The organism is Pseudomonas sp. C9 (assembly GCF_002000165.1).
Classification (GTDB): domain Bacteria; phylum Pseudomonadota; class Gammaproteobacteria; order Pseudomonadales; family Pseudomonadaceae; genus Aquipseudomonas.
Window position 1 is genome coordinate 2,806,705 of the sequence record NZ_MPAK01000001.1, and the last position, 56,610, is coordinate 2,863,314.

Genomic DNA, 56,610 nt, shown 5'->3' on the forward strand with positions numbered 1-56,610 from the left:
AACTGTATGTGGCGTTGCAGTTTTGCGCCTACATCGCGTTGGGCAGCTATTTGATGAACCTGGAACGGAGCCTGCCAACCGCCGCCTTGGTGCTCGGCTGGAGTGCGGTGGCGCTGGGGTTGTTTGCCTTGGGCGTGGCCCTGGAGAATCGCCCGTGGGCGTTGACGCTGGAGCTGCTGCGGCTGGCATCGAACGTGCCGCTGGTGTGGCTGGCGCCGGTGGTCGGGTTGTGGCCGGCCAGCACGGTGGGCTGGATCGGCCTGCTCAGTTACAGCGTGTTGAGCGCTATCGGTCTCTACTGTTGCACAAACCGCTTCACTCGCTTGGCGTCTTAGTCGCTTCGACGGTAGCCTGTCTGGCTTTCAAGGCTTGCTCCTCGGCGTATATCTTCTTCGCCAGACGCGCATTTTTGAACCGTCGGCGCAGCCACAGGCCAAGACCCAGCACCAGCAAGGCGCCGAGTACCCACAATTCATATTTCTTGACGCTGCCGAGCATGCCTTCCAGTACGGCGCCAAAGTGGTAGGCCGCCGCCGCCAGGGCCGCCGCCCAGATCGCGGCCCCAATCCCGTTGAGCAGCAGGTAACGTCCCGGTGGATAGCCTGACAGGCCGATGGCCACTGGCATCACCGTGCGCAAACCGTAGACAAAGCGGAAGCTCAGCACCCAGATGTCCGGGTGCTTGCGGATGTGCTCCAGCGCCCGGTCGCCCATCATTTGCCAGCGCGGCTTGCGTGCCAGCAGTTTTCGCCCGTGCTTGCGCCCCAGGAAGTACCACAGCTGATCGCCGGCATAACTGCCGAAGAACGCCACGACCACCACCAGGTTGATGTCCATGTATCCGCGGAACGCGAGGAAGCCTGCGAGCACAAGAATGGTTTCGCCTTCGAAGAACGTGCCGAGGAACAAGGCAAAGTAGCCAAAGTCATGCAGAAATTGTTGGAGCATTGTCTGGGTGCTGGCGAAATGAACGCGCAGCCTAACCCTTCGTGCACATTCATGAAAGTGTCCAAATGTGTCTCGACGTGAACATTTCCTACAATGACAATGGAATGCGACTACCTGTCACAGGGGTGCACATAACTGTCATGCGTTGGTCATAATGGTCGCTTATAACTGTCACGCTCGCCCGTAAGCGCGGGCTCAGGAGTCTGCCGTGAGCTTTACCCCCGCCAACCGTCTGTTCCCCGCAACCCGCCTGCGCCGCAACCGTCGTGATGATTTTTCGCGTCGACTGGTCCGTGAAAACGTTCTGACCGTTGATGACCTGATCTTGCCGGTGTTTGTGCTGGACGGTGAAAACCGTCGTGAAGCGGTGACTTCGATGCCGGGCGTCGAACGCCTGACCATCGACCTGTTGCTGGAAGAGGCGGCCAAATGGGTCGAACTGGGGATTCCTGCGCTGGCACTGTTCCCGGTGACACCGCCTGAGCTCAAATCGCTGGACGCCGCCGAAGCCTGGAACCCCGAAGGCATTGCCCAGCGCGCCACTCGCGCGCTGCGGGCGCGGTTCCCGGAGCTGGGTGTGATCACCGATGTTGCCCTCGATCCGTTTACCACCCACGGTCAGGACGGCATCCTCGACGAAGAAGGCTACGTGCAGAACGACATTACCGTCGACGCACTGGTCAAGCAGGCCCTGTCGCACGCTGAAGCCGGTGCACAGGTTGTGGCTCCGTCCGACATGATGGACGGTCGCATCCAGGCAATCCGCGAAGCCCTTGAGGTGGCCGAGCACGTCAATGTGCGCATCATGGCCTACTCGGCGAAGTACGCCAGCGCCTATTATGGTCCGTTCCGTGATGCGGTCGGTTCGGCGCTGAACCTGGGCAAGGCCAACAAGGCCAGCTATCAGATGGACCCGGCCAACAGCAACGAAGCCCTGCACGAAGTGGCGGCGGACTTGTCAGAAGGTGCGGACATGGTCATGGTCAAGCCAGGCATGCCCTACCTGGACATCCTTTACCGGGTCAAAGAAGAATTCAAAGTGCCAACGTTTGTTTACCAAGTCAGCGGCGAATACGCCATGCACATGGCGGCAATCCAGAATGGCTGGTTGAGCGAGGGGGTTATTCTCGAATCCCTGACCGCTTTTAAACGTGCAGGCGCCGATGGCATCCTGACTTACTTCGCCGTCCGTGCCGCTCAATTGTTACGAGAGCAAAAATAGCCCTCCCAGGAACATTTCATGAATACCGAAGGACTCACTGAAGTTGCTGTAAAAGAGGCTCAACCCGTGGTCGAGCAAATCGCCGAAACCCCACCGGAGCTGGAGCCCGCTCCGCCCGTGGTGGTGGCCGAAGCCGCCGCAGCGGCGCCAGCGATTGCCATTCCCGGACTGGATGACAGCAGCCTGTACATCCATCGCGAGCTCTCGCAACTGCAATTCAACATCCGCGTGCTGGAACAGGCGCTGGATGAGTCCTATCCATTGCTTGAGCGGCTGAAGTTTCTGCTGATCTTCTCCAGCAACCTGGACGAGTTCTTCGAAATTCGTGTGGCAGGTCTTAAAAAGCAGATCACCTTCGCCCGTGAACAAGCCGGCGCCGATGGTCTGCAACCGCATCAGGCCCTGGCCCGCATCAGCGAACTGGTACACGGTCACGTTGACCGCCAGTACGCGATCCTCAACGACATTCTGTTGCCGGAACTGGAAAAACATCAGGTCCGCTTCATCCGTCGCCGCTACTGGACGGCCAAGCTCAAGACTTGGGTTCGCCGTTACTTCCGCGACGAAATCGCCCCGATCATTACGCCGATCGGTCTCGACCCGACGCACCCGTTCCCGTTGTTGGTGAACAAGAGCCTGAACTTCATCGTCGAGCTCGAAGGCGTTGACGCCTTTGGTCGCGATTCCGGTCTGGCGATCATCCCGGCGCCGCGTCTGCTGCCGCGGATCATCAAGGTGCCGGAAGAAGTCGGCGGCGCCGGCGACAACTATGTGTTCCTGTCGTCGATGATCCACGCCCACGCCGATGATCTGTTCCAGGGCATGAAGGTCAAGGGCTGCTACCAGTTCCGCCTGACCCGAAACGCCGATCTGGCACTGGACTCCGAGGATGTCGAAGACCTGGCGCGCGCATTGCGCGGCGAGCTGTTCTCCCGTCGTTATGGCGATGCGGTGCGTCTGGAAGTGGCCGACACCTGCCCGAAACACCTGTCCGATTATCTGCTCAAGCAGTTCAACCTGGGCGAGACCGAGTTGTATCAGGTCAACGGTCCGGTGAACCTGACGCGCCTGTTCAGCATCACCGGCCTGGACAGCCAGCGCGAACTACAATATCTGCCGTTCACCCCGCAGATCCCGAAACTGCTGCAAAACAGCGAAAACATCTTCAGCGTGATCAGCAAGCAGGACATCCTGTTGCTGCACCCGTTCGAATCGTTTACCCCGGTGGTCGACCTGCTGCGTCAGGCCGCCAAGGACCCGCACGTGTTGGCTGTGCGTCAGACCCTGTACCGCTCCGGCGCCAACTCGGAAATCGTCGATGCGCTGGTGGATGCGGCGCGTAACGGTAAAGAGGTCACCGCGGTCATCGAGTTGCGTGCGCGATTCGACGAAGAGTCCAACCTGCAACTGGCCAGCCGTCTGCAAGCGGCCGGTGCGGTAGTGATCTACGGTGTGGTCGGCTTCAAGACCCACGCCAAGATGATGCTGATCCTGCGTCGCGAGGCGGGCGAAATCGTCCGTTACGCACACTTGGGCACGGGCAACTACCACGCTGGCAACGCCCGTCTGTATACCGACTACAGCCTGCTGACCTCTGACGACGCCTTGTGCGAAGACGTCGGCAAACTGTTCAGTCAGTTGATCGGCATGGGTAAAACCCTGCGCATGAAGAAGTTGCTGCACGCGCCGTTTACCCTGAAGAAGGGCATGCTCGACATGATTGCCCGGGAGACGCAGTTCGCCCTCGACGGCAAACCGGCGCACATCATCGCCAAGTTCAACTCGCTGACCGATCCGAAGATCATCCGCGCGCTGTACAAGGCCAGTCAGTCCGGGGTTCGTATCGACCTGATCGTGCGCGGCATGTGCTGCCTGCGTCCAGGCATCGCCGGGGTTTCGCACAACATCCACGTACGTTCGATCATCGGCCGCTTCCTGGAACACACCCGGGTCTTCTACTTCCTCAACGGCGGTGACGAGCAGATGTTCCTGTCCAGTGCCGACTGGATGGAGCGCAACCTCGACAAGCGCGTCGAGACCTGCTTCCCGGTGGAAGGTCGCAAGCTGATTGTACGGGTCAAGAAAGAGCTGGAGCTTTACCTCACCGATAACACCCACAGCTGGAGCCTGCAGTCGGACGGTCGATACATCCGTAACACACCGACCGGCAACCAGAACCCGCGCAGCGCCCAGGCGACGTTGCTGGAACGTTTGGGCAGTCCGATCCTGACCGTGCGTTAACGCGAACCCGGTGGGCAAAAAAAGGGCGATCCATGTGGATCGCCCTTTTTTTCACCTGCCTCCCTGTAGGAGCACAGCTTGCTGGCGATGACGTCCGTTAGATCGCCATCGCCAGCAAGCTGTGCTCCTACAGAAGGGTGTTTTAGCGTGCGTTCAGAACGATATCGACCCGCGTGAGCCATTCCGCTTCAATGGCGAAGTCGGCCTGGGTCAGCTGGTTGTCGTCCAGCCATTTGTCCGGGAATACCACTTCCAGGCTGTTGCCATTGGCTTTCAATTCCACCTGAGGCATTTGCTGGGTACCGCGGATGTGATGGAACAGGATCGCAAAGCGCAGCAGCACGCACAGACGGATCAGCTTGGTGCCGTCATCGCCGATCTCGGCGAATTTGTCCTTGGGAATATTGCGTCGGTGACCGCGCACCAGCAGCGCCAGCATTTGCTGGTCTTCGCGAGAGAACCCGGCCAGGTCCGAGTGCTCGATCAGGTAGGCGCCATGCTTGTGGTACTGATAGTGGGCGATGTCCAGGCCTACTTCATGGACCTTGGCAGCCCAGCCGAGCAGTTCACGCCAGACACCATCGTCCAGGTCCCAATCCTCGGCCACTTGATCGAAGGCGTGCAGCGCCTTGCGCTCGACCCGCGCCGCTTGTTCCAGGTCGACGTGATAACGCTCCATCAGCGAACTGAGTGTGCGTTCACGGACGTCTTCGTGATGATGACGGCCCAACAGATCGTAGAGCACGCCTTCACGCAGGGCGCCTTCGCAGTGGTCCATGCGTTGCAGTTCGAGCGAGTCGAAAATCGCTTCGAGAATCGCCAGGCCCGCCGGGAAAATGGCCCGGCGGTCGGGCTTGATGCCGTCGAAGTCGATTTTCTCGACGTCGCCGAGCTTGATCAGCTTGCGTTTGAGCCAGGCCAGGCCTTCGGCATTCACTTCACCCGTACCGTGGCCGCCGGCCTTCAGTGCCAGGCCGATGGCGCGAATGGTGCCCGAGGAGCCAATGGCTTCATCCCAGGTCAGGCGATGCAGGGCATGCTCGATGCTCATGATCTCCAGCCGCGCGGCGGTGTACGCCTGGGCGTAACGGGCCGGGGTGATTTTGCCATCCTTGAAATAGCGCTGGGTGTAGCTGACGCAACCCATTTGCAGGCTTTCGCGCAGCAGCGGTTCGAAGCGCTGGCCGATGATGAATTCGGTACTGCCGCCGCCGATGTCGGCCACCAGGCGCTTGCCCGGGGTGTCTGCGAGGGTGTGGGAGACGCCAAGGTAGATCAGGCGCGCTTCTTCACGACCGGAGATGACTTCCACCGGGTGGCCGAGAATTTCTTCGGCGCGGCGGATGAATTCGGCGCGGTTGCGCGCTTCACGCAGGGCGTTGGTGCCGACGATGCGGACGGCGCCCGGGGGCATACCGTTGATCAGTTGGGCAAAACGCTTGAGGCAGTCGAGCCCGCGCTGCATGGATTCTTCGTTGAGGTGGCGTTCTTCGTCGATGCCTGCGGCCAGTTGAACCTTCTCCCCGAGACGCTCGAGAATACGGATTTCGCCGTTCTGGGCCTTGGCCACGACCATGTGAAAGCTGTTGGAGCCCAGGTCTATTGCGGCGATCAGGGACAGATTCTTGGCTTGGGATTGCGGCATGGTCAGGGGGTCTCGGTCGATAACCTCGACATCGTGCCACGATCAAAGGCTGGCGCCAACGCGCAGTGTTCAAAGCCTTGATCCAGCACAACCTTGTGGCGAGGGGCTCGCCCCGTTGAGCGGCGAAGCAGCCCCCCTCGCCACGAATTCTCGCCAGGTAGGGATATGAGCTATACCCAAACTCATGCAGCACCATAGCGAGACTCAATCATCTGCACCTTCCTGAACAAGGGAAGGGCAGCTATGATGGGCCACGTTTTTTTGCTTACAACCTGGAGACTTCCATGAGCAGCGATCTTATCAAACACGTTAGCGACGCTAGCTTCGAGGCCGACGTACTCAAGGCCGAAGGCGCTGTACTGGTCGACTACTGGGCTGAATGGTGCGGCCCTTGCAAAATGATCGCTCCTGTTCTGGACGAAATTGCTGAAACCTACAAAGGCAAGCTGACCGTTGCCAAATTGAACATCGACGAAAACCAGGAAACCCCGGCCAAGCATGGCGTGCGTGGTATCCCGACGCTGATGCTGTTCAAGAACGGCAACGTTGAAGCGACCAAGGTCGGCGCGCTGTCGAAGTCGCAACTGGCTGCCTTCCTCGACGCCAACATCTAAGCGTTGATCAAAGCGTCATCAAAAAGGCCCCGCATATTGCGGGGCCTTTTCGTTATTGAGGGCTAGACGCTCCGAAACTCAGGTGGTACATTCGGCCCCGCACTGGTTTCTCCATTGCCCCCTGCTAGCCGTCGCCGACGCACTCCTTTTCGAATAAGTACGCGATCCTGTCGCCTTCTCCGCGGCGCGGCCTCATTAAGCCAAAAGCTTAATTTCCCCCCTCCATAAATGATTACGTCATTCCTATATGAATCTGACTGAACTCAAGCAAAAGCCGATTACCGAACTGCTCGAATTGGCCGAACAGATGGGCATAGAAAATATGGCCCGTTCGCGCAAGCAGGACGTGATTTTCTCCCTGCTCAAAAAGCACGCTAAAAGCGGCGAGGAAATCTCCGGTGATGGCGTGCTGGAGATTCTCCAGGACGGCTTCGGCTTCCTGCGCTCCGCTGACGCTTCCTATCTCGCAGGTCCAGACGATATCTACGTCTCGCCGAGCCAGATCCGCCGCTTCAACTTGCGCACCGGTGACACCATCGTTGGCAAGATCCGTCCTCCAAAGGAAGGCGAGCGTTATTTCGCGCTGCTCAAGGTTGATACGATCAACTACGATCGTCCCGAGAACGCGAAAAACAAGATTCTCTTCGAGAACCTGACCCCGCTGTTCCCGACTGTGCGCATGAAGATGGAAGCCGGCAACGGTTCCACCGAAGACTTGACCGGTCGTGTCATCGACCTGTGCGCCCCGATCGGCAAAGGCCAGCGCGGTCTGATCGTTGCACCGCCGAAAGCCGGTAAAACCATCATGCTGCAGAACATTGCGGCAAACATCGCCCGTAACAACCCGGAAGTTCATCTGATCGTGCTGCTGATCGACGAACGTCCGGAAGAAGTGACCGAAATGCAGCGCACCGTGCGCGGCGAAGTGGTTGCCTCTACGTTCGACGAGCCGCCAACCCGTCACGTGCAGGTTGCCGAGATGGTGATCGAGAAGGCCAAGCGCCTGGTCGAACACAAGAAAGACGTGGTGATCCTGCTCGACTCCATCACCCGTCTGGCCCGTGCCTACAACACCGTGATCCCGAGCTCCGGCAAAGTGCTCACCGGTGGTGTCGATGCCCACGCCCTGGAGAAACCGAAACGTTTCTTCGGCGCCGCGCGGAACATCGAAGAAGGCGGTTCGCTGACCATCATCGCCACCGCGCTGGTTGAAACCGGCTCGAAGATGGACGAAGTGATCTACGAAGAATTCAAAGGCACCGGCAACATGGAACTGCCTCTGGATCGCCGTATCGCTGAAAAGCGCGTCTTCCCGGCCATCAACATCAACCGTTCCGGTACCCGCCGCGAAGAGTTGCTGACGGCCGACGACGAGTTGCAGCGTATGTGGATCCTGCGCAAGCTGCTGCACCCGATGGACGAAATCGCCGCCATCGAGTTCCTGGTCGACAAGCTGAAAACGACCAAGACCAACGACGAGTTCTTCTTGTCGATGAAGCGCAAGTAAGACGGTTTACAAGCCGCTAAAAATGGCGTCCTTCGGGACGCCATTTTTTTTGCAAAAAAAAGGGAGGTTTGTGGTGACGATTGGTCAGTACAAAAGCGAATTGGGCGTGCGACCCCAATAATTTCAACTGATTGGCTTTCTTGCTTATGACCACGCTTGCATATCGAAGAGACATCGACGGCTTACGCGCTATTGCCGTGATTGCGGTGGTGTTGTTCCATTTCGGTGTTCCTGGCTTCACCGGCGGTTTCGTCGGTGTAGACATCTTTTTTGTGATTTCCGGCTACCTGATCACCTCGATTATCTGGAATCAGCGACAGGCCGGGCGCTTCAGCTTTGTCGATTTCTGGGCCCGTCGCGCGCGGCGAATCCTGCCCGCGCTGTTCGTGATGATCGCTGCCGTGCTCGCAGTCGGCTGGTTCCTGCTGGCGCCCAAGGATTACGAAGAGCTGGGCCGCTCGGTGCGCTACCAGGTGATGTTCGTCTCCAACCTCTTGTTCATGCGTCAGGATGGTTACTTTGATGTGGCTTCCGACCTCAAGCCGTTGCTGCATACGTGGTCGCTGGCGGTTGAGGAGCAGTTCTACATTGTTTTTCCGTTACTGCTGATCCTGCTGTCGAGTCGCCTGAACCATTGGCGACTGGCGCTGTTCGCCGTGTTGCTGGTGTCGTTCGGGCTCAGTGTGTGGGCCGTTGCGCATCACCCTGAAAAAGCATTTTTCCTGTTGCCGATGCGTGCCTGGGAGCTGTTGGCCGGTGGCATGCTGGCCGTTGCGCCCAGAAGCCAGTGGCGTCTGACAACGATGTGGGCACAAGCGATCAGCCTGGCTGGCTTGGCGCTGATTCTGTTGGCGGTGTTGTGCTACGACAAAAGCACGCCATTTCCCGGTGCTGCGGCATTGCTGCCGACACTCGGTGTGGTCGCGCTGATCCGGGCCAACGGGCATCAGCCAACATTTGTCGGCAGACTGCTGGCCAGTCGTGTGCTGGTCGGTCTCGGACTGATTTCCTATTCCTGGTACTTGTGGCACTGGCCGGTGTTTGTTTTTGCCAACTACGCCAGTCTTGATGAGCTTGGCCCCTTCGATATCACAGGATTGATCTTGCTCAGCCTGGTGTTGGGTTATCTGTCGTGGCGATTTGTCGAGACGCCGTTTCGCGAGCGGCGGTTGTGGGCGGGGCGCCGGCAGATCCTGCTTGCCGCCACGTGCGGTGTGCTGGTGCTCGGCCTGGCCGGTCAGGCATTGCGCTGGACCGATGGATTACCCACGCGCTTATCTGAACAGGCCCTTCAATACGCCAAAGCGAAGGAGTGGCGGCCGGAACTGATGCGCTGCCTGGCCGACGACAAAACCCCGGACGACCAACTCTTTTGTCACTACGGCACGCCAACGCCGACCGTTTCAACGGCGCTGGTCTGGGGTGACAGTCATGCCACCGCACTGATCCCGGTGTTCGATGAGGGCGCGCACCAGCACGGTGTCGGTGTGATGCTCGCCAGCTCCCCCGGCTGCATCCCGGTTGAAGGGCTGGAGCATGAAGCGCAGTGTGCCCGGTTCAATCGCCGGGTCGAACAAGCCTTGACCCGGCAATCGGTCGGCGATGTGGTGCTGGTCGCGCACTGGAGTCTGTATCTGTATGGCGATGTGAAAGGCGATCTTGGTCATGTCCTGACGGACGCCCGTGGCCGTTATGACCGCGCCATCGCCGAGCAACAATTGGCCGAAGGATTACAGACGACCGTGCGGCAGCTACGAGAGGGTGGGCATCGCGTCTGGCTGGTAAAGGAAGCGCCGCTGCAAACCTTCAGTCCGCCTTATCGTCTCAGCCGCCTGGCGATGCTGCATCGCCCGACCGACGACGTGGGGCTGGCGGTGACAGAACACCTCAAGCGCCAAGCGTTCATCAGTCAACTGTTCACGCAACTGGCGCAAGCCAACCCGGGTGTGACGGTGGTGGATCCGGCGCCGGTGCTGTGTGATGAAGCGGGGCTTTGCCGCGCCGAGCTCGGTGGTCAGTCGTTGTACACCGACACCAATCACCTGTCCGAGGCCGGTGCGCGGTTCATCGCCCCGGTCCTTGAACCGTTGTTCAGGCGCTTGCAAGCCCGGGCAGCACTGGGTAATGGCAATGCGAATGCAGCCAACTGAGCAGCGATAAGCTGCCAGCGGACGGCAGAGCAGGTAGGATGTACGCCTATTTTAGGGGTGCCATCGTCAATGAAATTCAAGGACCTTCGGGATTTCGTGCAGCAGCTTGAGCAGCGCGGAGAGTTGAAACGCATCCAGATCCCCGTCTCTCCAGTGCTGGAGATGACCGAAGTCTGTGATCGCACGCTGCGGGCCAAGGGGCCGGCGCTGCTGTTCGAAAACCCTACCGGCTACGACATTCCGGTGCTCGGCAACCTGTTTGGCACCCCCGAGCGGGTCGCCATGGGCATGGGCGCCGAGTCGGTCAGCGAGCTGCGCGAGATCGGCAAGCTGCTGGCCTTCCTCAAAGAGCCCGAGCCGCCGAAGGGCTTGAAAGACGCCTGGTCGAAGTTGCCGATCTTCCGCAAGATCATTGCCATGGCGCCGAAAGTCGTCAAAGACGCGGTGTGCCAGGAAGTGGTCATCGAAGGCGACGACGTCGACCTGGCGATGCTCCCCGTGCAAACCTGCTGGCCGGGCGATGTCGGCCCGTTGATCACCTGGGGCCTGACGGTCACAAAGGGGCCGAACAAGGACCGCCAGAACCTCGGCATCTACCGTCAGCAAGTGATTGGCCGAAACAAGGTCATCATGCGCTGGTTGAGCCACCGAGGTGGCGCGCTGGACTACCGCGAGTGGTGCGAGAAGCACCCGGGCCAGCCGTTCCCGGTGTCCGTGGCGTTGGGTGCTGACCCGGCGACCATCCTTGGTGCCGTGACGCCGGTACCGGACAGCCTTTCCGAATACGCTTTCGCCGGTCTGCTGCGCGGCAATCGCACCGAGCTGGTGAAGTGCCGGGGCAACGACCTGCAAGTCCCTGCGACTGCCGAGATCATTCTCGAAGGCGTGATCCATCCCGGCGAAATGGCCGATGAAGGTCCGTATGGCGACCACACCGGTTACTACAACGAAGTCGACAGCTTCCCGGTGTTCACCGTCGAGCGCATCACGCACCGGATCAAACCGATTTACCACAGCACCTACACCGGCCGTCCGCCGGATGAGCCGGCGATTCTCGGTGTGGCGCTGAACGAAGTGTTCGTGCCGATCCTGCAGAAGCAGTTCCCGGAAATCACCGACTTCTATCTGCCCCCCGAAGGCTGCTCGTACCGCATGGCCATCGTGACCATGAAGAAGTCGTATCCGGGGCACGCCAAGCGGGTAATGCTGGGTGTCTGGTCGTTTTTGCGACAGTTCATGTACACCAAGTTCGTTATCGTCACTGACGACGATATCAACGCCCGGGACTGGAACGACGTGATCTGGGCCATTACCACGCGCATGGACCCCAAGCGCGACACGGTGATGATCGACAACACGCCGATCGACTACCTCGACTTCGCCTCGCCGGTCTCAGGCCTGGGGTCGAAAATGGGGCTCGATGCCACGCATAAATGGCCGGGCGAAACCACTCGCGAGTGGGGCCGGGTGATCGTCAAGGACGACGCCGTGACCCAACGGATCGATGCCATCTGGAATCAGTTAGGAATAGATTGATGCGTGTAACCTTGCAGCCCTCCGGAGCAGTGCTAGAGATTCTGCCCGGCGAGCGGATTCTCGATGGTGCGCGGCGCCTGGGCTACGAATGCCCGCAAAGCTGCCGCAATGGCAATTGCCACGTATGTGGCGCGTTGCTGGTGGAAGGTCGGGTCGAGCAGGCAGGCCATGTGCGTGACCATGGCGAGTTCTACACTTGCATAGCAGAGCCGCTGGAAGACTGCATCGTGCTGTGGGATGGCGTGCTCGCGCTGGGAGAACTGCCGGTGCGCAGCGTGTCGTGTCAGGTCATTGAATGCAGGGACGTCGGCGGCGATACCTGGCGTGTGCGCCTGCGCGCGCCGGCCGGTAAGCCACCGCGTTATCACGCTGGCCAGTATTTGATGATCGAGCGTGAGAATGGCGAGAAATCCGCGTTCTCGCTGGCCTCGGCACCCCATGGCGGACGAGATCTGGAGATCCATGTACTGGCGCGCGAAAACAGTGCGCTGAGCCTGATCGCACAGTTGCAACGCAACCCGATAGTGCGGGTCGAGCTGCCATTCGGCGATACCCACCTTGCAGAGTTGCCGGACGGTCCGCTGGTGCTGATCGGCGCGGGCACCGGCATGGGCCAGATTCACAGCCTGATCGAACACTGCCGCGCCGCAGGCTTCAAGCATCCAGTGCACCTGTATTGGGGCGTGCGCCGTCCTGAAGACTTTTACCAGATTGAGCATTGGGATGAGTGGCTGAAACTGCCCAACCTGTTCCTGCACAAAGTCGTCAGTGATCAGTGCGGTTGGCAAGGGCGTTGCGGGATGTTGCACGAGATAGTGTGTGAGGATTTCCCGGATCTTAAATCCTTGCATGTCTACGCCAGCGGATCTCCGGCGATGGTCTATGGCACGCTGGATGCCTTGGTCGAAGCCGGGATGGACGCTCATCAAATGCGCGCGGATGTGTTTGCGTACGCGCCGCGATCTTGATCCGCGATCTTGATCCTCAATCTTGATCCGCGCTCTTGAGCCAAGCGTTTAGAACCGCACCCCGGTCGTAACCATGGCTGCGTTGGCGCCGAGAAAAACCAGCTCGGCGGCCAACGGTCCATAGTGAGTGCCGACCGACGGAATGATCACCGGCGCAACGCCGTAGCGGTTCAATGGAATCTTATCCTTGTAGTCACCGCTATAACCCTGCAACAGGCCGCCAGTCACTTTCAGGTACACCGGATAATTGGCGCTGTCATAGCGTTTACCGGCGTAGGCGTAGTTAGAGCGCTGCCTGAACGAGTTACGAAAAGTCGCCCCGCCAAATACCCAGCCCGATGCCTGATTGCGCTCAATACCAATCAAATCCTGATTGTTATTGTGTTCTGGGTCCGGTGAGTAATGTTTGGTATAGACACTGGTCTGTGCGTACCAAAAACCTTTGCCCTGTGAGTCCTCCAGCGCCATTGCCTGGTCGAACGGAATCAATAGGAAGAGGGTGAAAAGCCCTGGAATTTTCATCATGCAGCCTCGGTTAAACGGGTGGCTTGCGCCAGAGGAAGGCCGTTATACGTAGGCGTTCAGTGACAGAGAAGACAGAAAGTCCGATATTTTAGTAGGAAGTTTCCTGCATCTTCTTGAACAGCACCTGAACGAAGCTGTGGCTTATGCATATTTCATTCAGGTATTTAAGATATTCCTGCGATGGTATTAGGCTATATAAAACTCGATAGCGAGGCTGATAATCCCGATTTAGCGCTATTGCGAGTGTCATACATCCTTTAGCACTTTTCGTTTTACGGTTACTGCTATATGTTCTATGAAGCGAGTTTTGCTTACATCTTGTAATACTTGTGGGGCCGAACACTTTCATCATGACCGCCATTGAATCTGCTTTTGTGAATCCGGCTTACCCTCCGCGTCTCGATCTGGGGCCGCAGCTGACGCACGAACAACTTCTCGTCTCGATGCAATCGACCATGGCGCGTCACAAGGGCGGGCCGGTGTGGTTGTTCGCTTACGGTTCGCTGATCTGGCGACCAGAGTGTTCGGCAGTAGAGCGCGTTCGCGGCCGAGTGCATGGTTACCATCGGGGTTTGTACCTGTGGTCCCACGAACATCGCGGCACGCCGGAAATGCCTGGTCTGGTGTTCGGCCTGGACCGCGGCGGCTCCTGCAGTGGTTTCGCCTATCGCCTGCCCGAAGAACAACTTGAAGCTTCGCTGTATGCACTTTGGCAACGCGAAATGCCCGTCCCGTCCTATCGCCCGCACTGGCTCAACTGCCGTCTCGAAGACGGAAGCCAGGTTCAGGCGTTGGGATTTGTTCTGGAGCGGCACCTGCCCAGCTATGCCGGCAACTTGCCGGATCATGTGCTGAGCCAGGTGTTCGAAAGCGCTTGCGGGCGGTACGGCACCACTCGCGATTATGTCGAGCAGACCGCTCATGCCCTGCGTAGCCACGCCATGCCAGACCGAAATCTGGAGGCGCGGCTCAAGCGCTGCAAATCAAAAGCCGATCAGGCAATCGCTTCGCGGGTCTGACTGGCGACGTTCTTGTGGCCCAGTGTGGGTGCCAGGAACGCCATCGCCAGCAGGCAGGCAACGACCAACAGAATGAAACCGCCATCCCAGCCGAAATAGTCCACGGTGTAGCCCATCAGCGCACTGGCCGCGACTGAACCACCCAGGTAACCGAACAGGCCGGTAAAACCAGCGGCCGTCCCGGCGGCTTTTTTCGGTACCAGCTCCAGCGCTTGCAAGCCGACCAGCATCACCGGGCCGTAGATCAGGAAGCCGATCGCGAACAGCGAGATCATGTCGACCATCGGGTTGCCCGGCGGATTCAGCCAGTACACGATTGTCGCAACCGTCACCAATGCCATGAACACCATGCCGGTCAGGCCTCGGTTGCCCCGGAAGATCTTGTCCGACATCCAGCCGCACAGCAGCGTGCCGGGAATACCGGCCCACTCGTACAGGAAGTAAGCCCACGAGGTCTTGTCGAAGTCGAAATGCTTGACCTCTTTGAGGTAGGTCGGCGCCCAGTCCAGGATGCCGTAGCGCAGCAGGTAGACGAAGACGTTGGCCAGCGCGATGAACCAGAGCATTTTGTTGCGCAGCACGTATTTGACGAAGATGTCCTTGGCGCTGAATTCTTCTTCGTGGCTGGCGTCGTAGCCTTCCGGGTAATCGTTTTTGTACTTCTCGATGGGCGGCAGGCCCGTCGATTGGGGGGTATCGCGCATCACAATGAAAGCGAATACCGCGACCAGCAACGCCACGGCGGCCGGGACGTAGAACTTGCTGTGCCAGTCGTTGAACCAGCCCATGCCGAGAATCGCCAACGGTCCGATCAAACCACCGCCGACGTTATGCGCCGTGTTCCAGACCGACACCACTCCGCCGCGTTCTTTCTGCGACCACCAATGCACCATGGTTCGTCCGCTCGGCGGCCAACCCATGCCTTGCGCCCAGCCATTGATGAACAACAGGATGAACATCATGGTCACGCTGGACGTCGCCCAAGGTGCGAAACCGAAAACGAACATCACCCCGGCAGACACCACCAGGCCAAAAGGCAGGAAGTAGCGTGGGTTGGAGCGGTCGGAGACGATGCCCATCAGAAACTTGGACAAGCCGTAGGCAATGGCAATAGCCGACATGGCCACACCCAGTTGGCCCTTTGTATAGCCTTGGGCAATCAGGTCGGGGAACGCCAGGGTGAAGTTCTTGCGCAGCAGGTAGTACCCCGCATACCCAATGAATATCCCGGCGAAGATCTGCCAGCGAAGGCGTCGATAGGTGCTGTCTATTTTTTCTTCAGGCAATGGAGCCTGATGTGCGGCAGGACGAAAGAAAGCAAACATTCAAGAGCTCCAGATTTCTTGTTTTGACTGCGGATGCGAATGTTACAGTTTCGTTACCGAAAATAGCACCGGTTCGCATTGGCGAAACAGCAGTAAATGTTGGAAATCGCGCGTTCCTTTACGAACCTGTCGCTCAGCTGTAAGAACAGGGCGTTTTTGTGGCGGTCGGGTCTTTGTGTCTTAGACTCGCGATCAATAAACCGACCGATTGCGCAGAGAAGAATGATGGCTCCGAAAGTTCGCAGGTTATTACCGAGGCTGTGGATGGTGGCCGTCGTCACCGTTTCGGTTCTGATGCTGAGTTTCGCCCAGGGCTCTGCAGCGCCGGGTTTGCGCAATGTCACCGTGCTGATTGTTCGTCATGCAGAAAAACCTGAGGTGGGGAGGGCGCTCAATGCCCGAGGAGAGCAGCGGGCCGCTGCCTATGCCGACTATTTCGCCCCGTTGAAGCTGGATGGCCAGACACTGACGCCTCAGCGCCTGATTGCTACCAGTGACAGTCCAATCAGTATCCGGCCCCGGCAGACGCTGATCCCGCTGTCCCAGCGCCTGCAACTGCCGATCGAACAGCCTTATGCCAATGGCGAGGTCGACAAACTGGTCAATCTGCTGCGTAAGAGTAATCAGGCGAAAACGCTACTGATCGCCTGGCACCATGGGCACATCAATAAACTGATCGCAGCTTTCGGGGGCGATGGGCCGGCACTGATCGGCCAGCAAAAATGGCCGGTGGATGTCTACGACTGGCTCATCGTTTTGCGCTTCGATGACAAGGGCCAACTCATCGAGTCTCGCAGTCAGAAGGTTCAGGAGCACCTGTTGCCGGGCGACACTGTGGAGTCGCCCGGCAGTTGACGGCGGCTTCTCAGGCCTCAGCGAACCTGCACCACAACCTTGCCCACAGCCTTGCGCTGCCCAAGATCATTGATCGCCTGTGCCGCATTGCTCAGCGGATACACCTGTGACACCAGCGGCTTCAACTTGCCCTCGGCAAACCAGCCGAACAACTGCTGGAAATTCGCTGCATTGTCCTGCGGCTGGCGTTGAGCAAACGAGCCCCAGAACACGCCGACCACGGCGGCCCCTTTGAGCAGTGCCAGGTTGACCGGGAATTCCGGAATGCGTCCGCTGGCGAAACCGACCACCAGTAGTCGGCCGTTCCAGGCGATGGCGCGCACAGCCTGATCAAACAGGTCGCCGCCGACCGGGTCGTAGATCACGTCGGCGCCTTGGCCATCGGTGAGGCGTTTGATTTCGTCCTTGAGGCTGGTTTCGCTGTAGTTGATCAGCTCATCGGCGCCAGCGGCCTTGGCCACGGCAAGCTTTTCGGCACTGCTGGCAGCGGCGATCACGCGGGCGCCCATGGCTTTGCCGATTTCCACCGCCGCCAGGCCAACACCGCCGGAAGCACCCAGCACCAGCAGCGTTTCGCCGGGTTGCAGGTTGCCGCGTTGCTTGAGGGCGTGCATCGAGGTGCCATAGGTCATGCTGAAGGCTGCGGCGGTGTTGAAGTCCATTGAAGGTGGGATCGGCAGCACGTTGTAGCCCGGCACCGCGATTTGCTCGGCAAAACTGCCCCAGCCGGTCAGGGCCATGACCCGGTCACCGACCTTGAGATGGCTGACCTTTTCGCCCACTGCGCTGACCACGCCGGCGGCTTCACCACCCGGGGAGAAAGGGAAGGGCGGCTTGAATTGATATTTGCCCTCGATGATCAGCGTGTCCGGGAAGTTGACCCCGGCGGCGTGCACGTCCAGCAGGATTTCATTCTTCTTGGCGACAGGACTGGCGACGTCTTCCAGTACCAGCGATTCGGCAGGGCCGAAGGCTTTGCACAGCACGGCTTTCATCAGGGCTATTCCTTTGGGAGTGATGGCCGATAAGTGTAGGTGTGTGAGTCGATGGGTCAACGAGCATGCCCGACCCTGATAGTCAGCCATAAGCTTGTGCTTGAGCGGCGGGTCGTTATGCTAGGCCGCAAACCGGATAAGGAGCGAATTGTGAAAGCGTGGATCATGTTGTTGCTGGCCCTGTCTCTGCCTGTGGCAGCGATGGCCGAAGAAGCCAAAGAAGGTGAAGCTCCGAAGGTCAATTACATCACCCTGAGCCCGCCGTTCGTGGGCAACTATGGGCTGGACGGTACGCCGAAGCTCAAGGTCTACAAGGCAGATGTGGCATTGCGCGTGACCGGTGAGGACGCCACCAAGGCCGTGAAGGCCAATGAACCGCTGATCCGCAATCAGCTGGTGGCGTTGTTTGCCCAGCAAACCACCGAGACGATGAACAACGTCGAAGCCAAGGAAAAACTGCGCCAGGAAGCGTTGAAGCAGACCCAGCAGGTGATGAACGACGAAACCGGCAAGCCGGTGGTTGAGGATCTGTTGTTCAACAACCTGATCATTCAATAAGACTTCTGTTGTCTGATCCGGCCTCATCGCGGGCAAGCCCGCTCCCACAATATTCTCCAGTGTATGCAGGTTTTGCATCCACCCCAGATCTCTGTGGGAGCGGGCTTGCCCGCGATGACATTCTCAGACGCGCAGGCGTTTCTACGGTTTGAGCGCGATCACCGCCGCCCACTGCTCCGCTGTGACAGGCATCACCGACAACCGCGAGCCCTTCTGCACCAATGGCATCTCGGCCAGCGCGGTCTGCTGCTTCAGATAATCGAGCTTCAACACCCTGGCAAACGTCTCGACATGTGCGACATCGATCGCGCTCCAGGCGTTTTTTTCTGCCGTGGCCTTCGGATCGTAATAATGACTCTCCGGCTCCAATGCCGTGGGGTCCGGATAGGCCGCTTCGATAATTTTCCCTATCCCGGCAATTCCCGGCTCCGGGCAACTGGAGTGGTAGAAGAAAAACTCGTCACCGACCGCCATCGACCGCAAAAAATTACGCGCCTGATAGTTGCGAACCCCGTCCCAGCGCGCTTGGCCGAGCTTCTCCAGGCCCTTGATCGAGAGTTCGTCCGGCTCGGATTTCATCAGCCAATAGGCCATGGATTTTGCTCCTTGCGAGGTGAGTGGACAGGTTGTCCGGCGATTTTATGACAAACCGACAGTCGGTTGACGCCAGCGTTTGCGTGTCAGTTCACGTTGTCGCAAAATGCCGGCCTTCTAAGCTTGACGCTGCTGCACGGCCTACACCTACAACGGAAACCGCTGCTGTCATCGTGTTGATGTGCCTTTGGGGGGCAATCGATGAAACGCAAACCGGATTTACTATGGATTTTGGTTATTTTGTTCGGCCTCGGCGTCGTAACCACCGGTTATGCCCAAAGCCTGTGGAATAACAAGACTGACGCGCCGATCGAAATCGCGCAGCAACAGCAACCGTCGGCCTTCAAGCGCTAAACCTGTCTTTTGGACGCCGCTCTTGGCAGTGGCGTCTAGCGTGCGAAGTACCACGCCTTGTCTGTCACCGTTCCCTGCAGCGGTACATCCCAGCTCGCCTGAGCCAATCGTTCGACTTTCTGACATTCATGGGCCAGCCCCAGCAGCGTCGGCTTGCGCCAGGATTTGCGGCGCGCCAGATAGGCCAGGCTTCGATCGTAGAAACCACCGCCCATGCCCAGGCGTCCGCCGACATCGTCAAACCCCACCAATGGCAACAAAATCAGATCCAGAGCCCAGACTTTGCGTTGCCGGGCGAGGTTGTGCCGTGGTTCGAGGATGCGGAAGCGGTTGGGTTTGAGTGTTTCGCCCGGGCGAATTCGCTGGAACACCATTTTGGTTCGCGGCCAGGCACTGAGCACCGGCAGATAGGTGGCCTTGCCCCGGCGTTGAGCGGCACGCAGCAGGACGCGCGGGTCGATTTCACCGTCGGTCGGCAGGTACAGGGAGATGTGTCTGGCGCGGCGAAACAATGGCTGCTGGGCCAATTGCTTGTACAACCCGCGAGCCGCCTGGCGCTGTTGACTGGGTGTCAGTGCGCGGCGGGCCTTGCGCAGCATGCGTCGAAGTTGCGGGCGGGGAAGCAGCGCAGGTTCGGTCATGGATTCAGGCTTCGGCAGGACGAGTACGTAAAGCGTACCCGTAAAAAAGCCGATGCCGGCATAAAACCGGCATCGGACTGGAATCAGGCTCCCCGGATGAACCGCTGCTGACTTAGCCCTTGAACCCGAAAGTTCAAGGTGGAAGATGCAGTAGGCTTTAAGGCTTTCCGTCTAGCGGACATGCACACCAGCCCAACGTGCAACCTCCAGGGTAGTGCGAATCGGCTCAGGGACGTGGTCAACTGGCAAGCACCCCAGGGAGTGTTGCGAGTATAACCCAAGCGGTTCGACGAATCAGCCTTTGGTGACGTCCGGATCGGTGGCGAGTACCAGATCGACGCGGTCCAGCAGGTCGCGCACCTGTTCGCGAGTCGAGCCGCTGGCCTGTACATCCGGGCGTTCTTCCTTGTGCAGCAGGTCGTGCGTAATGTTCAGCGCGGCCATGACGGCAATGCGGTCGGCGCCGATGACTTTGCCGCTGCTGCGGATTTCACGCATCTTGCCGTCCAGGTAGCGGGCGGCGCTCACCAGGTTGCTGCGTTCTTCCTGGGGGCAAATGATCGAATATTCTTTGTCGAGGATCTGCACGGTAACGCTATTGCTTGAACTCATGAGTCTTGCTCCAGGGCCTTGAGGCGCGAAATCATCGATTCGACCTTACGCCGGGCGATTTCGTTTTTTTCAATGAGGTGCGCGCGTTCCTCGCGCCAGGTCTTTTCCTGAGCTAGTAAGAGTCCATTTTGACTCTTAAGTTGCTCGACTCGATTAATCAGCAGTTCGAGTCTGGCCATCAGCGCTTGCAGGTCGGTGTCTTCCATTGTGTCCACTGATATTGTGCTTGATGGGTGGTAGCTGGCGGACAGCCTTTAATAGTCTTGGCGAGTCTGTCGATGTAGGATACAAGGCCTTCATTCTAGACATAGCGCCGTCTGGCGCCTAGCTGCCCATGACCATTCAGAATTCCCCGTACCAAGCCTTCGCCACACTGCTGACCTCCAGCGGTCATAACGTCTCGCCTGCCGAACTGCATGGCCTGTTGCTCGGCCGCAGTTGCGCCGGTGCCGGTTTCAATGCCGAAGAGTGGTTGATCGATGCCGCCGAACTGCTGGAAAGCGAACCGCAGGACAATGTCCGCAACGCCTTGATCGGCTTGCAGGATATGGTCAAGGGCGAGCTCACCGGCGACGACGTGACCGTCGTTCTGCTGCTGCCTACCGATGACGCACCGCTGGCTGATCGTGCCGTCGCACTGGGCCAATGGTGTCAGGGTTTCCTCAGCGGTTTCGGCTTGAACTGCCGCGACAGCAGCATGCTCAGCACCGAGGCCACCGAAGTGTTGCAGGACCTGGCGGCGATTTCCCAGGTGCAAGACGCCCTGGAAGAGTCCGAAGATGGCGAAAGCGATTACATGGAAGTCATGGAATACCTGCGCGTAGCGCCGCTGCTGCTGTTCTCCGAGACCAAAAAAGACGTGCCGGCCGCTGCCAAACCGTCTTTGCATTAATCGTAAAAGGGAAAACCATCTGCCCATGATTCATATCCCGAAATCGGAGTACAGCCGTCGCCGCAAGGCCTTGATGGCGCAGATGGAACCCAACAGCATCGCCATCCTGCCCGCCGCCGCGGTGGCCATCCGCAACCGCGACGTCGAGCACGTCTATCGTCAGGACAGCGATTTCCAGTACCTCAGCGGTTTTTCCGAGCCTCAGGCGGTCCTTGTCTTGATGCCAGGGCGTGCGCATGGCGAATACATCCTATTCTGCCGTGAGCGCAACGCCGAGCGCGAGTTGTGGGACGGCTTGCGCGCCGGTCAGGAGGGCGCGATCCGCGACTTCGGTGCCGACGATGCCTTCCCCATCACTGACATCGACGACATCCTGCCGGGCCTGATCGAAGGCCGTGACCGGGTGTATTCGGCCATGGGCAGTAACCCCGAATTCGATCGGCACCTGATGGACTGGATCAACGTGATCCGCTCCAAAGCGCACCTCGGTGCCCAGCCGCCGAACGAATTTGTTGCCCTGGATCATCTGCTTCACGACATGCGCCTGTATAAATCGGCGGCAGAAGTGAAGGTGATGCGTGAAGCCGCACGGATTTCTGCCCAGGCGCATATCCGGGCGATGCAGGCCAGCCGCGCCGGGCTCCACGAGTTCAGCCTCGAAGCCGAGCTTGATTACGAGTTCCGCAAGGGCGGGGCGAAGATGCCGGCCTACGGTTCGATCGTCGCGGCGGGGCGCAACAGTTGCATCCTGCATTACCAGCAGAATGACGCCGTGCTCAAGGACGGTGACCTGGTGCTGATCGACGCCGGCTGCGAGATCGACTGTTACGCCAGCGACATCACCCGCACCTGGCCGGTCAACGGCAAGTATTCACCGGAGCAGAAGGCGATCTACGAGTTGGTGCTGGCGTCGCAAGAAGCCGCGTTTGCCGAAATCGCCCCGAACAAGCACTGGAATCAGGCGCACGAAGCCACGGTTAAAGTGATTACTGCCGGCCTGGTGAAGCTTGGCCTGCTGCAGGGTGACGTCGACGAGTTGATCGCCAGCGAAGCCTACAAGGCGTTTTACATGCACCGCGCCGGTCACTGGCTGGGGATGGATGTGCATGATGTCGGCGAATACAAGGTCGGTGGCGAATGGCGTGTGCTGGAAGTCGGCATGGCGCTCACCGTGGAGCCGGGAATCTACATTTCCCCGGACAACCAGAACGTGGCGAAGAAATGGCGCGGCATCGGCGTGCGCATCGAGGACGACGTGGTGGTGACCAAGACCGGTTGTGAAATATTGACCAAAGGCGTACCGAAAACGGTTGCCGAGATCGAGGCCCTGATGGCGCAAGCGCGGACACAAGCAGCATGAGCCGGGTCAATCTGGCAATCATCGGTGGCGGCCTGGTGGGCGCCAGCCTGGCGTTGGCGTTGCAGGCCGGGGCCAAGTCTCGCGGCTGGAAAATCGTCCTGATCGAGCCATTCGCCCCGGGTGATACGTACCAGCCGAGCTACGATGCTCGCTCCTCAGCGCTGTCCTACGGTGCCAAACAGATTTATCAACGGTTAGGCGTCTGGCAGGAAATTTCCCGCCGCGCCGAGCCGATCAAGCAGATTCATGTGTCCGACCGTGGACGCTTTTCCACTGCGCGTTTATCGGCAATGGAAGAGGGCGTTCCGGCACTCGGTTATGTGGTGGAAAACGCCTGGCTGGGCCAATGCCTCTGGCAAGGCCTGGACAAGGACGTGGTCACTTGGCGCTGCCCGGCGGAAGTCACCCGCATGGAACCGCTGACTGACGGCTACCGCCTGACCCTCAATGACGAAACCACCCTGGAGTGCGACCTGGCGGTGCTCGCCGATGGCGGCCGTTCAGGCCTGCGCGAGCAACTGGGGATCGGCATCAAGAAACGCCCGTATAACCAAAGTGCCCTGATCGCCAACATCACCCCGAGCGAAGCGCACAACGGCATGGCGTTCGAGCGATTCACCGACGACGGCCCGATGGCATTGCTGCCGCTGCCGGAGAACCGTTGTGCGTTGGTCTGGACCCGTCTGGGCATGGACGCGCAACGGCTGGCGGCACTGGATGACCGTAGCTTCCTCAGCGAGTTGCAAGGTGTGTTCGGATATCGCCTCGGCACGTTGAAGCAGGTTGGCGCACGTCATCTTTACCCGCTGACACTGATCGAAGCCGAAGAGCAGGTGCGCCCGCATCTGGCGATTCTCGGTAACGCGGCGCACAGCCTGCATCCGATTGCGGGGCAAGGTTTCAACCTGTCGCTGCGTGATGCTCAGGCCTTGGCCGATGCGTTATTGGCGAGCGAGGCATCGCTGGGCGATTTCGCCACATTGCAGGCTTACCGTGAGCGCCAACGCCTGGATCAGAACCTGACGGTAGGTTTTTCCGATCAGGTCACCCGTTTGTTCGGCAGCACTCAGCCGCTGGTTTCGCTGGGCCGCAACCTCGGCTTGCTCGGTCTCGACCTGCTGCCGCCGGCCAAGCGCTGGTTCGCCCGGCAGGCCATGGGCCTGGGTACGCGTCCCGATGCTTAAGTGGTTGACGAACACATTCGGCAAAGCGCGATTGATGCGTTGCTTCATGTCTTTTTACCCGCCGTACATGGGTGCCGGGGTTCGGGTGCGGCACATCAGCGATGACTTTCGCGACATCACGGTGTCCATGGGCCTGAGCTGGTACAACCGCAATTACGTAGGCACCCAGTTTGGCGGCAGCCTGTATTCGATGGTTGATCCGTTCTACATGTTGATGCTGATGGAAAACCTCGGGCGCCATTACATCGTCTGGGATAAGGCGGCGGACATCGATTTCATTTCGCCGGGCAAAGGCCCGGTGTTCGCCAATTTCCGGATCGATGAGACGTTGCTCGACGAGATCCGTCGGCAAACGGCCGGTGGCGAGAAATACCTGCCGCAATTGCAGGTCGATATTCACGACGGCGCCGGCACCTTGGTGGCGCGAGTCGAAAAAACCCTTTACGTGCGGCTCAAGCCGCCAGCGAGACAGGCTTAAAGCATGGACATGCGCGCAGATGTGCTGATTGTCGGGGCCGGAATGGTCGGCAGCGCCCTGGCGCTGGCGTTGCAGGACAGCGGGCTGGAAGTCCTGCTGCTGGACGGCAGCCCCTTGAGCGTCAAACCCTTCGATGACCAGGCACCGTTCGAACCGCGGGTGAGCGCCTTGTCGGCGGCCAGCCAACGAATTCTCGAGCGCTTGGGCGTGTGGGACGGCATCGCCAAGCGGCGCAGCAGTCCTTACACCGATATGCACGTCTGGGATGGCAGCGGCACCGGGCAGGTCCATTTCTCGGCCACCAGCGTGCATGCCGACGTACTGGGGCATATCGTCGAGAATCGCGTGGTGCAGGACGCCTTGCTCGATCGCCTGCACGACTGCGACCTCGGGATGCTGGCCAATGCGCGCCTGGAACAGATGCGCCGCTCGGGCGACGACTGGCTGCTGACCCTGGCCGACGGCCGAACGTTGCGTGCGCCGTTGGTGATCGCGGCCGATGGCGCCAACTCGGCTGTTCGGCGTCTGACCGGCGTGGCGACACGCGAGTGGGACTATATGCACCACGCGATTGTCACCAGTGTGCGCAGCTCCAAACCCCATCAGATGACAGCCTGGCAGCGCTTCACCGACAACGGTCCGTTGGCGTTTTTACCGCTGGAACGCGACGGCCAGCAGGACTGGTGTTCAATCGTCTGGTCGACCACGCCGAGTGAAGCTGAACGCTTGATGGCGCTGGACGAAGCGGGTTTTTGCAAGGCACTGGAACGAGCATTCGAAGGCCAGCTCGGCACAGTGCTTGGCGCTGATCCGCGTCTGTGCGTGCCCCTGCGTCAGCGCCATGCCAAGCGTTATGTAGCCGAAGGCCTGGCGCTGATCGGCGACGCGGCGCACACCATTCACCCACTGGCGGGGCAGGGCGTTAACCTCGGTTTTCTCGATGCCGCCGTGCTGGCGGAAGTGCTGTTGCAAGCGTCCGCTCGTGGTGAACGCTTGGCGGACGTGAAAGTGCTCAGCCGCTATGAACGTCGACGCATGCCCCACAACCTGGCGCTGATGGCGGCGATGGAAGGGTTTGAGCGATTGTTTCAGGCTGACCCGCTGCCGGTGCGCTGGTTGCGCAATGCCGGGTTGAAGATGGTCGACCAGATGCCCGAGGCCAAAGCGTTGTTCGTGCGCGAGGCGTTGGGGTTGACCGGGGATTTGCCGGCGCTGGCCAAGGCTTGATATCTGCGTTACGGCTGAGGCCCTCATCGCGGGCAAGCCCGCTCCCACAGGATCTTCAGTGTTCACACATAATGTGTAATCACCTGGACCCTTGTGGGAGCGGGCTTGCCCGCGAAGGCGTCAGTACATTCACTGCGCATCTCAGGCAGTGCAACATCTGGTAACTCCTCCGCGAACGGATCGATTGAGAAGCTAAATGTGAGTCCTTATCATTTGGCCTCAATTTTTCAATCGAGAGATCGCTCCCATGCTACCGAAGCGTCTACTGACTGCACTCGCCCTGACCCTGATTGGCAGTACCGCCGCCCAGGCCGCTGACGAGGTGGTGGTTTACTCCTCGCGTATCGACGAGCTGATCAAGCCGGTCTTCGACGCCTACACCGCCAAGACCGGCGTCAAGGTGAAGTTCATCACCGACAAGGAAGCGCCGCTGATGCAGCGGATCAAGGCCGAGGGCGAAAACGCCACCGCCGACCTGTTGTTGACGGTCGATGCCGGTAACCTCTGGCAGGCCGAGCAGATGGGCATCCTGCAACCGTTCACCTCCAAGGTGATCGACGCCAATATCCCGCTGCAATACCGCGCCTCCTCCCATGCCTGGACCGGCCTGAGCCTGCGGGCGCGGACCATCGCTTACTCGACTGATCGAGTGAAGCCGGGCGAGCTGACCACCTACGAAGCGCTGGCCGACAAAAACTGGGAAGGGCGCCTGTGCCTGCGCACGGCGAAGAAGGTCTACAACCAGTCCCTGACGGCCACCATGATCGAAATCCACGGCGCCGAAAAAACCGAGAAGATCCTCAAGGGCTGGGTGAACAACCTGTCCACCGACGTGTTCTCGGATGACGTCGCGGTGCTGGAAGCGATCAACGCGGGTCAATGCGATGTGGGCATCGTCAACACCTACTACTACGGTCGTTTGCACAAGCAGAAGCCGGACCTGCCAGTGAAGCTGTTCTGGCCGAACCAGGCCGACCGTGGTGTACACGTCAATCTCTCTGGCGTTGGCCTGACCAGGCACGCCCCGCACCCGGAAGCCGCCAAGGCCCTGGTGGAGTGGATGACCACGCCGGAAGCACAGAAGATCTTCGCTGATGTGAATCAGGAATTCCCGGCCAACCCGACGGTAGCGCCTTCTGAAGAAGTCGCGGCCTGGGGCAAGTTCGTTGCCGATACCCTGCCCGTGGAAGTGGCCGGCAAGCGCCAGGCTGAAGCGATTCGCATGATGGATCGAGCAGGCTGGAACTGACACCACTGATCGTTCCCACGCTCTGCGTGGGAATGCATCCCCCGACGCTCCGCGTCGAGCGTGACAAGATATGTGCCCACGCAGAGCGTGGGCACAATCATTTAACTTTCTAGAGAACCTCCTTGGCCCACCCCGCCCAACGCCGCTGGTATCCCCTGGTCTTCGCCATCGCTGCGCTGGTCTTGTTGCCTCTCAGTGTTTTACTGCTGTCCTGGCAAACCATCGATCAACAGATCTGGTCCCACCTCTGGGACACCCAGATGCCGCGCCTTTTGGGCAACACCCTCACGTTGATACTCGGTGTCGGTGTCGGCGTCACCCTGCTGGGCGTGAGCCTCGCCTGGCTCACCAGTCTCTGTGAGTTTCCCGGTCGGCGCTGGCTGGACTGGGCACTGATGTTGCCGTTTGCGATTCCGGCCTACGTGCTGGCATTTGTCTTCGTCGGCCTGCTGGATTTTGCCGGCCCAGTGCAAACCCTGTTACGAGAATGGTTTGGCAGCGGGCTGAGGCTGCCTCGCGTACGCTCCACCGGCGGTGTCATCCTGGTGCTGGTGCTGGTTTTCTATCCTTACGTTTACCTCTTGGCTCGCACGGCATTCCTTGCCCAGGGCAAAGGCCTGATGGAAGCCGCCCGGGTTCTCGGACAATCCCCTTGGCAGGCGTTCTGGCGAGTGGCCTTGCCGATGGCTCGCCCGGCCATTGGCGCGGGAGTGGCGTTGGCGTTGATGGAAACCCTGGCGGATTTCGGTGCGGTGTCGGTGTTCAATTTCGACACGTTCACCACTGCGATCTATAAGACCTGGTACGGGTTTTTCAGCCTGGGCACTGCTACGCAACTGGCCAGCCTGTTGCTGTTGGTAGTGATGGTCGTGTTATACGGCGAGCGTCGTGCTCGCGGGGCCAACCGGACGAGTAACGAACGACCACGGGTCAAGGCGCTGTACCACTTGCGAGGCTTAAAGGCGCTGGCGGCGATGAGCTGGTGTGGCCTGGTGTTCGCCTGTGCGTTTGTCATTCCGATGCTGCAACTGGTGGCCTGGTTCTGGCAACGCGGGCGTTTTGATCTGGACGAGCGCTACACCGGGCTGATCCTCCATACCTTGTACCTGGGTGGCATGGCCGCATTGATTACGGTCAGTGTTGCCCTGGTGTTGGCGTTCGCGCGACGCTTGGCACCGACCCGAGCCATCCGCTCCGGCGTCAGCCTGGCCAACCTCGGCTACGCCTTGCCGGGTTCTGTGTTGGCTGTGGCGATCATGCTGGCGTTCAGTTACCTGGATCGCGAACTGGTGATCCCGCTGTCGGGCTGGCTCGGTGGTGCGGGCAAGCCGTTGCTGCTGGGCAGTCTGTCGGCGTTACTGCTGGCCTATCTGGTGCGTTTCATCGCAGTGGCTTACGGCCCACTGGAAAGCAGTCTGGCGCGTATACGGCCATCTTTGCCCGAAGCGGCACGTAGCCTTGGCGTCAGTGGGCCACGACTGTTTTTCAAGGTGTATCTGCCATTGCTGTTGCCCGGCACCTTGAGCGCGGGGTTGCTGGTGTTTGTCGATGTGCTCAAGGAAATGCCCGCGACCCTGCTAATGCGCCCGTTTGGCTGGGATACGCTGGCCGTTCGGATCTTTGAAATGACCAGCGAAGGTGAGTGGGCGAGGGCCTCTTTGCCGGCGCTGACTCTGGTCCTGGTCGGGCTGTTACCGGTCATCGGATTGATTCGACGTTCGGCGCATCGAAACAGCTAGGTGTCAGTCCTACACCTTGCGGCTACAATGCGCGGCATTCGGTGCGGTCCGTCTGACAGACCCGGTAGCTGAAATCGGCTGGAAACCTTCTATTTCAAGGTTTTCACCCCGGTGCAGCACCTGTCCGCACCTTCGCCACGCCCGGAAGGAGAAACCCATGGGACAGCGTACGCCTCTGTATGACCTTCATCTCGCCCTCGGCGCGAAGATGGTCGATTTTGGCGGTTGGGATATGCCTCTGCATTACGGCTCGCAGGTCGAGGAACACCATCAGGTGCGCCGCGATTGCGGGGTTTTCGATGTATCCCACATGACCGTGATCGATGTCAGCGGCCCCCAGGCCAAGGCCTGGCTCCAGCATTTGCTGGCCAATGACGTCGAACGCCTGCACAGCCCCGGCCGTGCCTTGTACAGCACCATGCTCAACGAGCGTGGCGGTATCGTCGACGACATGATTGTCTATCGTCTCGACGACGGTTATCGCCTGGTGGTCAACGCTTCCACCCGCAATCAGGACCTCGCCTGGATGCAGGCTCACCTCAATGGTTTCGATGTGCAGCTCAACGAGCGTGCCGAGCTGGCGATGTTGGCCATTCAAGGCCCTCAGGCCCGGCAAAAAGTCTGCGAACTGGTGTCCCAGGCCCGCAGTAACCTGATTCAGCTACTCAAGCCTTTCGAAGGCCAGCCCGAAGGGGACTGGTTCATCGCTCGCACCGGTTACACCGGGGAAGATGGATTGGAAATCGTGTTGCCGGCCAGTCAGGCGCCGGGTTTTTTCAACGATCTGGTCGGTGCGGGCATTTCTCCTATCGGCCTGGGTGCGCGGGATACCTTGCGCGTCGAAGCTGGCATGAACCTGTACGGCCAGGACATCCACCAGGATGTCTCACCGCTGGCCTCCAACATGGCCTGGAGCATTGCCTGGGAACCGGCCTCGCGCCAGTTCATCGGGCGCACGGCCCTGGAAGGCGAACGGGCCGGTGGCGTACAGCACAAACTGGTGGGGCTGGTCCTTGAGGAACGAGGGGTTTTGCGCGCTCATCAAGTGGTCCGCATCGCCAATGTTGGCGAAGGGGAGATCACCAGTGGTAGTTTCTCTCCTACGCTTAGCAAGTCGATAGCACTGGCGCGCGTGCCGATGGCAACTGCCGACCGCGCCGAAGTGGAAATCCGTGGCAAGTGGTACCCGGTCCGAGTGGTCAAACCGACCTTCGTACGCCATGGCAAAACCTTGATCTAACCTTTTCTGGCGGACTACAACCGCCGACACTTTTTTGAGGACACAGAACATGAGCGATATTCCTGCCGACCTGCGTTTTGCCGAAAGTCACGAATGGGCCCGCCTGGAAGCCGACGGCACCGTCACCGTGGGCATTAGCGATCACGCGCAGGAAGCGCTGGGTGATGTGGTGTTCGTGGAGCTGACTGAAGTCGGCAAAGCCTTCGCCGCCGGTGATCAATCCGGTGTGGTGGAATCGGTTAAAGCTGCTTCCGACATCTACTCCCCGATTGCCGGTGAAGTGATCGCGATCAACGAAGAACTGAGTGGATCGCCAGAGCTGCTCAACTCCGACCCGTACGGCGCGTGGATCTTCAAGCTCAGGCCAATCAACGCTGCCGATCTGGACAAGCTGCTCGACGCCGCCGGCTACAAGGCTGTCATCAAGGCTGTCATCGGCGAATAACGTTGCTCTTGCAGGAGCATGGCTTGCCCGCGATGGCGTTTTCGAAAACGCCATCGCGGGCAAGCCATGCTCCTGCAAGGAACGGTTCAAGGCTTTAGAACGGCTTTGACCGCCGCCACCGAACGCTCGACGTCCGCTTTGCTCATGGCCGTGAACATCGGCAGCGAGACAATCAGGCGTCCGACCCGTTCGGCGACCGGGAACATGCCCTCCTTGAAACCGCGCTCGCGGTAAAGACTCAACAAATGAATCGGCGGGTAGTGATAGCCGATGCCGACCCCCAGCGCCTGCATCTGCTCCATGAAGGTAGCCCGCGCCGGCTTGCCATCCCCGCGCTCCGGCAATACCAGCTGGAACAAGTGCCAGTTACTGTTCTCGAAATCCGCCGGGGGCAATTGAGCCCCGTACACCGACTCGAAATCCTCGCCAAAGCAGGCGAAATAGTGCCTGGCCAGTTCACGGCGATGGGCGGTGATGGCTTCAATGTGAGCAAATTGCCCAAGGCCGATGGCCGCTGCGACGTCGGTCATGTTGAATTTGCCGCCCAGCACATCGACATCCAGGCCATCGAAGCCACTGCGGGTGACGCCCTGCAAGCGGTACTTCTGCGCCAGTCGAACTTCCTCACCGTTGTTCAGCACCAGGCAACCGCCCTCTGACGAGGTCACGTTTTTGTTCGCCTGGAAACTGAACGACACCAAATCCCCGGTCGAGCCAATGCGCTGGCCGTTCCAACTGGAGCCCAACGCCTGGGCCGCGTCTTCCAGCACCCGAAGGTTGTATTTTTTCGCCAGGGCGTAGAGACGGGTCATGTCCACCGGCAGCCCGGCGAGATACACCGGAAGGATGGCTTTGGTACGTGGGGTGATGGCGGCTTCGAGCTGAGCCAGGTCGATGTTGCGGGTGATCGGGTCAATGTCTGCAAACACCGGGGTGGCGCCGACTTCCAGAATCACGTTGGCGGTGGCCACCCAGGAAATCGGCGTGGTGATCACTTCATCACCTGGCCCGACACCGGCAATGCGCAAGGCGATTTCCATGGTGCAGGTGCCAGAGTTGAAGGTGAGCACCGGGCGCCCACCGAAATACTCCGAGAGTTGTTGCTCAAAGGCCTGGACCTTCGGGCCGCTGGTAATCCAGCCCGAGCGCAACACGTCGCCGACCGCAGCAATCGTCGCTTCATCGATGGTGGGTTTGGAAAACGGCAGGAACGGCAGTTGGTTCATGAATACAGGCACCTGATCAGCAGTCATTAGGCAGATGGCGTGCATGATGATCCGCAATGGTCGCGGCGCCAAGCCATCCGCCCGGATATCCGCTGCTATGCTGGTTTGACCGTGTTGCATCGACGCTGAGCGCCAGTCAAGAGAGAGCCCGTCATGTCCCAGTTGCCGTCCTTGAGCCAGTTACGCGACCCCAATGCCTTTCTGCGCCGCCACCTCGGGCCCGATGCCGCCGAGCAGCAGGCGATGCTCGACAGCCTCGGCCTCGGCAGCCGGATCGAGCTGATTGAGCAGACGGTGCCGCCGGGCATCCGTCTGAACCGGGCGCTGGACCTGCCGCCCGCCCTCGACGAGCAAGCCGCACTGGCCAAGCTGCGTGGCTATGCCGAGCAGAACCAGGTCTGGACCAGCCTGATCGGCATGGGCTACCACGGCACCCTCACGCCGACGGTTATTTTACGCAACGTCCTGGAAAACCCCGGTTGGTACACCGCCTACACGCCTTATCAGCCAGAGATCGCCCAAGGACGACTCGAAGCGCTGCTGAATTTCCAGCAACTGACCATCGACCTGACTGGCCTGGAGCTGGCCAACGCTTCGTTGCTGGATGAAGCAACGGCAGCGGCGGAAGCCATGGCGCTGGCCAAGCGTGTCGCCAAGTCCAAAAGCAATTTGTTCTTCGTCGACGAGCACTGTCACCCGCAGACCATTTCCGTGGTGCAGACCCGGGCCGAAGGGTTCGGTTTCGAGCTGATCGTCGACTCTGTGGATAACTTGAAGCAGCACCAGGTATTTGGTGCGCTGCTGCAATACCCAGATACGCACGGTGAGATCACTGATCTTCGGCCTCTGATCGATCACCTGCACGCTCAGCAAGCCCTGGCATGTGTCGCCACTGATCTGCTGAGCCTGTTGTTATTGACACCGCCGGGGGAGTTGGGCGCCGACGTGGTGTTCGGCTCATCCCAGCGTTTTGGCGTGCCGATGGGTTACGGCGGGCCACACGCGGCGTTCTTTGCCAGCCGCGATGAGTACAAACGGGCGATTCCCGGGCGGATCATCGGCGTGTCCAAAGATGCCCGCGGCAACGTGGCCCTGCGCATGGCCCTGCAAACCCGCGAGCAACATATTCGCCGGGAGAAGGCCAACTCGAATATTTGCACCGCTCAAGTATTGCTGGCCAACATCGCCAGTTTCTACGCGGTCTATCACGGTCCAGAGGGGCTCAAGCGCATTGCCCAGCGCGTGCACCGCTTGACGTGCATCCTCGCCGCCGGCCTCGAACGTCGTGGCATCAGCCGCCTCAACACACACTTCTTCGACACCCTGACCCTGGATGTCGGTGGGACCCAGACGGCGATCATCGAAAGTGCTCAAGCGGCGCAGATCAATTTACGCATCCTGGGGCGAGGGCTGTTGGGGTTGAGCCTTGACGAAACCTCTGACGAAACCACCGTCGCGCAGTTGTTCGCGGTGTTCCTGGGGGCCGATCATGGCCTGAGCGTCGACGATCTGGACGCTGAAACGCTGCAATCGGGCATACCCGACGGGCTGCAGCGCACTTCACCTTATCTGCGCCACCCCGTGTTCAATGCACACCACAGCGAAACCGAGATGCTGCGTTACCTCAAGCAACTGGAGAACAAAGACCTCGCCCTCAACCAGTCGATGATTCCGTTGGGCTCCTGCACCATGAAGCTCAACGCCACCAGCGAAATGATCCCCATCACCTGGCCGCAGTTCGCCAACTTGCACCCGTTCGTGCCCAAAGAGCAGGCTGCGGGGTATTCGCTGATGATCGAAGAGCTGGAGCGCTGGCTCTGCGCAATCACCGGTTTCGATGCGATTTGCATGCAACCCAACTCCGGCGCCCAGGGCGAATACGCCGGGTTGCTGGCGATCCGCAAATACCACGAGAGTCGTCATCAAGGGGCGCGGGATCTCTGCCTGATTCCGTCCTCGGCCCACGGTACCAACCCGGCGTCGGCGCAGATGGCCGGGATGCGCGTGGTCATTGTCGAGTGCGACGAAGCCGGCAACGTCGATCTGGATGACCTCAAGGCAAAAGCGGCGGAGGCAGGGGACAAACTCGCGTGCCTGATGGCGACGTATCCCTCGACCCACGGCGTCTACGAGGAAGGCATCAGTGAGATCTGTGAAGTTATCCACAGCCACGGCGGTCAGGTGTACATGGACGGCGCCAACCTCAATGCACAGGTTGGCCTGGCACGCCCGGCGGACATTGGCGCCGATGTGTCGCACATGAATTTGCACAAGACGTTCTGCATTCCCCATGGCGGCGGCGGCCCGGGCATGGGGCCGATTGGTGTGCGGGCGCACCTGGCGCCGTTCGTGGCCAATCACCCGGTGGTGCCCATCGACGGACCTTTACCGCAGAACGGCGCGGTGAGCGCGGCGCCTTGGGGCAGCGCGAGCATCCTGCCGATCAGCTGGATGTACATTGCGATGATGGGGCCACAGTTGGCGGACGCCAGTGAAGTGGCGATCCTCGCGGCAAATTACCTGGCCCAGCATTTATCCGGTGCGTTCCCGGTGCTCTACACCGGCCGCAATGGCCGGGTGGCTCATGAATGCATCCTTGATCTGCGACCGCTGAAGACGCTGACCGGCATCAGTGAAGAGGACGTTGCCAAGCGCCTGATGGATTATGGGTTCCATGCGCCAACGATGTCGTTTCCGGTGCCGGGGACACTGATGGTCGAGCCGACCGAAAGTGAATCGAAGGCCGAGCTGGACCGGTTTATCGGAGCGATGCTGAGCATCCGCGCAGAAATCAGCGAGGTGGAACAAGGCAATTGGCCGGCCGAGGACAACCCGCTGAAACGTTCACCGCACACGCTGGCAGACATCACTGGCATCTGGGAGCGGCCCTACAGCATCGAGCAAGCCGTGACGCCAGATGCGCACACCAAGGCGCATAAGTATTGGCCGGTGGTGAACCGGGTCGATAACGTCTATGGCGACCGGAATCTGTTCTGCGCGTGTGTGCCGGTGGATGATTACCGCTGAGATCTCGCGGTACACCTAACCCCTGTAGGAGCACGGCTTGCCGGCGATGGTGATCTTAAGGACGCCATCGCCGGCAAGCCGTGCTCCTACAGGGGATTTGTGTCGGGCAAAAAAATACAGCTCAACTGAGCGGCATTTTTGTACCTTCGAACTTACTGCGCAGCGACCGCGTTCTTCGCCAGGATCGCATTCGCCAGTTCCATGTCCGTGGCCTGCAAGCCCGGGTTGTCGGCGCGGACTTTCTGCAGCGCCGCTTCCAGGTAAGGGCCACGAATGCCGCCGTCACTGGCGACGAAGCTGCCAGCATCGTCCTGGGCAGCGACGACCATTTTGCGATCTCTGGACGTCAGGTAGGACGTGCCGGTGGTTGCGCCGGACGTGAGGACATTTTGCCAAAAGCTATCGTCGGCCATCGCGCTACCGACGGGAAGAGACAGCAGCGCGACGGTGGCGACAGCAAGTTTGAAACGCATGATGGGTGACTCCACTGGGTTAACTGCGGCCTTGGATAGCCAACCCCCCATCGAGTTCCGTGGCGGCGCGTTTACTTTTGTTCGCTCTGTGGCGTCACTCGTAATACCTCTTCGAGCGTGGTCAAGCCCGCTGCGACCTTCTGCGCCCCCGATAGCCGCAAGCTGCGCATGCCTTCCTTGAATGCCTGACGCCGGATCGCCAGCAAGTCGGTGTCGGGATTGATCAACGCTTTGACGCCGTCCGTCAGTTGCATGATTTCGTACACCCCGGCGCGGCCGCGATAACCGGTGTCGCGGCATTCGAGACAGCCGATGGCACGTTGGGCGTTGGTGGGCAGAGGGGCTTGCCAAGGTTTGGTCAGGGTTTGCCAATCCTCTTCTTCCAACGTCAGCGGCGCCTTGCAATGGGAGCACAAGGTGCGCACCAGGCGCTGGGCCATGACGCCCAGCACGGTGGCTTTGATCAGGTAGTGCGGCACGCCGAGTTCCAGCAGGCGACTGATCGCACTCGGTGCGTCGTTGGTGTGTAACGTCGACAGCACCAAGTGTCCGGTGAGCGCCGCCTGAATCGCCATTTCGGCGGTTTCGAGGTCGCGTATCTCGCCGATCATGATGATGTCCGGGTCTTGCCGCATCAGCGCGCGCACGCCGGCCGCGAAGGTCAGGTCGATGTTGTGCTGGACCTGCATCTGGTTGAACGCGGGCTCGACCATTTCAATCGGGTCTTCGATAGTGCAGAGGTTGACCTCTGGCGTCGCCAGTTTCTTGAGCGTGGTGTACAGCGTGGTGGTCTTGCCCGAACCCGTGGGCCCGGTGACCAGGATGATGCCGTTGGGCTGTCGGGTCATGTCCTGCCATCGGCGCAGGTCTTCGGTGGAAAAACCCAACTGGTCGAAGTCCTTGAGCAGCACTTCCGGGTCGAAGATTCGCATGACCATTTTTTCGCCGAACGCGGTCGGCAATGTCGACAGCCGCAGTTCGACTTCACCGCCGTCCGGGGTCTTGGTTTTCACCCGGCCGTCCTGGGGTTTGCGTTTTTCCGCGACGTTCATCCGCCCCAGGCTTTTCAGGCGACTGACGATGGCCATGGTCACCTGTGGCGGGAATTGATAGACGTTGTGCAACACGCCGTCGATGCGAAAACGCACCGTGCCTTGCTCGCGCCGGGGTTCGATGTGGATATCACTGGCGCGTTGCTGGAAGGCGTACTGGAACAGCCAGTCGACGATGTTGACGATGTGCGCGTCGTTGGCATCCGGCTCCTGGTCGCTGGCGCCGAGGTTGAGCAGTTGTTCGAAGTTGCCCAGGGTCGAGGTCTGCTGTTCGGCGTTGCTCGCACCGCTGACCGATTTGGCCAGGCGAAAAAACTCCACGCTGAAGCGCTGGATGTCGACCGGGTTGGCCACGACCCGTTTGATCGGCAGCTTCAACACGTGGGTCAGGTCGGCTTCCCAGCCGCTGACGTAAGGCTGGGCGCTGGCCACGGTCACCGCGTCGCGGTCGATGGACACCGCGAGAATCTTGTGGCGCTGGGCAAAGGCGTAGGACATCAGCGGCGTGATGGCCGCGACGTTGATCTTCAGCGGATCGATACGCAAGTAAGGCTGGCCGGCCTGTTGCGCCAGCCACAAGGTCAGGCTTTCCAGGTCCAGGTGCTTGCCGGGACGGCTGAGATCGTCGAGGTGTTGGCCGGCAATGAATTCCAGCGGGTGTATCTGGCCATTGGCGGCGTGGCGGCGTCGGGCGTTTAGCGCGTTCTCGGCCGAGTCCTGACTGATAAAGCCTTGGGCGACCAGTTCGCGCAGCAAATCATTGAGATCCAGCCAGCGGTCCTGAAAGGCAAGTTGAACGGACATGCGGGCTCCTCATGAACAACAGTCCGCCAAGGATAGTCGTGGACCCGTCGACCGTTGGGCCACTACCGGACAAAGCCGTGTCGAGGTTTTTCAGCCCATCGCCTGGGACGGCTCATCCCACGTCGCATCCGCCGGCTGCACGTCGACCGAGCAGACGCTGATCAGGTTACGCAGTTTGTGCGCGATCACTTGGGCGCGGTGCCAACTCAGACCGTCCATGACGAGGTCGATCGCCAGCACATCGTCCTGGCGCTGTACGTTGACCTGCTGCGGTGTCAGAAACTGCAACGCGAACAGATTGAGCGCCCGGCACAGCACATCCGGTTCGGCTTCGGCCAGCAGTTGATAATGAACACGGCAGTGGGCGTTGCTGGCGTTCCAGACATCGGTACGGGTGGGCGGGGTATGAACGGCTTCTAGATGCGGCATGGTCGGACTCCAAAATCACTGGAGGAATTTTTACATTCGTTGCCGGACATTTCTTATCTATGATTGGGGTTATTGGCGATTTATCGAATCGTGTAATTCATAAAAACAGCGATATAAGGTTTTTCTATGCAAAGCGAGTTGGATAGCTACGACCGCAAGATTCTCGCGTTGCTGCAAGAGGACGCTTCGCTTTCCAGTGCACAGATCGCCGAACAGGTGGGGCTCTCGCAGTCGCCGTGCTGGCGACGGATTCAGCGGATGAAAGAGGAGGGGATCATTCGTGGGCAGGTGACCTTGCTTGATCGCAAGAAGATCGGCCTGAACACGCAGATCTTCGCTGAAATCAAACTCAACGCGCACGGACGCTCGAACTTCACCGAATTCACCGAGGCGATTCGCGGCTTTCCCGAAGTGTTGGAGTGTTATGTGCTGATGGGGTCGGTGGATTTTTTGCTGCGCATTGTCACGGCGGACATTGAGGCGTACGAGCGATTTTTCTTTGAAAAACTGTCGATGGTGCCGGGGATACAGGAGGTCAACTCGATCGTGGCGTTATCTGAAATCAAATCCACGACGAGTTTGCCGGTCTGAGGTTTTGAGGTGAACCGGCTGGCCTCATCGCGGGCAGCCTTGCTCCTACAGAATTCGAGTCGGTCTCCCAATTGGGTTTGACACAAAACCTGTAGGAGCGAGGCTTGCCCGCGATGGCGGTATTACATACGCAGCAGCATTTTCCAGGCTCGATTCTGATAAACCGCAATCGCCTGCTGCTTGCGCGCATCCAGCGATTCATCGGTGATCGGCTCGTTAGCTAGCAGGGCAAGCTGCTTCAATTCACCGTACAGGCGATCCATTTCCGGGATGTCCAGCACGTGACGGGCATGGTGCAACCAGGACTGGATACGCTCGATGCGCGGCAATTGCTCGGCCAGATCTTCCGGCTGTTGCTGGTAACGCTGCAATTGCAGGGAGGTCGCTTCTTCACCCAGCAGGCGTGGCAACCAACTGCCCAGTTGCGCGGCGCCCTGGCGATTGCCACGCACGTTGCGATCGGCTGCCCAGGTACGGGCCAGCAACCAGCGCGAGGTGTTCAGCGAGAACAGGCCCCAGCGCGGGTCTTCGAGTTCTTCGAGGAACTGCTCCGGTGCCGCTTTGCGCACGTCTTCGTCGTCCAGACCGGCTTGTACCAGCGGACGCCAGTCTTCCAGCAACGCATCCAGCGCAAGGCGCAGATCGTGGGTCGATTGACGTGGAGCGGCCTGGCCCAGGCTGCTGAGCAATGCGCGCAGTTCGGCGAGGTTTTCAACCCAGTCCTGCAACAGACGCCAGTGGCCGTTGAAGCGATATTGCTCGGCCAGACGCTGGCTGCTGCCCAGCAAATGCCAGCTCAATGCGGCGAAGGCATCGTCCAGCAGGGTTTCGGCGGTGATCTGCGGCGCCGGCAAGCTCAACGAATAGCTGTTGGCGTCGTACAGGCGATAGCCGCGTTCGGCCTTGCTGATGTCGCACGGCATCAGCGCCAGTTTCTCGGCCAGTTCGGCGGCCAGTTCCAGCAGCGCGGCCGGCTCGCCTTCACGCAGTTCGAGTTCCAGCTCGCAGATTTCTTCTTTCTGCTTGCCGACGATCACATGGCCAAAGTCCAGCGCGGCTTCGATGACCACTTTGGTCTTGCCACGGCCCCAGGCGATTTCAGCGCGTTCGCGAACGAAGTCGGTGGTGAAGATCGGCTTGAGGGTTTTCTTGTCCAGCTCGGCCAGTTCCTCGGGCCAGCATTCGCCGTCGAGTTTCTTCAGGTCGAGCTTGGCTTTGGGCAGGTTCCAGTCGTATTCATTGCGCTCGGACAGACCGGCGACGCTCTGGCCACGGGTCTTGAGCGTCTGGATCACTTCCTCGCCGTCGCGGCGCAGGCGCAGGGCAACCTTGGCGCGGGCCAGGTCGCGCTCTGGCGTGTCGAAGTACTGGTTCATCAACTCACGGCGTTCCCAGCCACTTTTGTTGCGTTTTTTCAGGAGCGGGTGCTCGCGCAGGGCAGCGAGGGTTTCGCGGCTGACGCGGAGCTTGATTTCGGTTTCTTTCTGCATGGCCGGAAAATCCAGGATCGGGAGCGCAGCCGGGGGAATGTGTGGCTGCCAAGGTCGTGCAGTGTACAGGACTCGCAGCGGGTACGCGCCGCGACGGTTTATTCCTGTCACCGGATGGTTCTATGATGGACTTCACTTCGGGAGTTGGGAGTCAGCGATGCCTTTGCCGTCCATGAAAGATCAGTTCGCTGCGCTGATCGCTGCACCCTCCGTCAGCTGTACCCAATCGAGCCTGGATCAAACCAACCGTCCGGTGATCGATTTGCTGGCGACGTGGCTGGGTGATTTGGGTTTTGCCTGCGACATCCAGCAGGTCAGCCCCGGCAAGTTCAATCTGCTGGCCAGTTATGGTTCCGGCCCCGGTGGCCTGGTGCTGGCCGGTCACAGCGACACCGTGCCGTTCGATGGTGCGTTGTGGCAAACCGACCCGTTGAAACTGACCGAAGTGGACGGCCGTTGGGTGGGCCTGGGCAGCTGCGACATGAAAGGCTTTTTTGCCCTGGCCATCGAAGCCGTTCTGCCATTGCTCGACCAGCCGTTCAAACAACCGCTGATGATCCTCGCCACCTGCGACGAAGAAAGCTCGATGTCCGGTGCCCGCGCCCTGGCCCAGGCCGGTCGCCCGTTGGGCCGGGCTGCGGTCATCGGCGAGCCGACCGGCCTGAAGCCGATCCGCATGCACAAAGGCATCATGATGGAACGCATCGACATCCTCGGTCAGAGCGGCCATTCCTCTGATCCACGCCTGGGCCACAGCGCCCTTGAAGCGATGCACGATGCGATTGGCGAACTGCGGGGATTGCGCCTGTTATGGCAACGAGAGTTTCGTAACCCGCAGTTCGGCGTACCGACGCCGACACTGAATTTCGGCTGTATTCATGGCGGCGACAACCCCAACCGCATTTGCGGGCAATGTTCACTGGAGTTCGATCTGCGGCCATTGCCGGGCATGGACCCCAAGGCGCTGCGCGCGGAGATTTTGCAGCGGCTCCAACCGGTTGCCGAACGCCATCAGGTGAAGATCGATTACGCGCCGCTGTTCCCCGAGGTGCCGCCCTTCGAACAAGCCGAAGACTCGGAACTGGTGCGCGTCGCTGAAAAGCTCACCGGTCATGTTGCCGAAGCAGTGGCGTTCGGCACCGAAGCGCCTTATCTTCAGCGCCTTGGCTGCGAAACACTGGTGCTCGGCCCGGGTGATATCGCCTGCGCGCACCAGCCGGGGGAATACCTTGAAATGTCACGTTTGCAGCCTACGGTGCATCTATTACGTCAGTTGATTCAACATTACTGCCTGACAGCCCCAATGCCAGCCGGTTGAGCGCTCCCACAGGTTCTGTGTTTTGACGTATAAATTGCCAGTGTCCCAACCCGTATTCATGAGGAGAGCGCGCGTGTCGCCAAGCCTGTTCCGACGATAACCATCAGCCCGTTGTGCATTTTTTGTTTCGCCCTTTTTTTGGCTGCTATTTATTACAGGCCCAGGTTCATGCCCGACTACGTTAATTGGCTTCGTCACGCTTCGCCTTACATCAATGCCCACCGCGATTGCACGTTCGTCGTCATGCTCCCAGGCGATGGGGTGGAGCATCCGAACTTCGGCAATATCGTCCACGACCTGGTGCTGTTGCACAGCCTGGGGGTGCGACTGGTGCTGGTTCATGGTTCCCGTCCGCAAATTGAAACCCGCCTCGCCGCGCGTGGGCTGACCCCGCATTACCACCACGGCATGCGCATCACCGATGCCGCGACGCTGGAGTGCGTGATCGATGCGGTCGGCCAGTTGCGTATTGCCATTGAAGCGCGCCTGTCCATGGACATGGCCTCGTCGCCGATGCAGGGCTCGCGCCTGCGGGTGGCCAGCGGCAACCTGGTCACCGCGCGGCCGATTGGTGTGCTGGAAGGCGTTGATTATCACCACACCGGCGAAGTGCGCCGGGTCGACCGCAAAGGTATCAACCGCCTGCTGGACGAGCGCTCCATCGTGCTGCTGTCTCCTTTGGGCTACTCGCCGACCGGTGAAATATTCAACCTCGCCTGCGAGGACGTCGCTACGCGCGCGGCCATCGATCTGGGCGCGGACAAGCTGCTGCTGTTCGGCGCGGACCTGGGTTTGATCGATGAAAACGGTCGACTGGTGCGCGAATTGCGTCCGCAACAAGTGCCGGCGCATCTACAGCGATTGGGCAGCAACTATCAGGCCGAGCTGTTGGATGCGGCCGCTGAAGCGTGCCGGGGCGGCGTCGCGCGCAGCCACATCGTCAGCTACGCCGAAGACGGTGCGTTGCTGACCGAGCTGTTCACCCGCGACGGTGGCGGTACGCTGGTGGCGCAGGAGCAATTCGAGGTGGTGCGTGAAGCCGCGATCGAAGACGTCGGCGGTTTGCTGGATCTGATCAGCCCGCTGGAAGAGCAGGGGATTCTGGTGCGTCGTTCCCGTGAGGTGCTGGAGCGTGAGATCGAGCAATTCAGCGTGGTTGAACGCGAAGGGATGATCATCGCCTGTGCGGCGCTGTACCAGATTGCTGATTCGGACGCCGGGGAGCTGGCGTGTCTGGCAGTGAACCCGGAATATCGCCATGGCGGTCGCGGGGATGAACTGCTGGAGCGCATTGAAACCCGCGCACGGGCTCAGGGCTTGAAAACGTTGTTCGTGCTCACCACCCGGACTGCTCACTGGTTCCGCGAGCGCGGGTTTGTGCCGAGCAGCGTCGAGCGCCTGCCATCGGCGCGGGCGTCGCTGTATAACTATCAGCGTAATTCGAAGATCTTCGAAAAGACCCTGTAATTCATGATCGTTCCCACGCAGAGCGTGGGAACGATCCGTTACTGCGCCACAAACTTCGCACTGACATACGCCGAATAATCCGGCAGCACCGTTTCAACCTTCCCTTGCTCCTTCAAGAACTTTGCCGTTTCGCCAATCGCCTTGGCCGTACCGCCCTCCAGTAGCGCGGTGGTCTGCTGGGCCTTGGCATCCGGGAATGCAGAGCCGGCCAGCAACTCCGGTACGTCGGCAGCGTTGGCACCGGTCAGTTTGGCGATTTTCTGCACGGGCACCGAGTCGGCTGTCCAGCTGTCTTTATGTGCGGCGTAATCGGCGAACGAATCCAGGGTGACTTTGGCAAATTTGGCCACCACCTCAGGGTGTTTCTCGGCGTAATCCTTACGCGCGACCCAGACCTCAAAGGTCGGCGCCCCCCACTGACCGACCTGCGCGGCATCGGTCAGCGTCTTGCCAGTCTTGCGAATTTCCCCCAGCGCCGGGGACCAGACAAACGCACCATCAATATCACCACGCTTCCACGCCGCCGCGATTTCCGCTGGCTGCAAATTGACCACTTTGACTTTCGAGGCGTCCAGGCCCCAGTGCTTGAGTGCGCCAAGCAAGCTGTAGTGAGAGGTTGAAACGAACGGTGTGGCGATGGTCTTGCCGATCAGATCTTGTGGTTTCTCGATGCCGCTGCCGTTGCGCACCACGAGGGCTTCAGCCGCATTGATCTGGGCGGACACGATGAACGCCACAATCGGCAGGTTGCGCGAGGCGGCTGCGGCCAACGGGCTGGAGCCGAGGTTGCCGATCTGCACGTCACCGGAGGCGATGGCGGTCACCACTTCGGGGCCGCTGTTGAATCGGCGCCAGTCGATTTTCTGGCCGATGGCTTGCTCGTACAGACCATCGGCCTGGGGGACTTTGCTGGGGTCGATACCGGTTTGATACCCAACAGTCAGGTTGGCCGCCTGAGTGGACAGAGAAAACAGCAGCGATACACAAACTGTAACAATTGAGCCGGATAGTGCGCGTTTGGTCGTCATGGCGTCGCCTTTCGGTGGGGGTTTGTTTCCGAATTGCTTCAAACGCTAAACGATCTAAAAAACTGCTAATAAATACCATTTAGGAATTAGCTTATGAGTGGGTGGCTCTATTCCGGGATTTATCAGTCATTTAGAGCTTAATTCCTAAACGGTATGAGAAAAGGCTCAGGTAGTTCTTTTCAGGTTTATGACGAACTCATGACCTGCATGGACCAAAAAACGGGGGGATTAGACCATGGTCGTAGACACATATAGTTACGATTGACTTGTGGGTCACGGTCTGGCGCTAATCGCGCATCTTAGGATCCCGGGCAAAGAACCGGGGCCAGGAACACAAGAATTAGAAACGAGAGGAGTTTTACAATGAACAAGTCCACCTTGGCCCTGGCCGTGGCCGTAGGGGTTTTGGCGCAGCAGGCAGGCGCCGCCGGTTTCCTGGAAGACAGCAAGGCTTCCGTTAGTTCGCGGACCATGTACTACGACGCCGATATACGTTCACATCTGAACGCTCCAAATAACAAGCTTGCTGCTAACCGTCAGCGAGAAACCGCTGAAGGTCTCAAGTTCGATTACCTGTCCGGTTTCACCCAAGGTACCGTAGGTTTTGGTATCGACGCCCAGGCTCTGGTGGGTATCCACCTGGACGGCGGCAAGGGGCATCACCCGACGGGTAACGCTAACTCGTTCTTCCCTAGCGATGGCGATCATTCGGCCGACGAGTGGAGCCGTCTGGATGGCAACGTCAAGGCGCGCTTCTCGAAGACCGAAGCCCACCTGGGTGGCGCTCTGGCACCCAACCTGCCGATCCTGATCGCGAACGACAGCCGTTTGCTGCCACAAACCTTTGAAGGTGGCACGATCTCCTCGAAGGAAATCGACAACGTAACCATCAACCTGGGTCAGCTGGAGCACGCGTCGGGCCGCGCCTCCTCCAACAGCACCGGCATGGCAGTGGCGGGCGGTACTCAGGACAGCAACCAGTTCCGTTACGCCGGTGCTGACTGGAAAGTAACCAAAGACCTGACCCTGCAGTACTACCATGCGAATCTGCAGGATTACTACAAACAGGACTTCCTGGGCTTGGTGCACGTCTGGACGATCGATGCCAAGCAGTCGTTCAAGTCGGATTTCCGCTACTTCGACAGCAGCTCTGATGGCAAGAACGGCGACGTCGGCTACCGCTTCAACAACAACAACGGATTCGCCAAGACTCCGGGCGAGGTCGATAACAAGACCTGGAGCGGTATGTTCACCTACACCCTGGGTGGCAACGCATTCCTGCTGGGTCACCAGCGCGTCAACGATGACGGCGGCTTTGTTTTCCTGAACCAAGGCAACCTTATCGATGACAAAGGTCGTCAAGAAGGTGCTGGCGGCGCCAGCTTCTACTCGTTTACCGATGCCACAGTGGGCAGCTTCATCCGTGCCGGTGAAAACACCACGTTCGGTCAGTACTCCTATGACTTCGCCTCCCTGGGCGTCCCAGGTTTGAAAGCTTCGATTTCTTACTTGAATGGCCAGGACATCAAGGCAACCAACGGTACTGGTAAAGACCTGAGTGAGCACGAGACCGACGCACGTGTGGACTACGTGATTCAAACGGGTGCACTGAAAGGGTTTGGTACGACGCTGCGTCACGGTACCTACCGTGGCAACACCAGCACCCTTGATCAAGACCAGACCCGTCTGATCTTCAACTACACCTACAGCTTCTTGTAACAGGCCGTCTGGTTCCTGAAACAGGTGTAAACCTGATTCAGGACGAGACAGGCAAACAAAAAAGCCTCGCCCTTACCGGCGAGGCTTTTTTTGCTTTCTCATATTCCAAAATGACCGCAGTCAATTATTTTTTATTCTTTTTAGTTTTTACTGTGCTCACCTAAAGTAGGCCCGTCCGGCACTCGTCACGGGTTTCGGAGCGAGCAATGTTCCCCCGTTAATCAAACAGGTTAAGGATTCGGCTTTTTAGCCGATACCTCGACTCTGTGCTGCCCAGGCATATTCCTTGAAGCTATGAGAAATAAAGATGAAATTCTTTTTAGCTTTATGACGTTGTATCCTGCGCGGCCAAAACGACCGGGCTAGAAGCTTCGGCACACATTGCGCTTTCTGGACCCAGGGCAATCGACTCAGGGCCAGGAACACAAGAATTAAAAAATGAGAGGAGCGAAACAATGAACAAGTCCACCTTGGCCATGGCTGTGGCCGTTGGGGTTTTGGCGCAGCAGGCAGGCGCCGCCGGTTTCATCGAAGACAGCAAGGCCACCCTGGGGCTGCGTAACTTCTACATCAACACCGACTACCGTGACGGTACCGGTCCGAACAAAAACGAAGAATGGGGCCAGGGTTTTGATCTGCGCTTCATCTCCGGTTACACCCAGGGCACTGTCGGCTTCGGTATCGACGCGATCGGCCTGCTGGGCGTCAAGCTGGATTCGGGCGGCGGCACCAACGGCGCCACGGCGACCTCCTACGGCGGCACGGTGTTCCCAAGCAAGTCCAATGGCGAAGCGGTTGATGACTTCTCCAGCCTGGGCCTGACTGCCAAGGCCAAGGTCTCTCAGACCGAACTGAAGCTGGGTACTTTGCAGCCAAAACTGCCGGTCATCGTGACCAACGATGGTCGTCTGCTGCCACAAACCTGGCAGGGTGGCCAGATCTCTTCCGGTGACATCAAAGACCTGACGCTGATCGGTGGTCAGATCGAAGCCGTTAAAGGTCGTAACTCCAGCAACAACGAACAGATGTCGATTTCGGGCGCGAACACGCGTGGTACCAAATTCCGCGACAGCAACAAGTTTTACTATGCCGGTGGTGACTACAAAATCACCAAGGACCTGACGGCCCAGTACTACTACGGCAACCTGGAAGAGTTCTACCAGCAACACTTCGTGGGTCTGTTGCACAACTGGGCAATCGGCCCGGGTGTGTTGAAGTCGGACTTCCGTTACTTCAACAGCTCTGACGACGGCGCAAACAGCCACGACCCGCTGTACTACAGCACTGGCAACTACAACGCGCCAAGCGGTAAAGGCAAGGTCGACAACAACCTGTACAGCGGCCTGTTCCTGTACTCCGTTGCCGGTCATACCTTCGGTGGCGGTTACCAGGTCAGCAACGGCAGCAGCGACTTCCCTTGGCTGAACCAGGGTGACGGTTCGTCGGCCTACATCATCACCGATTCGCAAATCCAGAAATTCGCCCGTGCTGGCGAGAAAACCTGGCAAGCACGCTACTCGTTCGACTTCGCCAAGGTCGGCGTGCCTGGCCTGACGGCAGGTATGGTTTACCTGCACGGTGACGACATCGACACCTCTAACGCCAAAGGCGGCGTGGCCGCTAACGGCGCTTCCGAGTGGGAACGCGACTTGAACGTTGCCTACGTCGTACAGGAAGGCCCGCTGAAAAACCTTGGCCTGGCCTGGAAAAACGCTATGTGGCGCACCGACCTGCCGAACACTCGCTCCCAGGACGAAAACCGCCTGATCCTCAGCTACTCGATCCCGCTGTTGTAATAGCGCTCGCGTAACCGAGACAAAAAAAGCCCCGCCCGGCATCTCGCCCGGCGGGGCTTTTGCGTTTCAAGGCGGAGTCACCCCCGTAATCCCGCCTTGAAATTCCCCTCTTTTGCAGCACTCAAGGCCTTCTCGAACCTTATGGGCGATGTTCGGTGCGTTACCTGCACAGGTCCAGTGAACAGATATTTAATATTCGTTTATGGTCTAAATAAATCGATATTTATTCTTTTTAATCATTGAGAAATGCAGGCACAGTTGAGCTCAACACGCACTCATCAGGAGCAGCACCATGAGCCTCAGACTGGGCGACATCGCCCCCGACTTTGAACAGGATTCCAGCGCCGGCACCCTCCGTTTCCACGAATGGTTGGGCGATAGCTGGGGCGTGCTGTTTTCCCATCCGGCAGACTTCACCCCGGTGTGCACCACGGAGCTGGGGTTTACCGCCAGGCTCAAGGAGGCGTTTGCCGAGCGTGGCGTGAAAGCCATCGCCCTGTCGGTTGATCCGGTGGACTCGCACCACCGGTGGATCGAAGACATCAACGAAACCCAGAACACGCTCGTCAACTTTCCGATCCTCGCCGACGCCGACCGCAAGGTGTCGGACCTTTACGACCTGATCCACCCAAACGCCAACGACACCCTGACTGTGCGCTCGCTGTTCGTGATCGACCCGAACAAAAAAATTCGGCTGACCATCACCTACCCGGCGAGTACCGGTCGAAATTTCCACGAAATCCTGCGGGTGATCGACTCGCTGCAGCTCACCGACAACTACAAAGTCGCCACCCCGGCCAACTGGCAGGACGGTGATGACGTGGTGATCGTGCCATCGCTCAAGGATGAAGATGAAATCAGCAAACGCTTTCCCAAGGGCTACCGTGCGGTGAAACCGTACTTGCGTCTGACGCCGCAGCCGAACAGGTAACCATTGAAGTCTTGTTGTTGATCGTTCCCCCCGTTCCGCGTGGGAATGCCTCTAGGGACGCTCCGCGTCCAGTGACGCGGAGCGTCACGGGCTGCATTCCCACACAGAGCGTGGGAACGATCACCCAATACCGCAAAGCAGGGGTTTTCAGGCCGTTTCGACGGCCTTTTTTTATGCCTTGAAATCCGTCTTTTATATATCTCCATATCGAATAACCAAATGAATAAATATGATTTATGGATATATAAATCACCTGTTAAGGTCACTCCCATCACAGCGAGATCGCAAGCCGCGAATCGCTAGTACCGCTCAAGGAATCTTTTGAATGTTGGTCGTCTCACTCGGTGGCAGTCCTAGCCAACGCTCCCGTTCCGGCGTGTTGCTGGAGCGCTCCAAGCGCTGGTTGCAAGAGCAAGGGGTGGAAGTGGTGAGTTACCAGGTTCGCGACTTCCCGGCCGAAGACCTGCTGCACGCACGCTTCGACAGCCCCAAGGTGGTTGACCTGCTTCAACAAATTGAAAACGCAGACGGCCTGCTGATTGCCACACCGGTTTACAAGGCGTCGTTCTCGGGTGCACTGAAAACCGTGCTGGACTTGCTGCCCGAACGCGCACTGAGCCACAAGGTGGTGTTGCCAATGGCCACCGGCGGCAGCATCGCCCACATGCTGGCGGTGGATTACGCGCTCAAACCGGTGCTGTCGGCGCTGAAAGCTCAGGAAATGCTGCAGGGGATTTTTGCCGAGGACAGCCAGATCGCTTACGGCGAAGGCAGCGCCCAGGCGCAATTGACGCCGCAACTTGAACAACGATTGAACGAAGCGCTGGAACAGTTTCTCAGCGCCATGGCGAGACGGCCCAAGCCGCTCGATCCGAACCTGTTGAATGAACGTTTGTTGAGTGCTCGCTGGAGCATTTAAACCTCGCCCGAAATTGCAGTACTCACCTTACTCAGCCGCCAACGGCCAAGCAGGTGCAGCCAAAACCCAACAGCAAAAAGGAGAGCGCTATGCGCACTGTCATTTTGCGTCGTGGTCTGGTCGCTCTGTTTGTTGCGGCTGTGTCCTTCGGCGCCATTACTCAAGCTCAAGCCGAGACGTTGCGAATCGGTTATCAAAAGTACGGCACCCTGGTACTGCTCAAAGCCAAAGGCACACTGGAGAAACGCCTCGCCGCCCAAGGCGTGGACGTGCAATGGACTGAGTTCCCCGGCGGCCCGCAACTGCTCGAAGGCCTGAATGTCGGCTCTATCGATTTCGGTGTGACGGGCGAAACTCCACCGGTATTCGCCCAGGCTGCTGGCGCCGATTTACTCTACGTCGCCTACGAACCCCCTGCACCGCACGCTGAAGCGATCCTGGTGCCGAAGGATTCGCCGATCAAATCGGTGAAGGACCTCAAGGGCAAGAAAGTCGTGCTCAACAAAGGCTCCAACGTGCACTACTTGCTGGTACGTGCGCTGGAAGACGCCGGCCTCAAATACACCGACATCCAGACCGTGTTCCTGCCGCCGGCCGATGCCCGCGCTGCCTTTGAACGTGGCAGCGTCGACGCCTGGGTCATCTGGGACCCGTACCAGGCCGCCGCTGAAAAACAACTGCAAGCGCACACCCTGCGCGATGGCCAGGGCATCGTCGACAACCATCAGTTCTACCTCGCAAGCAAACCTTACGCGCAGAAAAATCCTGAGGTGATCAAGTCCCTCGTCGAAGAAGTGCGCGCCGTCGGTGAATGGTCCAAGGCCAATCCGGAAGACGTCACCCAGCAGGTTTCGCCACTGCTGGGTTTGCCGGCGGACATCACCCTGACCTCGATGAAACGCCAGGGCTTCGGTGCGTTGTTCCTCACACCTGAAGTGGTCGCCGCCCAACAGAAAATCGCCGACAGCTTTTACGAGCTCAAGCTGATACCGAAACAGCTGAGCATCAAAGACGTGATCTGGACGCCACCGGCAACCGTTGCCCAAAGCTCAGTCACCAAAGCCCAGTAACTCGATTCCCCAAGGAGACCACTCCATGAGCCTCAATATTTTCTGGTTCCTGCCTACCCACGGCGATGGCCATTACCTTGGCACCGCCGAAGGCGCTCGCGCCGTCGACCACGGTTACCTGCAACAAGTCGCGCAGGCGGCGGATCGTCTGGGTTTCGGCGGGGTGCTGATTCCCACCGGGCGTTCCTGCGAAGACTCGTGGCTGGTGGCCGCGTCGCTGATCCCGGTGACCCAGCGTTTGAAATTCCTTGTCGCGCTGCGCCCCGGGATCATTTCCCCGACGGTGGCGGCGCGTCAGGCAGCGACCCTGGATCGTCTGTCGGGTGGGCGTGCACTGTTTAACCTGGTGACCGGTGGCGATCCGGAAGAACTGGCCGGCGATGGCTTGTTCCTCAGCCACGAAGAGCGCTATCAGGCCTCGGTGGAATTCACCCGCATCTGGCGTCGCGTGCTGGAAGGCGAAACCGTTGACTACGACGGTCAGCACATCAGTGTGAAAGGGGCGAAGTTGCTCTATCCACCGATCCAGCAACCGCGTCCGCCGCTGTACTTCGGCGGCTCGTCGGAAGCGGCGCAAGACCTCGCGGCAGAGCAAGTGGAAATGGTCCTGACCTGGGGCGAACCACCGGCCGCCGTCGCCGAGAAGATCGAGCAAGTGCGCGCCAAAGCGGCGAAGCTCGGTCGTACCGTGCGCTTCGGTATCCGCCTGCATGTGATCGTTCGCGAGACCAATGCCGAGGCGTGGCAAGCGGCTGACAAACTGATCTCGCATCTGGACGACGACACCATCGCCCGCGCTCAGGCTTCTCTGGCACGCTTCGATTCCGTCGGCCAGCAGCGCATGGCCGCCCTGCATGGCGGCAGCCGTGACAACCTGGAAGTCAGCCCTAACCTGTGGGCCGGTGTCGGACTGGTGCGTGGCGGTGCCGGTACGGCATTGGTTGGCGACGGTCCGACCGTGGCGGCTCGCGTGAAGGAATACGCGGACTTGGGCATCGACACCTTCATTTTCTCCGGTTATCCACACCTTGAAGAGTCGTACCGCGTAGCCGAATTGCTGTTCCCGCACCTCGACATCGAGCGTCCCGAGTTGCCGAAAAGCGCGGGTTACGTCAGCCCGTTCGGTGAAATGGTTGCCAACGACATTCTTCCCAAAGCCGCGTCCCAGAGCTGAGGCGCGCCATGAAGAAAATTACCCACAGTCTCGCGCCTTGGGCGTTGCCGGTGTTGTTGCTGGCGGTGTGGCAGTTGTCGGTGTCGGCAGGCTGGTTGTCGACACGGATTCTGCCGGCACCTATCGCGGTGATCGAAGCCGGTGTCAGTCTGGTGAGCAGCGGCGAAATCTGGACGCACTTGGCAATCAGCGGCTGGCGCGCCGCGCTGGGCTTCACCATCGGTGGCGGCATCGGTCTGGCACTGGGCTTCATCACCGGCCTGTCGAAATGGGGCGAACGCCTGCTCGACAGTTCGGTGCAGATGATCCGCAACGTGCCGCACCTGGCGCTGATTCCGCTGGTGATTTTGTGGTTCGGCATCGACGAGTCGGCGAAGATTTTTCTGGTGGCGTTGGGCACGTTGTTCCCGATTTACCTCAACACCTATCACGGCATTCGCAACGTCGACCCGGCACTGGTGGAGATGGCACGCAGTTATGGCTTGTCCGGCTTCAGCCTGTTTCGTCAGGTGATCCTGCCGGGGGCGTTGCCTTCGATTCTGGTCGGTGTGCGCTTCGCCCTGGGCTTCATGTGGCTGACACTGATCGTCGCAGAAACCATCTCCGCCAGTTCCGGCATCGGTTATCTGGCGATGAATGCCCGGGAGTTTTTGCAGACTGATGTGGTGGTGCTGGCGATTCTGCTGTACGCGGTACTCGGCAAGCTGGCCGACCTCGCGGCCCGTGGACTTGAGCGCGTATGGCTGCGCTGGCACCCGGCTTATCAGGTTGCCAAAGGAGGTGCGGCATGACGGCTCAACAACCTCCACGCCTGCTGCGCGGGATTCCGCTGGTGGTGCGCAAACTGCAAAAAACCTTTGGCTCACGGCAAGTGCTGCGCGAGATCGATCTGCACATTCCGGCAGGGCAGTTTGTCGCCGTGGTCGGTCGTAGCGGATGCGGCAAAAGTACCTTGCTGCGCCTGCTAGCCGGTCTCGACCAACCCACGGGCGGTGTATTGCTCGCTGGCGCTGCGCCGCTGAGTGATGCGCGAGAAGACACCCGCTTGATGTTTCAGGAAGCGCGTTTGCTGCCCTGGAAAAAGGTTATCGACAACGTCGGCCTCGGGCTCAAGGGCAACTGGCGGCCGCAAGCACTGGAAGCACTGGAATCCGTCGGCCTGGCCGATCGCGCCAATGAATGGCCTGCCGCCTTGTCTGGTGGACAGAAACAGCGTGTGGCCCTGGCACGGGCGCTGATCCATCAACCGCGCTTGCTGTTGCTCGACGAACCGCTGGGTGCGCTGGACGCGCTGACCCGAATCGAAATGCAGCAACTGATCGAACGGCTCTGGCAGAAGCATGGCTTCACCGTGTTGCTGGTGACCCACGACGTCAGTGAAGCGGTGGCGATTGCCGATCGGGTGATCCTGATCGAAGAGGGCGAAGTCGGCCTCGACCTGCTCGTGGAACTGCCGCGCCCTCGGGTTCGCGGCTCCCATCGGCTGGCGGCGCTGGAAACTGAAGTCCTCAACCGCGTACTTGAACTGCCCGGCGAGCCGCCGGCACCGGAACCCGTTTCACCCTTGCCTACGCAATTGCGCTGGGCGCACTGACCCAAGTCTTACTCAACGACAGGAATTGACCTCATGACTATCAAAGCCATCAACGTTCGCAACCAGTTCAAAGGCTCCATCAAGGAAATCGTGCTGGGTGACGTGCTGTCGGAAATCGACGTGCAGACCGCCTCCGGAATTGTCACTTCAGTGATCACCACACGCTCGGTGAAAGAGCTGGAACTGGTGGTCGGCAGTGAAGTGATCGCGTTTGTGAAATCCACCGAAGTGTCGATCGCCAAGTTGTAAGCCCGTGGGCAAACAACAACCCCGGAGGGTGTGAGCCCTTCGGGGTTTTTTATGTCAGGGCTCGGGGGCGCAGCGCCAACCTGCAGCGGGTGAATAAGTGCCGAGCGAAGACAGCACGCGCGGGTCGCTGAATAGCGCCTGCGCATTGGGGTCGATGTCTGCCGGCAACAAGGGCTGGCCGGTTAGCGCGGGCAACGTGGAATAGTCGATCTGCCACGGGGTTTGCCCGCCCTGGTGACGACCAAAGGACAATTCAGTCGTGAGCAGTTCGTGTGCTGCCGCAGCGCTCATGTGCTCACGCAAATGACCGCCGGGTGCCAGCGCGACAATCCGGCTGGCGGCAAACAGAAAGTAATCGCCGGCCAACACCAGGCAGGCAACTCGCACTGGATCATTGGCAGCCTGCAACCACTGACCACGACAGATGCCGCGAGAGTCGGGCAGTCGCTCCCATATTTCGTAGTAGTCATCGTCCAGGGCGGTTTCGATCAGGCGCTCACTGGTTTCAAAGTGCATGTGTCCGATGTCCTGCTCGGCGCTGGCAGGTTGATAGTCGAGTTTGCGATGCCACTGGCAAATGTCACCTTCGACCTCGGTCACACCGGCGAAGCCCTTTTGTTCGCTCAAGGTCAACAGGTCCGCGTGATTCAATTGTTCCAGGGGCAGCGCCGCGAGCGTGGCCGGCGGGATGCGCAGGTCGGCAAACAGGCGTGGGGTTTGCAGCCAGTACACCGCCGTTTCGCTGTCGGTGCGCCCGGACTGGAAGGAGATCAGGCGTCGTTTCCACACGCCAAGGTAGTTGTCGGGTACGTGCGCCATGAGCAGAACACCTCGTTGCGTTATACGTCGCGCCTGGCCAGGTACGGCGGCAGGTACAGGCCCAGATAGGCATCAAATACGCGCATGCCTTCTTCGGCCATGCGTGGCGTGATCTGCTCGTGTTGTTGCACCGAGCGTGCGTAGACGCGGTCGCCAAGCTCCATGGCCAGCGCAAACACGTCGACGTCCGTGGGCAACTTCGGCAGTTCGAAGTGATGATCGAAGAGTTTGTGCATCAAGTCGCCCAGTTCGATGTCGTGCTGGCGGTCAGCCTGGGTGACCTCGGTAAGGCCATGCTGCGCGAGGATCAATTGGCGAGCGGCGGCATCCTCGCTGTAGATCGCGAGCATGCGTTGTTCCACCAGTCGCGACAAATCGCGCCAGCTGTTGAGGGACGCATGATCGATGGGGGCTTGCAGGCATGCGCGGAACGCGGCGTGGACGTCGGCCGTCAAGGCTTCGAGCAGCGCCGGTACGCTGGCGAAAAAGTGGTAGACGGAAGAGGGTGGGATCTGCGCACGTTCGGCGACACTGTAGATCGACAGACTGGCCACGCCCTCGGCGGCCAGCAGTGTGCGGGCGGCATCGAGGATCGTATCGATCCGCGCCTGGCTGCGGGCGCGGGGTTTGCGTGGGGTGGCGAGTCGGGTCATCGAAGTCTCCTGCGGGGGCAGCGGGCATTGTACGAGGCGACTGACACCTTGTCTGTATGGGCACCGCTGCCCGGCTGGCAGGAGAAGGAAGGTCAGCCGCCGACGTTCACGGTTCGGTCATTCAAGGGCTGAACAGGGCGTGCGTTCATCGGGTACAACGCCTGAAAAGCCTGCAACTGGGCGTGGGACAATTGCACCGGTTGGGTCAGGACATGCCAGCGCACCCCTTCGCTGCACGGCGGTGTGGTCAGAGAACCCATGTAGGAATAGTAATGGCGGGTGGTCGGCAGCAGATCGGCGATGTCTTGCATCTCCAGCTTCGTCATGCCGCCTGCTTCCTTGGGCATTGCCGCGAGAATGGGTTCCAGTGCAGGGTTGAAGGCACCTTCTTCAAACAACAGGGCGACCACCGCTAACTCGCCGGCCGCATTGCGATGTACGAAATGCGCATCGAGCGGGTAGGCGCGGCCCTGGATTTTTTCCTCGCTGGGCGTATGAAAGTGCAACTGCACCAGTGAGAAGTCGCCGGAAGGCAAGGTGATCCCGCCGGCGTCCGTTGGCGACACTTGAATGGTATGGCCGTTGTTCAGGACCGTTACCGGGCTTGCTCGATAGGTGAATGTCAGGGGCGCCAGGCTGGCCTTGACCGCATTGCTGATGTCGATAGGTGACTGCGCCTTGCCGGTTGAGCAGAGTTTGTAGTCGCTGTTGAGGTTGCTCCAGTGTTCCGGCCCGGAGTGGTCGCTGTAAGACCAGGTGGAGGTGTGATCGTTACGGGCCAGGGCAGAGGTGCACAAGCCGGTACCGATCAGTGAAAGGGCTACGCCCAGAAGGTGTTTTTTCAATTTCAATGGCTCTCAATTCAAGTGGGATGTCGGACAGTGCCCGCGCCCCAAAGTTTGAGATTCAAATGTTGATACGTCTGTAGGTTCTTTCTTGGAGATTGTCGGATGCTGACAAGCAGCGTTGGGTGAGGGCATAAAAAACGCCGCAGGCGCTAAGGCCGGCGGCGTTCGTTTTTACTGCAACCGCTTACACGGTATGCAGGTACCAGTTGTACTCAAGGTCGGAGATGGAGTGTTCGAACTCCTCCAGCTCGCTCTCTTTGCACGCGACGAAGATATCGATGTACTTCGGATCGATGTACTTGGCCATGACTTCGCTGTCGTCCAGCTCGCGCAATGCATCGCGCAGGTTGTTCGGCAGGCTTTGCTCGTTCTGCTCGTAGGAGTTGCCTTCTACGGGTGCGCCTGGCTCGATCTTGTTGGTCAGGCCGTGGTGCACGCCTGCCAGGACCGAAGCCATCAACAGGTACGGGTTGGCATCGGCGCCGGCAACACGGTGTTCGATACGTACGGCATCGGAAGAGCCGGTCGGTACGCGAATCGCCACGGTACGGTTGTCCAGGCCCCAGCACGGCGAGTTCGGCACGTAGAACTGTGCGCCGAAACGACGGTAGGAGTTGACGTTCGGGCAGAGGAAAGCCATCTGCGCGGGTAGGGTCTCGAGCACACCGCCGATCGCGTGACGCAGTGCGGCGTTCTGCTCGGGATCCTCGCTGGCAAAAATGTTTTTGCCGTCTTTATCAAGAATCGAGATATGGACGTGCAGACCGTTGCCCGCCTGGCCCGGGTAAGGCTTGGCCATGAAGGTGGTGTCCATTTCATGGTCGTAGGCGATGTTTTTGATCAGGCGCTTGAGCAGAACCGCGTAGTCGCAGGCCTTGATCGGGTCGGCCACGTGGTGCAGGTTCACTTCGAATTGCGCCGGGGCACTTTCCTTGACGATCGCGTCGGCAGGGATGCCTTGCTCTTTCGCACCTTCCAGAATGTCCTGGAGGCAATCGACGTATTCGTCGAGGTCGTCGATCAGGTAGACCTGAGTCGAATGCGGGCGTTTGCCAGAGATCGGCGAGCGTGGCGGCTGTGGACGGCCGTTCACGTTTTCCTGGTCGATCAGGTAGAACTCCAGTTCGAAGGCTGCGCAGATGGTCAGGCCCATCTCGTCGAACTTGGTCACGACTTGACGCAGCACTTCACGGGGATCCGCGAAGAAAGGGTCACCTTCGAGTTCGTGCATGGTCATCAACAGCTGCGCGGTAGGGCGTTTCTGCCAAGGCTCATTGCACAGGGTGTCGGGGATTGGATAGCAGATTCGGTCAGCATCACCGATGTCCAGGCCCAGGCCGGTGCTTTCCACCGTCGAGCCATTGATATCCAGAGCAAATAGAGAGGCCGGCAGGTTGATGCCTTTCTCGTAAACCTTGTGGAGGCTGGTGCGTTCAATGCGCTTGCCGCGCACCACACCATTCATATCCGCAATCAGAAGGTCAACGTACAGAACCTCAGGATGTTCCTTAAGGAACGCGTTCGCTTCGTTAAGCTGAACGGCACGCGGGGGTACCGACATGATGCAACACCTTTGTTGTTAAAAATATCAATCATTGATCTCTTCGGATTCCAGTCAACCCGAACGGCATGCCGAAGTCAAGCGAGGCCTTTTTTGCCCTAAAAAAGCGCTCGTAAGGCTTTTTTGAGGCACTTTGGGGCGTTTTTATGCCTTTGAACGCTTTAGCCGACGCGGGGTTGAGCGGGGCGTGTTGTATTTTTTACGGGGGTGTTGTGTAAAAAAATGAACAAGGCTAAGCTCGATTCAAAC

The 56,610-nt window shown here is 59.4% G+C and carries 53 protein-coding genes and 1 other RNA gene (1 of these 54 only partly in view); 34 read left to right on the plus strand and 20 right to left on the minus strand.

Going from position 1 to position 56,610, the window contains the following annotated elements:
* Positions 1–335 carry the final stretch of a sterol desaturase family protein gene (locus BMS17_RS13100; RefSeq protein ID WP_046032245.1) on the plus strand. Its footprint begins 901 nt before the window's first position, so only the last 335 of its 1,236 coding nucleotides appear in the window; its start codon lies off the left edge, out of view; the stop codon is at positions 333–335.
* On the opposite strand, the gene BMS17_RS13105 is transcribed toward BMS17_RS13100, so the two are convergent.
* Entirely contained in the window at positions 316–948 is a 633-nt protein-coding gene (locus tag BMS17_RS13105) for a DedA family protein (protein WP_046032246.1), read from the minus strand. The genes BMS17_RS13100 and BMS17_RS13105 overlap by 20 nt on opposite strands.
* Before the next feature lie 208 nt (positions 949–1,156).
* Between BMS17_RS13105 and hemB the strand changes: the two genes are divergently transcribed.
* On the plus strand, positions 1,157–2,170 hold the full coding sequence (gene hemB / locus BMS17_RS13110) for a porphobilinogen synthase (RefSeq protein ID WP_077431063.1): 1,014 nt from the start codon (positions 1,157–1,159) through the stop codon (positions 2,168–2,170).
* A gap of 18 nt (positions 2,171–2,188) precedes the next feature.
* The gene (ppk1, locus tag BMS17_RS13115) at positions 2,189–4,411 is read left to right on the plus strand and encodes a polyphosphate kinase 1 (protein WP_046032248.1); all 2,223 of its coding nucleotides are present in this window, start codon (positions 2,189–2,191) and stop codon (positions 4,409–4,411) included.
* Between the two features lie 142 nt (positions 4,412–4,553).
* Here the strand turns inward: ppk1 and ppx are convergent, their stop codons facing one another.
* A complete protein-coding gene (gene ppx, locus BMS17_RS13120; RefSeq protein WP_046032249.1) occupies positions 4,554–6,056 on the minus strand; it encodes an exopolyphosphatase in 1,503 nt (500 codons plus the stop codon).
* A 284-nt stretch (positions 6,057–6,340) separates the two neighbouring features.
* Here ppx and trxA point away from each other — a divergent pair, with 284 nt between their 5' ends.
* The 5 genes from trxA (at position 6,341) to BMS17_RS13145 (ending at position 12,831) form a co-directional block, all read left to right on the plus strand.
* A complete protein-coding gene (trxA, locus tag BMS17_RS13125; protein ID WP_003206727.1) occupies positions 6,341–6,670 on the plus strand; it encodes a thioredoxin TrxA in 330 nt (109 codons plus the stop codon).
* 247 nt (positions 6,671–6,917) lie between these two features.
* Positions 6,918–8,177 carry a transcription termination factor Rho gene (rho, locus tag BMS17_RS13130; protein WP_007942421.1) on the plus strand — a complete coding sequence of 420 codons (1,260 nt, stop codon included), beginning with the start codon at positions 6,918–6,920 and terminating at the stop codon, positions 8,175–8,177.
* Between the two features lie 146 nt (positions 8,178–8,323).
* A complete protein-coding gene (locus BMS17_RS13135; RefSeq protein ID WP_077431064.1) occupies positions 8,324–10,327 on the plus strand; it encodes an acyltransferase family protein in 2,004 nt (667 codons plus the stop codon).
* 69 nt (positions 10,328–10,396) lie between these two features.
* Positions 10,397–11,863: a 4-hydroxy-3-polyprenylbenzoate decarboxylase gene (ubiD, locus tag BMS17_RS13140; RefSeq protein WP_046032251.1), complete on the plus strand. Its 1,467-nt coding sequence runs from the start codon at positions 10,397–10,399 to the stop codon at positions 11,861–11,863.
* Positions 11,863–12,831 (plus strand): CDP-6-deoxy-delta-3,4-glucoseen reductase, encoded by a 969-nt coding sequence (locus tag BMS17_RS13145; RefSeq protein ID WP_046032252.1) that lies wholly within the window; start codon positions 11,863–11,865, stop codon positions 12,829–12,831. Before ubiD ends, BMS17_RS13145 begins: the two co-directional genes overlap by 1 nt.
* A 48-nt stretch (positions 12,832–12,879) precedes the next feature.
* Here BMS17_RS13145 and BMS17_RS13150 read toward each other — a convergent pair whose 3' ends face one another.
* A complete protein-coding gene (locus BMS17_RS13150) occupies positions 12,880–13,353 on the minus strand; it encodes a hypothetical protein (protein WP_046032253.1) in 474 nt (157 codons plus the stop codon).
* A gap of 353 nt (positions 13,354–13,706) precedes the next feature.
* Here BMS17_RS13150 and BMS17_RS13155 point away from each other — a divergent pair, with 353 nt between their 5' ends.
* Positions 13,707–14,375, plus strand: coding sequence for a gamma-glutamylcyclotransferase (locus BMS17_RS13155; protein ID WP_046032341.1), 669 nt, complete (start codon positions 13,707–13,709; stop codon positions 14,373–14,375).
* Here the strand turns inward: BMS17_RS13155 and glpT are convergent.
* A complete protein-coding gene (gene glpT, locus BMS17_RS13160) occupies positions 14,351–15,700 on the minus strand; it encodes a glycerol-3-phosphate transporter (protein WP_046032254.1) in 1,350 nt (449 codons plus the stop codon). The two genes, BMS17_RS13155 and glpT, sit on opposite strands and share 25 nt — an antisense overlap.
* Positions 15,701–15,964: 264 nt before the next feature.
* On the opposite strand from glpT, the gene BMS17_RS13165 reads away from it, so the two are divergent.
* Entirely contained in the window at positions 15,965–16,555 is a 591-nt protein-coding gene (locus BMS17_RS13165; protein ID WP_371916698.1) for a flagellar basal body-associated protein FliL, read from the plus strand.
* A 17-nt stretch (positions 16,556–16,572) separates the two neighbouring features.
* Here BMS17_RS13165 and BMS17_RS13170 read toward each other — a convergent pair whose 3' ends face one another.
* Positions 16,573–17,550: an NADPH:quinone oxidoreductase family protein gene (locus tag BMS17_RS13170; protein ID WP_046032256.1), complete on the minus strand. Its 978-nt coding sequence runs from the start codon at positions 17,548–17,550 to the stop codon at positions 16,573–16,575.
* Between the two features lie 150 nt (positions 17,551–17,700).
* On the opposite strand from BMS17_RS13170, the gene BMS17_RS13175 reads away from it, so the two are divergent.
* Positions 17,701–18,108 (plus strand): flagellar basal body-associated protein FliL, encoded by a 408-nt coding sequence (locus BMS17_RS13175; protein ID WP_046032257.1) that lies wholly within the window; start codon positions 17,701–17,703, stop codon positions 18,106–18,108.
* A 141-nt stretch (positions 18,109–18,249) separates the two neighbouring features.
* On the opposite strand, the gene BMS17_RS13180 is transcribed toward BMS17_RS13175, so the two are convergent.
* A complete protein-coding gene (locus BMS17_RS13180; protein ID WP_077431065.1) occupies positions 18,250–18,702 on the minus strand; it encodes an EVE domain-containing protein in 453 nt (150 codons plus the stop codon).
* A 201-nt stretch (positions 18,703–18,903) separates the two neighbouring features.
* Between BMS17_RS13180 and BMS17_RS29825 the strand changes: the two genes are divergently transcribed.
* Positions 18,904–19,056 carry a hypothetical protein gene (locus BMS17_RS29825; RefSeq protein WP_007942433.1) on the plus strand — a complete coding sequence of 51 codons (153 nt, stop codon included), beginning with the start codon at positions 18,904–18,906 and terminating at the stop codon, positions 19,054–19,056.
* A 35-nt stretch (positions 19,057–19,091) separates the two neighbouring features.
* Here BMS17_RS29825 and BMS17_RS13185 read toward each other — a convergent pair whose 3' ends face one another.
* The 4 genes from BMS17_RS13185 to BMS17_RS13200 form a co-directional block, all read right to left on the minus strand.
* A complete protein-coding gene (locus BMS17_RS13185; RefSeq protein ID WP_046032259.1) occupies positions 19,092–19,697 on the minus strand; it encodes a 5-formyltetrahydrofolate cyclo-ligase in 606 nt (201 codons plus the stop codon).
* 85 nt (positions 19,698–19,782) lie between these two features.
* Positions 19,783–19,961, minus strand: a non-coding RNA gene (ssrS, locus tag BMS17_RS13190) — 6S RNA.
* A gap of 30 nt (positions 19,962–19,991) precedes the next feature.
* The gene (locus tag BMS17_RS13195) at positions 19,992–20,309 is read right to left on the minus strand and encodes a cell division protein ZapA (RefSeq protein ID WP_007942435.1); all 318 of its coding nucleotides are present in this window, start codon (positions 20,307–20,309) and stop codon (positions 19,992–19,994) included.
* Entirely contained in the window at positions 20,306–20,515 is a 210-nt protein-coding gene (locus BMS17_RS13200; RefSeq protein WP_003213954.1) for a TIGR02449 family protein, read from the minus strand. Before BMS17_RS13200 ends, BMS17_RS13195 begins: the two co-directional genes overlap by 4 nt.
* A gap of 128 nt (positions 20,516–20,643) precedes the next feature.
* Between BMS17_RS13200 and BMS17_RS13205 the strand changes: the two genes are divergently transcribed.
* The 9 genes from BMS17_RS13205 to gcvH all read left to right on the plus strand — a co-directional run bounded on the left by BMS17_RS13205 (position 20,644) and on the right by gcvH (position 30,123).
* Positions 20,644–21,201 carry a YecA family protein gene (locus BMS17_RS13205; RefSeq protein ID WP_046032260.1) on the plus strand — a complete coding sequence of 186 codons (558 nt, stop codon included), beginning with the start codon at positions 20,644–20,646 and terminating at the stop codon, positions 21,199–21,201.
* Positions 21,202–21,226: 25 nt separating this feature from the next.
* Positions 21,227–22,561 carry a Xaa-Pro aminopeptidase gene (pepP, locus tag BMS17_RS13210; protein WP_077431066.1) on the plus strand — a complete coding sequence of 445 codons (1,335 nt, stop codon included), beginning with the start codon at positions 21,227–21,229 and terminating at the stop codon, positions 22,559–22,561.
* A complete protein-coding gene (gene ubiH, locus BMS17_RS13215; RefSeq protein WP_077431067.1) occupies positions 22,558–23,745 on the plus strand; it encodes a 2-octaprenyl-6-methoxyphenyl hydroxylase in 1,188 nt (395 codons plus the stop codon). Before pepP ends, ubiH begins: the two co-directional genes overlap by 4 nt.
* On the plus strand, positions 23,738–24,223 hold the full coding sequence (locus BMS17_RS13220; protein ID WP_077431068.1) for a DUF4442 domain-containing protein: 486 nt from the start codon (positions 23,738–23,740) through the stop codon (positions 24,221–24,223). The genes ubiH and BMS17_RS13220 overlap by 8 nt, the downstream gene beginning before the upstream one ends.
* 9 nt (positions 24,224–24,232) lie before the next feature.
* Entirely contained in the window at positions 24,233–25,450 is a 1,218-nt protein-coding gene (locus BMS17_RS13225) for a 2-octaprenyl-3-methyl-6-methoxy-1,4-benzoquinol hydroxylase (protein ID WP_175649026.1), read from the plus strand.
* A gap of 247 nt (positions 25,451–25,697) precedes the next feature.
* Complete coding sequence (locus tag BMS17_RS13230; RefSeq protein WP_077431070.1) at positions 25,698–26,699, plus strand: extracellular solute-binding protein; 1,002 nt, start codon at positions 25,698–25,700, stop codon at positions 26,697–26,699.
* Positions 26,700–26,821: 122 nt separating this feature from the next.
* Positions 26,822–28,438 carry an iron ABC transporter permease gene (locus BMS17_RS13235; RefSeq protein ID WP_046032266.1) on the plus strand — a complete coding sequence of 539 codons (1,617 nt, stop codon included), beginning with the start codon at positions 26,822–26,824 and terminating at the stop codon, positions 28,436–28,438.
* Positions 28,439–28,595: 157 nt separating this feature from the next.
* Positions 28,596–29,678 carry a glycine cleavage system aminomethyltransferase GcvT gene (gene gcvT / locus BMS17_RS13240; RefSeq protein ID WP_077431071.1) on the plus strand — a complete coding sequence of 361 codons (1,083 nt, stop codon included), beginning with the start codon at positions 28,596–28,598 and terminating at the stop codon, positions 29,676–29,678.
* Positions 29,679–29,727: 49 nt separating this feature from the next.
* Positions 29,728–30,123 carry a glycine cleavage system protein GcvH gene (gcvH, locus tag BMS17_RS13245; RefSeq protein WP_077431072.1) on the plus strand — a complete coding sequence of 132 codons (396 nt, stop codon included), beginning with the start codon at positions 29,728–29,730 and terminating at the stop codon, positions 30,121–30,123.
* Positions 30,124–30,209: 86 nt separating this feature from the next.
* Here the strand turns inward: gcvH and BMS17_RS13250 are convergent, their stop codons facing one another.
* The gene (locus tag BMS17_RS13250; RefSeq protein ID WP_077432182.1) at positions 30,210–31,349 is read right to left on the minus strand and encodes a DegT/DnrJ/EryC1/StrS aminotransferase family protein; all 1,140 of its coding nucleotides are present in this window, start codon (positions 31,347–31,349) and stop codon (positions 30,210–30,212) included.
* Positions 31,350–31,502: 153 nt separating this feature from the next.
* Between BMS17_RS13250 and gcvP the strand changes: the two genes are divergently transcribed.
* Positions 31,503–34,376, plus strand: coding sequence for an aminomethyl-transferring glycine dehydrogenase (gene gcvP, locus BMS17_RS13255; RefSeq protein WP_077431073.1), 2,874 nt, complete (start codon positions 31,503–31,505; stop codon positions 34,374–34,376).
* A gap of 152 nt (positions 34,377–34,528) precedes the next feature.
* Here the strand turns inward: gcvP and BMS17_RS13260 are convergent, their stop codons facing one another.
* The 3 genes from BMS17_RS13260 to BMS17_RS13270 form a co-directional block, all read right to left on the minus strand.
* Positions 34,529–34,849, minus strand: coding sequence for a DUF2388 domain-containing protein (locus BMS17_RS13260; protein ID WP_046032270.1), 321 nt, complete (start codon positions 34,847–34,849; stop codon positions 34,529–34,531).
* A 71-nt stretch (positions 34,850–34,920) separates the two neighbouring features.
* A complete protein-coding gene (locus BMS17_RS13265; RefSeq protein WP_077431074.1) occupies positions 34,921–36,705 on the minus strand; it encodes a GspE/PulE family protein in 1,785 nt (594 codons plus the stop codon).
* 90 nt (positions 36,706–36,795) lie between these two features.
* Positions 36,796–37,134 (minus strand): hypothetical protein, encoded by a 339-nt coding sequence (locus BMS17_RS13270; protein ID WP_077431075.1) that lies wholly within the window; start codon positions 37,132–37,134, stop codon positions 36,796–36,798.
* 126 nt (positions 37,135–37,260) lie between these two features.
* On the opposite strand from BMS17_RS13270, the gene BMS17_RS13275 reads away from it, so the two are divergent.
* Entirely contained in the window at positions 37,261–37,725 is a 465-nt protein-coding gene (locus BMS17_RS13275; RefSeq protein ID WP_046032273.1) for an Lrp/AsnC family transcriptional regulator, read from the plus strand.
* A 122-nt stretch (positions 37,726–37,847) separates the two neighbouring features.
* Here BMS17_RS13275 and BMS17_RS13280 read toward each other — a convergent pair whose 3' ends face one another.
* Entirely contained in the window at positions 37,848–39,215 is a 1,368-nt protein-coding gene (locus BMS17_RS13280) for an inorganic triphosphatase (RefSeq protein ID WP_046032274.1), read from the minus strand.
* A gap of 157 nt (positions 39,216–39,372) precedes the next feature.
* Between BMS17_RS13280 and argE the strand changes: the two genes are divergently transcribed.
* Positions 39,373–40,533, plus strand: a complete 1,161-nt coding sequence (gene argE / locus BMS17_RS13285; RefSeq protein ID WP_077431076.1) for an acetylornithine deacetylase — start codon at positions 39,373–39,375, stop codon at positions 40,531–40,533.
* A gap of 168 nt (positions 40,534–40,701) precedes the next feature.
* Entirely contained in the window at positions 40,702–42,000 is a 1,299-nt protein-coding gene (gene argA / locus BMS17_RS13290) for an amino-acid N-acetyltransferase (protein WP_077431077.1), read from the plus strand.
* 38 nt (positions 42,001–42,038) lie between these two features.
* On the opposite strand, the gene tauA is transcribed toward argA, so the two are convergent.
* Positions 42,039–43,028 carry a taurine ABC transporter substrate-binding protein gene (gene tauA / locus BMS17_RS13295; RefSeq protein WP_077431078.1) on the minus strand — a complete coding sequence of 330 codons (990 nt, stop codon included), beginning with the start codon at positions 43,026–43,028 and terminating at the stop codon, positions 42,039–42,041.
* Positions 43,029–43,391: 363 nt separating this feature from the next.
* On the opposite strand from tauA, the gene BMS17_RS13300 reads away from it, so the two are divergent.
* The 9 genes from BMS17_RS13300 (at position 43,392) to BMS17_RS13340 (ending at position 52,480) form a co-directional block, all read left to right on the plus strand.
* On the plus strand, positions 43,392–44,747 hold the full coding sequence (locus BMS17_RS13300; protein ID WP_077431079.1) for an OprD family outer membrane porin: 1,356 nt from the start codon (positions 43,392–43,394) through the stop codon (positions 44,745–44,747).
* Positions 44,748–45,202: 455 nt separating this feature from the next.
* Complete coding sequence (locus tag BMS17_RS13305; RefSeq protein ID WP_077431080.1) at positions 45,203–46,543, plus strand: OprD family porin; 1,341 nt, start codon at positions 45,203–45,205, stop codon at positions 46,541–46,543.
* Between the two features lie 292 nt (positions 46,544–46,835).
* On the plus strand, positions 46,836–47,474 hold the full coding sequence (locus BMS17_RS13310) for a peroxiredoxin (RefSeq protein WP_046032280.1): 639 nt from the start codon (positions 46,836–46,838) through the stop codon (positions 47,472–47,474).
* Between the two features lie 325 nt (positions 47,475–47,799).
* The gene (gene ssuE, locus BMS17_RS13315) at positions 47,800–48,393 is read left to right on the plus strand and encodes an NADPH-dependent FMN reductase (RefSeq protein WP_046032281.1); all 594 of its coding nucleotides are present in this window, start codon (positions 47,800–47,802) and stop codon (positions 48,391–48,393) included.
* 89 nt (positions 48,394–48,482) lie between these two features.
* Positions 48,483–49,463 carry a sulfonate ABC transporter substrate-binding protein gene (locus BMS17_RS13320; protein WP_077431081.1) on the plus strand — a complete coding sequence of 327 codons (981 nt, stop codon included), beginning with the start codon at positions 48,483–48,485 and terminating at the stop codon, positions 49,461–49,463.
* A gap of 25 nt (positions 49,464–49,488) precedes the next feature.
* Positions 49,489–50,637, plus strand: coding sequence for an FMNH2-dependent alkanesulfonate monooxygenase (ssuD, locus tag BMS17_RS13325; RefSeq protein WP_077431082.1), 1,149 nt, complete (start codon positions 49,489–49,491; stop codon positions 50,635–50,637).
* Positions 50,638–50,645: 8 nt separating this feature from the next.
* Entirely contained in the window at positions 50,646–51,428 is a 783-nt protein-coding gene (ssuC, locus tag BMS17_RS13330) for an aliphatic sulfonate ABC transporter permease SsuC (RefSeq protein ID WP_007942471.1), read from the plus strand.
* On the plus strand, positions 51,425–52,231 hold the full coding sequence (ssuB, locus tag BMS17_RS13335; RefSeq protein ID WP_077431083.1) for an aliphatic sulfonates ABC transporter ATP-binding protein: 807 nt from the start codon (positions 51,425–51,427) through the stop codon (positions 52,229–52,231). Before ssuC ends, ssuB begins: the two co-directional genes overlap by 4 nt.
* Before the next feature lie 33 nt (positions 52,232–52,264).
* Entirely contained in the window at positions 52,265–52,480 is a 216-nt protein-coding gene (locus tag BMS17_RS13340) for a molybdopterin-binding protein (protein ID WP_003229256.1), read from the plus strand.
* Between the two features lie 54 nt (positions 52,481–52,534).
* Here BMS17_RS13340 and BMS17_RS13345 read toward each other — a convergent pair whose 3' ends face one another.
* From BMS17_RS13345 to BMS17_RS13360, 4 genes are all read right to left on the minus strand, one after another.
* Entirely contained in the window at positions 52,535–53,299 is a 765-nt protein-coding gene (locus BMS17_RS13345) for a hypothetical protein (protein WP_077431084.1), read from the minus strand.
* Positions 53,300–53,319: 20 nt separating this feature from the next.
* Positions 53,320–53,952, minus strand: a complete 633-nt coding sequence (locus tag BMS17_RS13350; RefSeq protein WP_046032287.1) for a TetR/AcrR family transcriptional regulator — start codon at positions 53,950–53,952, stop codon at positions 53,320–53,322.
* Between the two features lie 92 nt (positions 53,953–54,044).
* Positions 54,045–54,797, minus strand: a complete 753-nt coding sequence (locus BMS17_RS13355) for a carbonic anhydrase (protein WP_077432183.1) — start codon at positions 54,795–54,797, stop codon at positions 54,045–54,047.
* Positions 54,798–54,984: 187 nt separating this feature from the next.
* Positions 54,985–56,361 carry a glutamine synthetase family protein gene (locus BMS17_RS13360; RefSeq protein ID WP_017341358.1) on the minus strand — a complete coding sequence of 459 codons (1,377 nt, stop codon included), beginning with the start codon at positions 56,359–56,361 and terminating at the stop codon, positions 54,985–54,987.
* Between the last annotated feature and the right edge of the window lie 249 nt (positions 56,362–56,610).

Excerpts from the sequence above, each read along its gene's own strand:
- BMS17_RS13105 (WP_046032246.1), bottom strand. The coding sequence starts at position 948 with ATGCTCCAACAATTTCTGCATGACTTTGGCTACTTTGCCTTGTTCCTC.
- ppk1 (WP_046032248.1), top strand. The coding sequence starts at position 2,189 with ATGAATACCGAAGGACTCACTGAAGTTGCTGTAAAAGAGGCTCAACCC.
- ppx (WP_046032249.1), bottom strand. The coding sequence starts at position 6,056 with ATGCCGCAATCCCAAGCCAAGAATCTGTCCCTGATCGCCGCAATAGAC.
- trxA (WP_003206727.1), top strand. The coding sequence starts at position 6,341 with ATGAGCAGCGATCTTATCAAACACGTTAGCGACGCTAGCTTCGAGGCC.
- rho (WP_007942421.1), top strand. The coding sequence starts at position 6,918 with ATGAATCTGACTGAACTCAAGCAAAAGCCGATTACCGAACTGCTCGAA.
- BMS17_RS13135 (WP_077431064.1), top strand. The coding sequence starts at position 8,324 with ATGACCACGCTTGCATATCGAAGAGACATCGACGGCTTACGCGCTATT.
- ubiD (WP_046032251.1), top strand. The coding sequence starts at position 10,397 with ATGAAATTCAAGGACCTTCGGGATTTCGTGCAGCAGCTTGAGCAGCGC.
- BMS17_RS13145 (WP_046032252.1), top strand. The coding sequence starts at position 11,863 with ATGCGTGTAACCTTGCAGCCCTCCGGAGCAGTGCTAGAGATTCTGCCC.
- BMS17_RS13150 (WP_046032253.1), bottom strand. The coding sequence starts at position 13,353 with ATGAAAATTCCAGGGCTTTTCACCCTCTTCCTATTGATTCCGTTCGAC.
- BMS17_RS13155 (WP_046032341.1), top strand. The coding sequence starts at position 13,707 with ATGACCGCCATTGAATCTGCTTTTGTGAATCCGGCTTACCCTCCGCGT.
- glpT (WP_046032254.1), bottom strand. The coding sequence starts at position 15,700 with ATGTTTGCTTTCTTTCGTCCTGCCGCACATCAGGCTCCATTGCCTGAA.
- BMS17_RS13165 (WP_371916698.1), top strand. The coding sequence starts at position 15,965 with ATGGTGGCCGTCGTCACCGTTTCGGTTCTGATGCTGAGTTTCGCCCAG.
- BMS17_RS13170 (WP_046032256.1), bottom strand. The coding sequence starts at position 17,550 with ATGAAAGCCGTGCTGTGCAAAGCCTTCGGCCCTGCCGAATCGCTGGTA.
- BMS17_RS13180 (WP_077431065.1), bottom strand. The coding sequence starts at position 18,702 with ATGGCCTATTGGCTGATGAAATCCGAGCCGGACGAACTCTCGATCAAG.
- BMS17_RS29825 (WP_007942433.1), top strand. The coding sequence starts at position 18,904 with ATGAAACGCAAACCGGATTTACTATGGATTTTGGTTATTTTGTTCGGC.
- BMS17_RS13185 (WP_046032259.1), bottom strand. The coding sequence starts at position 19,697 with ATGACCGAACCTGCGCTGCTTCCCCGCCCGCAACTTCGACGCATGCTG.
- BMS17_RS13195 (WP_007942435.1), bottom strand. The coding sequence starts at position 20,309 with ATGAGTTCAAGCAATAGCGTTACCGTGCAGATCCTCGACAAAGAATAT.
- BMS17_RS13200 (WP_003213954.1), bottom strand. The coding sequence starts at position 20,515 with ATGGAAGACACCGACCTGCAAGCGCTGATGGCCAGACTCGAACTGCTG.
- BMS17_RS13205 (WP_046032260.1), top strand. The coding sequence starts at position 20,644 with ATGACCATTCAGAATTCCCCGTACCAAGCCTTCGCCACACTGCTGACC.
- pepP (WP_077431066.1), top strand. The coding sequence starts at position 21,227 with ATGATTCATATCCCGAAATCGGAGTACAGCCGTCGCCGCAAGGCCTTG.
- ubiH (WP_077431067.1), top strand. The coding sequence starts at position 22,558 with ATGAGCCGGGTCAATCTGGCAATCATCGGTGGCGGCCTGGTGGGCGCC.
- BMS17_RS13220 (WP_077431068.1), top strand. The coding sequence starts at position 23,738 with ATGCTTAAGTGGTTGACGAACACATTCGGCAAAGCGCGATTGATGCGT.
- BMS17_RS13225 (WP_175649026.1), top strand. The coding sequence starts at position 24,233 with ATGCGCGCAGATGTGCTGATTGTCGGGGCCGGAATGGTCGGCAGCGCC.
- BMS17_RS13230 (WP_077431070.1), top strand. The coding sequence starts at position 25,698 with ATGCTACCGAAGCGTCTACTGACTGCACTCGCCCTGACCCTGATTGGC.
- gcvT (WP_077431071.1), top strand. The coding sequence starts at position 28,596 with ATGGGACAGCGTACGCCTCTGTATGACCTTCATCTCGCCCTCGGCGCG.
- gcvH (WP_077431072.1), top strand. The coding sequence starts at position 29,728 with ATGAGCGATATTCCTGCCGACCTGCGTTTTGCCGAAAGTCACGAATGG.
- BMS17_RS13250 (WP_077432182.1), bottom strand. The coding sequence starts at position 31,349 with ATGAACCAACTGCCGTTCCTGCCGTTTTCCAAACCCACCATCGATGAA.
- gcvP (WP_077431073.1), top strand. The coding sequence starts at position 31,503 with ATGTCCCAGTTGCCGTCCTTGAGCCAGTTACGCGACCCCAATGCCTTT.
- BMS17_RS13260 (WP_046032270.1), bottom strand. The coding sequence starts at position 34,849 with ATGCGTTTCAAACTTGCTGTCGCCACCGTCGCGCTGCTGTCTCTTCCC.
- BMS17_RS13265 (WP_077431074.1), bottom strand. The coding sequence starts at position 36,705 with ATGTCCGTTCAACTTGCCTTTCAGGACCGCTGGCTGGATCTCAATGAT.
- BMS17_RS13270 (WP_077431075.1), bottom strand. The coding sequence starts at position 37,134 with ATGCCGCATCTAGAAGCCGTTCATACCCCGCCCACCCGTACCGATGTC.
- BMS17_RS13275 (WP_046032273.1), top strand. The coding sequence starts at position 37,261 with ATGCAAAGCGAGTTGGATAGCTACGACCGCAAGATTCTCGCGTTGCTG.
- BMS17_RS13280 (WP_046032274.1), bottom strand. The coding sequence starts at position 39,215 with ATGCAGAAAGAAACCGAAATCAAGCTCCGCGTCAGCCGCGAAACCCTC.
- argE (WP_077431076.1), top strand. The coding sequence starts at position 39,373 with ATGCCTTTGCCGTCCATGAAAGATCAGTTCGCTGCGCTGATCGCTGCA.
- argA (WP_077431077.1), top strand. The coding sequence starts at position 40,702 with ATGCCCGACTACGTTAATTGGCTTCGTCACGCTTCGCCTTACATCAAT.
- tauA (WP_077431078.1), bottom strand. The coding sequence starts at position 43,028 with ATGACGACCAAACGCGCACTATCCGGCTCAATTGTTACAGTTTGTGTA.
- BMS17_RS13300 (WP_077431079.1), top strand. The coding sequence starts at position 43,392 with ATGAACAAGTCCACCTTGGCCCTGGCCGTGGCCGTAGGGGTTTTGGCG.
- BMS17_RS13305 (WP_077431080.1), top strand. The coding sequence starts at position 45,203 with ATGAACAAGTCCACCTTGGCCATGGCTGTGGCCGTTGGGGTTTTGGCG.
- BMS17_RS13310 (WP_046032280.1), top strand. The coding sequence starts at position 46,836 with ATGAGCCTCAGACTGGGCGACATCGCCCCCGACTTTGAACAGGATTCC.
- ssuE (WP_046032281.1), top strand. The coding sequence starts at position 47,800 with ATGTTGGTCGTCTCACTCGGTGGCAGTCCTAGCCAACGCTCCCGTTCC.
- BMS17_RS13320 (WP_077431081.1), top strand. The coding sequence starts at position 48,483 with ATGCGCACTGTCATTTTGCGTCGTGGTCTGGTCGCTCTGTTTGTTGCG.
- ssuD (WP_077431082.1), top strand. The coding sequence starts at position 49,489 with ATGAGCCTCAATATTTTCTGGTTCCTGCCTACCCACGGCGATGGCCAT.
- ssuC (WP_007942471.1), top strand. The coding sequence starts at position 50,646 with ATGAAGAAAATTACCCACAGTCTCGCGCCTTGGGCGTTGCCGGTGTTG.
- ssuB (WP_077431083.1), top strand. The coding sequence starts at position 51,425 with ATGACGGCTCAACAACCTCCACGCCTGCTGCGCGGGATTCCGCTGGTG.
- BMS17_RS13340 (WP_003229256.1), top strand. The coding sequence starts at position 52,265 with ATGACTATCAAAGCCATCAACGTTCGCAACCAGTTCAAAGGCTCCATC.
- BMS17_RS13345 (WP_077431084.1), bottom strand. The coding sequence starts at position 53,299 with ATGGCGCACGTACCCGACAACTACCTTGGCGTGTGGAAACGACGCCTG.
- BMS17_RS13350 (WP_046032287.1), bottom strand. The coding sequence starts at position 53,952 with ATGACCCGACTCGCCACCCCACGCAAACCCCGCGCCCGCAGCCAGGCG.
- BMS17_RS13360 (WP_017341358.1), bottom strand. The coding sequence starts at position 56,361 with ATGTCGGTACCCCCGCGTGCCGTTCAGCTTAACGAAGCGAACGCGTTC.